50 protein-coding genes (2 of these 50 running past the window's edge) are annotated in these 55,921 nt (G+C 73.2%); 31 read left to right on the plus strand and 19 right to left on the minus strand.

Translation table 11 applies throughout. The features are described 5' to 3' along the window. Positions 1 to 33 carry the end of a helix-turn-helix domain-containing protein gene (locus ACIQU4_RS15020; protein WP_403729784.1) on the plus strand. Its footprint begins 771 nt before the window's first position, so only the last 33 of its 804 coding nucleotides appear in the window; its start codon lies off the left edge, out of view; the stop codon is at positions 31 to 33. Between the two features lie 12 nt (positions 34 to 45). Here the strand turns inward: ACIQU4_RS15020 and ACIQU4_RS15025 are convergent, their stop codons facing one another. Beyond that, entirely contained in the window at positions 46 to 3,042 is a 2,997-nt protein-coding gene (locus ACIQU4_RS15025; RefSeq protein ID WP_403729787.1) for a bifunctional [glutamine synthetase] adenylyltransferase/[glutamine synthetase]-adenylyl-L-tyrosine phosphorylase, read from the minus strand. A 194-nt stretch (positions 3,043 to 3,236) separates the two neighbouring features. Between ACIQU4_RS15025 and ACIQU4_RS15030 the strand changes: the two genes are divergently transcribed. Both ACIQU4_RS15030 and ACIQU4_RS15035 read left to right on the plus strand, forming a co-directional pair. Continuing rightward, positions 3,237 to 5,540 (plus strand): PIG-L family deacetylase, encoded by a 2,304-nt coding sequence (locus ACIQU4_RS15030; protein ID WP_403729790.1) that lies wholly within the window; start codon positions 3,237 to 3,239, stop codon positions 5,538 to 5,540. A 150-nt stretch (positions 5,541 to 5,690) separates the two neighbouring features. Then, on the plus strand, positions 5,691 to 7,784 hold the full coding sequence (locus tag ACIQU4_RS15035) for a PIG-L family deacetylase (RefSeq protein ID WP_403729793.1): 2,094 nt from the start codon (positions 5,691 to 5,693) through the stop codon (positions 7,782 to 7,784). An 82-nt stretch (positions 7,785 to 7,866) separates the two neighbouring features. Here ACIQU4_RS15035 and ACIQU4_RS15040 read toward each other — a convergent pair whose 3' ends face one another. Beyond that, entirely contained in the window at positions 7,867 to 9,228 is a 1,362-nt protein-coding gene (locus tag ACIQU4_RS15040) for a glutamine synthetase family protein (RefSeq protein WP_030156261.1), read from the minus strand. A gap of 174 nt (positions 9,229 to 9,402) precedes the next feature. On the opposite strand from ACIQU4_RS15040, the gene ACIQU4_RS15045 reads away from it, so the two are divergent. The 4 genes from ACIQU4_RS15045 to ACIQU4_RS15060 all read left to right on the plus strand — a co-directional run bounded on the left by ACIQU4_RS15045 (position 9,403) and on the right by ACIQU4_RS15060 (position 11,805). Continuing rightward, entirely contained in the window at positions 9,403 to 9,813 is a 411-nt protein-coding gene (locus tag ACIQU4_RS15045; protein ID WP_403729796.1) for a hypothetical protein, read from the plus strand. A gap of 72 nt (positions 9,814 to 9,885) precedes the next feature. Beyond that, a complete protein-coding gene (locus ACIQU4_RS15050; RefSeq protein ID WP_403729799.1) occupies positions 9,886 to 10,539 on the plus strand; it encodes a DUF3105 domain-containing protein in 654 nt (217 codons plus the stop codon). Further along, positions 10,536 to 11,255 carry a DUF305 domain-containing protein gene (locus ACIQU4_RS15055; RefSeq protein ID WP_403729802.1) on the plus strand — a complete coding sequence of 240 codons (720 nt, stop codon included), beginning with the start codon at positions 10,536 to 10,538 and terminating at the stop codon, positions 11,253 to 11,255. The genes ACIQU4_RS15050 and ACIQU4_RS15055 overlap by 4 nt, the downstream gene beginning before the upstream one ends. A gap of 130 nt (positions 11,256 to 11,385) precedes the next feature. Next, positions 11,386 to 11,805, plus strand: a complete 420-nt coding sequence (locus tag ACIQU4_RS15060) for a CBS domain-containing protein (protein ID WP_403729805.1) — start codon at positions 11,386 to 11,388, stop codon at positions 11,803 to 11,805. Here ACIQU4_RS15060 and ACIQU4_RS15065 read toward each other — a convergent pair. Together ACIQU4_RS15065 and ACIQU4_RS15070 are read right to left on the minus strand one after the other, a co-directional pair. Next, positions 11,790 to 12,707: an alpha/beta fold hydrolase gene (locus ACIQU4_RS15065; RefSeq protein WP_403729808.1), complete on the minus strand. Its 918-nt coding sequence runs from the start codon at positions 12,705 to 12,707 to the stop codon at positions 11,790 to 11,792. The genes ACIQU4_RS15060 and ACIQU4_RS15065 overlap by 16 nt on opposite strands. Then, a complete protein-coding gene (locus ACIQU4_RS15070; RefSeq protein ID WP_403729810.1) occupies positions 12,704 to 13,390 on the minus strand; it encodes a DUF998 domain-containing protein in 687 nt (228 codons plus the stop codon). The genes ACIQU4_RS15065 and ACIQU4_RS15070 overlap by 4 nt, the downstream gene beginning before the upstream one ends. Before the next feature lie 110 nt (positions 13,391 to 13,500). Between ACIQU4_RS15070 and ACIQU4_RS15075 the strand changes: the two genes are divergently transcribed. From ACIQU4_RS15075 to ACIQU4_RS15090, 4 genes are all read left to right on the plus strand, one after another. Then, entirely contained in the window at positions 13,501 to 14,007 is a 507-nt protein-coding gene (locus tag ACIQU4_RS15075) for a hypothetical protein (protein WP_403729812.1), read from the plus strand. A gap of 89 nt (positions 14,008 to 14,096) precedes the next feature. Next, a complete protein-coding gene (locus tag ACIQU4_RS15080) occupies positions 14,097 to 15,743 on the plus strand; it encodes a multicopper oxidase family protein (RefSeq protein ID WP_403729814.1) in 1,647 nt (548 codons plus the stop codon). 177 nt (positions 15,744 to 15,920) lie between these two features. Beyond that, positions 15,921 to 17,096, plus strand: a complete 1,176-nt coding sequence (locus tag ACIQU4_RS15085) for a hypothetical protein (RefSeq protein ID WP_403729817.1) — start codon at positions 15,921 to 15,923, stop codon at positions 17,094 to 17,096. Between the two features lie 100 nt (positions 17,097 to 17,196). Next, positions 17,197 to 18,951 (plus strand): NAD+ synthase, encoded by a 1,755-nt coding sequence (locus ACIQU4_RS15090; RefSeq protein WP_403729820.1) that lies wholly within the window; start codon positions 17,197 to 17,199, stop codon positions 18,949 to 18,951. A gap of 102 nt (positions 18,952 to 19,053) precedes the next feature. Here ACIQU4_RS15090 and ACIQU4_RS15095 read toward each other — a convergent pair whose 3' ends face one another. After that, positions 19,054 to 20,082: an endonuclease/exonuclease/phosphatase family protein gene (locus ACIQU4_RS15095; RefSeq protein ID WP_403729822.1), complete on the minus strand. Its 1,029-nt coding sequence runs from the start codon at positions 20,080 to 20,082 to the stop codon at positions 19,054 to 19,056. Positions 20,083 to 20,444: 362 nt separating this feature from the next. On the opposite strand from ACIQU4_RS15095, the gene panB reads away from it, so the two are divergent. From panB to ACIQU4_RS15110, 3 genes are all read left to right on the plus strand, one after another. After that, complete coding sequence (panB, locus tag ACIQU4_RS15100; protein ID WP_403729824.1) at positions 20,445 to 21,305, plus strand: 3-methyl-2-oxobutanoate hydroxymethyltransferase; 861 nt, start codon at positions 20,445 to 20,447, stop codon at positions 21,303 to 21,305. Positions 21,306 to 21,415: 110 nt separating this feature from the next. After that, positions 21,416 to 22,468 (plus strand): ATP-binding cassette domain-containing protein, encoded by a 1,053-nt coding sequence (locus tag ACIQU4_RS15105; RefSeq protein WP_403729827.1) that lies wholly within the window; start codon positions 21,416 to 21,418, stop codon positions 22,466 to 22,468. Next, positions 22,465 to 23,325 (plus strand): ABC transporter permease, encoded by an 861-nt coding sequence (locus tag ACIQU4_RS15110; protein WP_403729829.1) that lies wholly within the window; start codon positions 22,465 to 22,467, stop codon positions 23,323 to 23,325. The genes ACIQU4_RS15105 and ACIQU4_RS15110 overlap by 4 nt, the downstream gene beginning before the upstream one ends. Positions 23,326 to 23,385: 60 nt before the next feature. On the opposite strand, the gene ACIQU4_RS15115 is transcribed toward ACIQU4_RS15110, so the two are convergent. After that, positions 23,386 to 26,877, minus strand: coding sequence for an AfsR/SARP family transcriptional regulator (locus tag ACIQU4_RS15115; protein WP_403729832.1), 3,492 nt, complete (start codon positions 26,875 to 26,877; stop codon positions 23,386 to 23,388). On the opposite strand from ACIQU4_RS15115, the gene ACIQU4_RS15120 reads away from it, so the two are divergent. Then, complete coding sequence (locus ACIQU4_RS15120; protein ID WP_403729835.1) at positions 26,876 to 27,673, plus strand: site-2 protease family protein; 798 nt, start codon at positions 26,876 to 26,878, stop codon at positions 27,671 to 27,673. The two genes, ACIQU4_RS15115 and ACIQU4_RS15120, sit on opposite strands and share 2 nt — an antisense overlap. 3 nt (positions 27,674 to 27,676) lie before the next feature. Here the strand turns inward: ACIQU4_RS15120 and ACIQU4_RS15125 are convergent, their stop codons facing one another. Further along, positions 27,677 to 27,862, minus strand: coding sequence for a hypothetical protein (locus ACIQU4_RS15125; RefSeq protein ID WP_403729837.1), 186 nt, complete (start codon positions 27,860 to 27,862; stop codon positions 27,677 to 27,679). A gap of 240 nt (positions 27,863 to 28,102) precedes the next feature. Here ACIQU4_RS15125 and ACIQU4_RS15130 point away from each other — a divergent pair, with 240 nt between their 5' ends. Continuing rightward, entirely contained in the window at positions 28,103 to 30,148 is a 2,046-nt protein-coding gene (locus tag ACIQU4_RS15130; protein ID WP_403730927.1) for a TerD family protein, read from the plus strand. 48 nt (positions 30,149 to 30,196) lie between these two features. On the opposite strand, the gene npdG is transcribed toward ACIQU4_RS15130, so the two are convergent. Further along, entirely contained in the window at positions 30,197 to 30,925 is a 729-nt protein-coding gene (gene npdG / locus ACIQU4_RS15135; RefSeq protein ID WP_030156291.1) for an NADPH-dependent F420 reductase, read from the minus strand. A gap of 113 nt (positions 30,926 to 31,038) precedes the next feature. Between npdG and ACIQU4_RS15140 the strand changes: the two genes are divergently transcribed. Then, positions 31,039 to 31,644 carry a hypothetical protein gene (locus ACIQU4_RS15140; protein ID WP_403729840.1) on the plus strand — a complete coding sequence of 202 codons (606 nt, stop codon included), beginning with the start codon at positions 31,039 to 31,041 and terminating at the stop codon, positions 31,642 to 31,644. Positions 31,645 to 31,703: 59 nt separating this feature from the next. Here ACIQU4_RS15140 and ACIQU4_RS15145 read toward each other — a convergent pair whose 3' ends face one another. Continuing rightward, entirely contained in the window at positions 31,704 to 31,943 is a 240-nt protein-coding gene (locus ACIQU4_RS15145) for a hypothetical protein (protein ID WP_403729842.1), read from the minus strand. Between the two features lie 72 nt (positions 31,944 to 32,015). Between ACIQU4_RS15145 and map the strand changes: the two genes are divergently transcribed. Together map and ACIQU4_RS15155 are read left to right on the plus strand one after the other, a co-directional pair. Further along, positions 32,016 to 32,873 carry a type I methionyl aminopeptidase gene (map, locus tag ACIQU4_RS15150; RefSeq protein WP_403729845.1) on the plus strand — a complete coding sequence of 286 codons (858 nt, stop codon included), beginning with the start codon at positions 32,016 to 32,018 and terminating at the stop codon, positions 32,871 to 32,873. Positions 32,874 to 33,041: 168 nt separating this feature from the next. After that, complete coding sequence (locus tag ACIQU4_RS15155; RefSeq protein ID WP_403729847.1) at positions 33,042 to 33,689, plus strand: heme oxygenase (biliverdin-producing); 648 nt, start codon at positions 33,042 to 33,044, stop codon at positions 33,687 to 33,689. Between the two features lie 86 nt (positions 33,690 to 33,775). Here ACIQU4_RS15155 and ACIQU4_RS15160 read toward each other — a convergent pair whose 3' ends face one another. The 4 genes from ACIQU4_RS15160 to ACIQU4_RS15175 form a co-directional block, all read right to left on the minus strand. Then, on the minus strand, positions 33,776 to 34,120 hold the full coding sequence (locus ACIQU4_RS15160; protein WP_403729849.1) for a hypothetical protein: 345 nt from the start codon (positions 34,118 to 34,120) through the stop codon (positions 33,776 to 33,778). Between the two features lie 81 nt (positions 34,121 to 34,201). Beyond that, entirely contained in the window at positions 34,202 to 34,873 is a 672-nt protein-coding gene (locus ACIQU4_RS15165) for a PhzF family phenazine biosynthesis protein (RefSeq protein WP_403729851.1), read from the minus strand. 20 nt (positions 34,874 to 34,893) lie between these two features. After that, positions 34,894 to 36,351 carry an HtaA domain-containing protein gene (locus tag ACIQU4_RS15170; protein ID WP_403729854.1) on the minus strand — a complete coding sequence of 486 codons (1,458 nt, stop codon included), beginning with the start codon at positions 36,349 to 36,351 and terminating at the stop codon, positions 34,894 to 34,896. Between the two features lie 49 nt (positions 36,352 to 36,400). Then, positions 36,401 to 37,864: an HtaA domain-containing protein gene (locus ACIQU4_RS15175; protein WP_403729857.1), complete on the minus strand. Its 1,464-nt coding sequence runs from the start codon at positions 37,862 to 37,864 to the stop codon at positions 36,401 to 36,403. 122 nt (positions 37,865 to 37,986) lie between these two features. Here ACIQU4_RS15175 and ACIQU4_RS15180 point away from each other — a divergent pair, with 122 nt between their 5' ends. The 6 genes from ACIQU4_RS15180 (at position 37,987) to efeU (ending at position 44,658) form a co-directional block, all read left to right on the plus strand. Further along, a complete protein-coding gene (locus ACIQU4_RS15180) occupies positions 37,987 to 39,036 on the plus strand; it encodes a hemin ABC transporter substrate-binding protein (protein WP_403729859.1) in 1,050 nt (349 codons plus the stop codon). Between the two features lie 95 nt (positions 39,037 to 39,131). Beyond that, positions 39,132 to 40,178 carry a FecCD family ABC transporter permease gene (locus ACIQU4_RS15185; RefSeq protein WP_403729862.1) on the plus strand — a complete coding sequence of 349 codons (1,047 nt, stop codon included), beginning with the start codon at positions 39,132 to 39,134 and terminating at the stop codon, positions 40,176 to 40,178. Then, a complete protein-coding gene (locus tag ACIQU4_RS15190) occupies positions 40,175 to 41,089 on the plus strand; it encodes a heme ABC transporter ATP-binding protein (RefSeq protein WP_403729865.1) in 915 nt (304 codons plus the stop codon). The genes ACIQU4_RS15185 and ACIQU4_RS15190 overlap by 4 nt, the downstream gene beginning before the upstream one ends. 185 nt (positions 41,090 to 41,274) lie before the next feature. After that, on the plus strand, positions 41,275 to 42,423 hold the full coding sequence (efeO, locus tag ACIQU4_RS15195; protein ID WP_403729868.1) for an iron uptake system protein EfeO: 1,149 nt from the start codon (positions 41,275 to 41,277) through the stop codon (positions 42,421 to 42,423). A gap of 20 nt (positions 42,424 to 42,443) precedes the next feature. Beyond that, positions 42,444 to 43,784 (plus strand): iron uptake transporter deferrochelatase/peroxidase subunit, encoded by a 1,341-nt coding sequence (gene efeB, locus ACIQU4_RS15200; RefSeq protein WP_403729871.1) that lies wholly within the window; start codon positions 42,444 to 42,446, stop codon positions 43,782 to 43,784. A 25-nt stretch (positions 43,785 to 43,809) separates the two neighbouring features. Continuing rightward, positions 43,810 to 44,658: an iron uptake transporter permease EfeU gene (gene efeU, locus ACIQU4_RS15205; protein WP_403729874.1), complete on the plus strand. Its 849-nt coding sequence runs from the start codon at positions 43,810 to 43,812 to the stop codon at positions 44,656 to 44,658. 70 nt (positions 44,659 to 44,728) lie between these two features. Here efeU and ACIQU4_RS15210 read toward each other — a convergent pair whose 3' ends face one another. From ACIQU4_RS15210 to ACIQU4_RS15220, 3 genes are all read right to left on the minus strand, one after another. Continuing rightward, the gene (locus ACIQU4_RS15210; RefSeq protein ID WP_403729877.1) at positions 44,729 to 45,286 is read right to left on the minus strand and encodes a GNAT family N-acetyltransferase; all 558 of its coding nucleotides are present in this window, start codon (positions 45,284 to 45,286) and stop codon (positions 44,729 to 44,731) included. Further along, a complete protein-coding gene (locus tag ACIQU4_RS15215) occupies positions 45,283 to 46,146 on the minus strand; it encodes a PhzF family phenazine biosynthesis protein (protein WP_403729880.1) in 864 nt (287 codons plus the stop codon). The genes ACIQU4_RS15210 and ACIQU4_RS15215 overlap by 4 nt, the downstream gene beginning before the upstream one ends. A 74-nt stretch (positions 46,147 to 46,220) precedes the next feature. Then, positions 46,221 to 46,982, minus strand: coding sequence for an SDR family oxidoreductase (locus ACIQU4_RS15220; protein ID WP_403729883.1), 762 nt, complete (start codon positions 46,980 to 46,982; stop codon positions 46,221 to 46,223). Positions 46,983 to 47,090: 108 nt separating this feature from the next. Here ACIQU4_RS15220 and ACIQU4_RS15225 point away from each other — a divergent pair, with 108 nt between their 5' ends. After that, positions 47,091 to 48,431, plus strand: coding sequence for a Bcr/CflA family multidrug efflux MFS transporter (locus ACIQU4_RS15225; protein ID WP_403729886.1), 1,341 nt, complete (start codon positions 47,091 to 47,093; stop codon positions 48,429 to 48,431). A gap of 61 nt (positions 48,432 to 48,492) precedes the next feature. After that, a complete protein-coding gene (locus ACIQU4_RS15230) occupies positions 48,493 to 49,506 on the plus strand; it encodes a small ribosomal subunit Rsm22 family protein (RefSeq protein ID WP_403729888.1) in 1,014 nt (337 codons plus the stop codon). Positions 49,507 to 49,519: 13 nt separating this feature from the next. On the opposite strand, the gene ddaH is transcribed toward ACIQU4_RS15230, so the two are convergent. After that, positions 49,520 to 50,350 (minus strand): dimethylargininase, encoded by an 831-nt coding sequence (gene ddaH / locus ACIQU4_RS15235; RefSeq protein ID WP_403729890.1) that lies wholly within the window; start codon positions 50,348 to 50,350, stop codon positions 49,520 to 49,522. Positions 50,351 to 50,461: 111 nt separating this feature from the next. On the opposite strand from ddaH, the gene ACIQU4_RS15240 reads away from it, so the two are divergent. Together ACIQU4_RS15240 and ACIQU4_RS15245 are read left to right on the plus strand one after the other, a co-directional pair. Further along, the gene (locus tag ACIQU4_RS15240) at positions 50,462 to 51,109 is read left to right on the plus strand and encodes a TetR/AcrR family transcriptional regulator (RefSeq protein WP_403729893.1); all 648 of its coding nucleotides are present in this window, start codon (positions 50,462 to 50,464) and stop codon (positions 51,107 to 51,109) included. Between the two features lie 185 nt (positions 51,110 to 51,294). Continuing rightward, positions 51,295 to 52,041, plus strand: a complete 747-nt coding sequence (locus ACIQU4_RS15245; RefSeq protein ID WP_403729895.1) for a bifunctional DNA primase/polymerase — start codon at positions 51,295 to 51,297, stop codon at positions 52,039 to 52,041. A gap of 44 nt (positions 52,042 to 52,085) precedes the next feature. On the opposite strand, the gene yaaA is transcribed toward ACIQU4_RS15245, so the two are convergent. Continuing rightward, positions 52,086 to 52,886 carry a peroxide stress protein YaaA gene (yaaA, locus tag ACIQU4_RS15250; RefSeq protein WP_403729897.1) on the minus strand — a complete coding sequence of 267 codons (801 nt, stop codon included), beginning with the start codon at positions 52,884 to 52,886 and terminating at the stop codon, positions 52,086 to 52,088. A 102-nt stretch (positions 52,887 to 52,988) separates the two neighbouring features. Between yaaA and ACIQU4_RS15255 the strand changes: the two genes are divergently transcribed. Next, on the plus strand, positions 52,989 to 54,431 hold the full coding sequence (locus ACIQU4_RS15255) for an RNB domain-containing ribonuclease (RefSeq protein WP_403729900.1): 1,443 nt from the start codon (positions 52,989 to 52,991) through the stop codon (positions 54,429 to 54,431). Positions 54,432 to 54,510: 79 nt separating this feature from the next. Next, positions 54,511 to 55,446 (plus strand): helix-turn-helix domain-containing protein, encoded by a 936-nt coding sequence (locus ACIQU4_RS15260; RefSeq protein WP_403729901.1) that lies wholly within the window; start codon positions 54,511 to 54,513, stop codon positions 55,444 to 55,446. A 108-nt stretch (positions 55,447 to 55,554) separates the two neighbouring features. Here ACIQU4_RS15260 and ACIQU4_RS15265 read toward each other — a convergent pair whose 3' ends face one another. Further along, on the minus strand, positions 55,555 to 55,921 hold the 3' portion of the coding sequence (locus tag ACIQU4_RS15265; protein ID WP_403729903.1) for a hypothetical protein. It continues 299 nt past the right edge of the window; the window shows 367 of its 666 coding nt (coding positions 300–666); its start codon lies beyond the right edge, outside the window — the gene reads right to left on this strand; it ends in the stop codon at positions 55,555 to 55,557.

A 55,921-nucleotide genomic window follows, 5' to 3' on the forward strand; every position in this document is an offset into this window, starting at 1 on the left:
GACTGCCCACCCGCGGACGTGCGCGCGGCGTAGCCGAGCCGAGTACTACGCCCCGTAGAAGAGGTCGTCGACGACCGCTCGCGCCCTGCGCGTGATGCGGCGGTAGTCGTCGAGGAGTTCGCCGACCGTGCCCTCCGCGTAGCCGAGGTAGCGGCCTACGGCCGCCAGTTCTCGGGCCTCCGAGGGGAAGGTGTCCCCGGCGCGGCCGCGGACCAGCATCACCGCGTTGCGGACCCGGGTGGCGAGTACCCAGGCCTCGTCCAGGATCTGCGCCTCCTCGGTCGGGATCAGCCCGGCCGCGTGGGCGGCGGCCAGGGCCTCGCGGGTCCGGGTGGTGCGCAGGCCGGGCTCCGACCAGGCGTGCCGCATCTGGATCAGCTGGACGGTCCACTCGACGTCGCTGAGGCCGCCGCGGCCCAGCTTGGTGTGGAGCGTGGGGTCGGCGCCGCGCGGGAGGCGCTCGGACTCCATGCGGGCCTTCAGGCGGCGGATCTCGCGGACCGCGTCCTCGCCGAGGCCCTCCATCGGGTAGCGCAGCGGGTCGATCAGCTCGATGAAGCGGGCGCCGATCTCGGCGTCGCCCGCGACCGGTTCGGCGCGCAGCAGGGCCTGGCTCTCCCAGGTCAGGGACCAGCGCCGGTAGTACGCGGCGTACGAGGACAACGTGCGGACCAGGGGGCCGGAGCGGCCTTCCGGCCGCAGGTCGGCGTCGATGAGCAGTGGCGGGTCCGCGGTGGGGAGTTGGAGCAGCCTGCGCATCTCGGCGATGACGGTCTGGGCGGCCTTCGCGGCCTCCTGTTCGTCGACGCCCTCGCGGGGTTCGTGGACGAACAGGACGTCGGCGTCGGATCCGTAGCCGAGCTCGTGGCCGCCGAAGCGGCCGACGCCGATGATCGCGAAGCGGGTGGGCAGGGTCTCGCCCCAGTGGTGGCGGACGGCGGCGCGCAGGGCTCCGGCGATGGTGGCGGCGGTGAGGTCGGAGACGGCGCTGCCGACCCGGTCCACGAGGGCTCCGGGGTCCTCCTCGGCCGGGCTGTCCTCCGTACCGTAGGAGCGGATGATGTCGGCGGCGGCCGTACGGAAGAGCTCGCGGCGGCGGACCCCGCGGGCGGCGGCGACGCCGGCCTCGGCACTCTCGGCGCGCCCGACGGCGGCGAGCACCTCCTGGTCCAGGGCCTCGTGCGTACGGGGTCCGAGGCCTTCGGGGTCGCCGAGCAGGGCGACGGCCTCGGGGGCGCGCATCAGCAGGTCGGGGGCGAGCCGCCCGGCGGACAGGACGCGGGCCAGGTTCTCGGCGGCGGCGCCCTCGTCGCGCAGGAGGCGCAGGTACCAGGGGGTCTTGCCGAGGGCGTCGGAGACCTTGCGGAAGTTCAGCAGGCCGGCGTCCGGGTCGGCGGAGTCGGCGAACCAGCCGAGCATGACCGGGAGCAGGGTGCGCTGGATGGCGGCCTTGCGGGTGACGCCGGAGGCGAGGGCTTCGAGGTGGCGCAGGGCCGAGGCCGGGTCGGCGTAGCCGAGGGCTTCGAGGCGCTGGCCGGCGGCGCGGGGGGAGAGCCGGGCCTCGCCGGGGGCGAGCTGGGCGACGGCGTCGAGCAGGGGCCGGTAGAAGAGCTTCTCGTGCAGGCGCCGGACCACGGAGGCGTGGCGGCGCCAGGCCTTGTTGAGCTCGACGACGGGCTCGGTGCGCAACCCCAGCGAGCGGCCGAGGCGGCGCAGGTCGGCCTCGTCCTCGGGGACGAGGTGGGTGCGGCGCAGCCGGTAGAGCTGGATGCGGTGCTCCATGGCGCGCAGGAACCGGTACGCGTCGTTCAGCTGGGCGGCGTCGGTGCGGCCGACGTAGCCGCCGGCGGCGAGGGCGTGCAGGGCGTCGAGTGTGGTGCCGGAGTGCAGGCCGGCGTCGCTGCGGCCGTGGACGAGCTGGAGCAGCTGGACGGCGAACTCGACGTCGCGCAGGCCGCCGGGGCCGAGCTTGAGCTCGCGGTCCACCTGGGCGGCGGGGATGTTGTCGACGACGCGGCGGCGCATCTTCTGGACGTCGGCGACGAAGTTCTCGCGTTCGGCGGCCTGCCAGACGAGGGGCGTTATGGCGTCGATGTACTGGGCGCCGAGGTCCGGGTCGCCGGCGACGGCGCGGGCCTTGAGGAGGGCCTGGAACTCCCAGGTCTTGGCCCAGCGCTGGTAGTAGGCGAGGTGGGAGGCGAGGGTGCGGACGAGGGGGCCGTTGCGGCCCTCGGGGCGCAGGTTGGCGTCGACCGGCCAGATGGTGCCTTCGATGGTGGTCTCGGAGCAGATCCGCATGAGGTGGGAGGCGAGGCGGGTGGCGGCCTGGACGGCCTTGCCCTCGTCGGCGCCGCCAGGTCCTGCCGGTGCGTCCCCGACGAAGATGACGTCGACGTCGGAGACGTAATTGAGCTCGTTGCCGCCGCACTTGCCCATGGCGATGACGGCGAGCCGACAGGCGGCGGCGTCCTCGGGGGCGGCGGCGGACGCGATCCGCAGGGCGGCGCGGAGGGTGGCGGTGGCGAGGTCGGCGAGCTCGGCGGCGGTCTGGGCGACGTCGATGGTGCCGCAGACGTCGCGGGCGGCGATGGAGAGCAGGCAGCGGCGGTAGGCGACGCGCAGGGCGATGGGGTCGTGGGCCTGCGCGAGTCCCTGCTCGAACTCGGCGAGCCCGGGGTGCAGATCGGCGGCCTCGTACGTCACCAGCGCGTGCCAGTCGCGGGGGTGGCGGGCGAGGTGGTCGGCGAGCGCCTCGGAGGCGCCGAGCACGCCGAGGAGGCGGTCGCGCAGCGGCTTGGCGCTGACGAGGGTGTCGAGGAGTACGGGCCGCTCGTCCTCGCTCTGCGCCTCGGCGAGCCGGACCAGCCCGAGGAGGGCGAGATCGGGATCGGCGGTGGCCCCGAGGGCGTCGAGGAGCACCGGATCGGTGCGTACTGAGGCCAGCGCGTCGGAGTCGAGCAGCCGGGCGGCCGCCGCGGAGTCGGTGAAGCCGCTGCGCAGCAGCCGCATGAAGGTACTGCTCCTGCGTCCCGGGACTGTCATCCCGCCGCCTCCCGCGTACGTCGCCGTCGCCGCCACCGGCGGAGCGTGCCTGGGATGAGCCTAGCCGGAGCAGGCATTCGATTCACGGCGTGGCCGAGCACGCACCATGATCGCGGTTATCGGATTATCTGTATACATTCGGGCTCTGTGCCCTCCCTCCGGGCCGCTCCCGCCCAACGGCCCGAAGGACCCCCATGCCCGAAGGACACCCCACGCCGCCGGACCGGCCGTGGCCGGGTGGCTCGGGCGGGGACCCGGGCGGGGACCCGGACCGGCCGTGGCCGGGGACGCCCGGCGGGGGGCGCGCCTCCCGCCGTTCCGCCAGCGCCGGCAGCGCCCAGGCCCCGGCTCCCGGCGGCCGCCGCGCCGCGCGGCGTGCGCGTACCGCCGAGGCCCAGGGGCGTCGGGGCGCTCGGGGTGCCCGGGCTCGGGGCCGGGTCGTCAAGGGGGTCGCCGGCGTCGCCGCCGCAGCGGCGGCCTGCATGCTCGTACTCCGCGGGAACGAGGCCCTCAGCGGCATCGGCGACCGCCACGGCCCCGCACCGACGGCCGCCGTCGACGCGCCCGACCCCGGCCGGGTGCTCCAGATCGTCGCCCACCCCGATGACGACCTGTACTTCATGAACCCGGACCTGCGGTACTCCATAGCCGCCGGCCACCCCGTCACCACCGTCTACCTCACCGCCGGCGAGGCGGACGGCATCAACGCCACCGAAGGCAAGCAGGCCTCCACCCCGGCCAACAAGCCCGCCTACGCCGAAGCCCGTCAGAACGGCATCCGCGCCGCCTACGCCAAGATGGCCACCGGCGACCGCGGCAGCGCCTGGAAGCGCACCGTCGTCCCCACCAAGGGCGGCGGCCACGCCGAGGTCGACGTCCTCGTCGCCAAGCCCGAGGTCAACCTCGTCTGGCTGCAGCTGCGCGAGGCCGGCACCGTCTACGACAGCGCCCCCGACAGCCTGCACGGCCTGTGGGACGGCAAGATATCCGCGCTCGGCGCCCAGCTCGCCTCCGGCACCCCCGTCAAGCAGCGCTTCTCGTACTCCAAGGACCAGGTCGTCCGCACCCTCGTCGGCATCCTGGAGCAGTACGGGCCGACCACCGTCCGCGCCCAGGACCCCACCCCCGGCCGCTTCCCGGACACCAAGAAGTACACCGACCACCAGGACCACTTCTACGGCGCCCGCTTCGTACAGGCCGCCCTCGCCGCGTACGCGAAGGACGTCGACGCGAAGGACCGCCCGCACTTCGCGGTGCAGAACTACGTCGGCTACTTCAACGGCTCCCTGCCCAGCGCCCTGGACCCGGACGAGGCCAGGGAGAACCTGGACATCCTGGACACCTACGCCTGGCTCGACAAGCAGAACCACTGCGGCAGCGACGCCGGCTGCGGAGACCTCAAGGTCGCCGACCACCCCGCCGGCAACGGCTGGACCTCGACCGTCAACTACGCCCGCGGCACCGGCACGTCCTGGCTGACCTCCGACAAGGAGCACGGCCTGTGGGCCTTCAAGGTGCTCGACGGCCAGGTCGCGCTCTGGCACCGGTCCGGCCCCATCGGCGCCTGGAGCGGTCCGCGCCTGCTGCCCGGCACCGGCATGGACCCGGGCGTGGCCACCGTCACCCTGCCGGACGGGCGGATCGCCGCCTTCGGCACCCGTACCTCCTTCGGTGCGCGGCCCGCGGACTACCGGCGCGAGGTCGTGTACGCCGTCCAGAAGGGCCCGGGCACCGAGGAGTTCGGGGACTGGCAGTCGCTCGGCACGCCCGAGACCGCCGACGAGAACTGGACCTCCGACATCAGCGCCCCCGCCGTCGCGGTCGACGGCACCGGGCAGTTGGCGGCGTACGTACGCGACGGCGCGGGCTCCCTGCGCGGGCGGGTGCAGTCGGCGAACGGAGGCTGGGGCCCGTGGACCTCGTACGGCGGCGCCGGCCTGCACGGCACCCCGGTCGCCGCCACCGACGGCGCCGGGCGGCGCATGGTGTTCGCGGCGACCTCCAAATCGGTGCTGGGCTGGGCCCAGCCGAAACCGGGCGCCCCGCTGGGGCCGGCCACCCCCACCGGGCTGCCGGACACGACGCTCCCGCTCACCGCGGAGGGGCGCGAGGGCGGGGTGCGGCTGTGGTTCCGCAAGCCGGGCTCGGGCAATGTCCGTACCGCCCTGGTGACGGGCGACGGCGGGCTGAAGGTGAACCACCTCACCGACCTCGGCGGGCTCCAGGGCTTCGGCTCGGTGACGGCGAGCGGGCACGTGCTGGCCGGCCGCTCGGCGGGCGGGCTGCTGGGCTCGGGCCTCGGGTCGGGGCGGCCGTGGGAGCGGTCGCCGCTGATGTTCGTCGGGGCGCCGTCGTCCACGATGACCGGCAGGAACACGGTCAGCCTGGCGGTGGTGGGGCTCGACGCGCGGCTGTACGTGACCTCGTCGGCGGACGACGCGGACGCGCACCTGGCGCCCTGGCTGCCGGTGGGCCCGCGCAACACGGGCGGACGCTGACACCCCCGGCGCCCCCGGGCGGGACGTCGTTTCCGAAAAGCAGGAGCGATCGGGCGCAACGGTGAACCAAGTCCCCCGATTTGGCCTCTCAGTGGATGAGCTGACTGAACTGCCGTTCTTCCCGCCCGGAACGACCCCAAGGCGTGACCGATGCCGATTGCCCGTCGCCGCTTCCTCCTCGCTGCCCTCCTTCCCGTACTCACCGTCGGTGCCACCGGCGTGCTCGCCGTCGCGACCGGCCAGCAGACGTCGGCAGAGGCCACCGCCACCCAGGAGCAGAGCCCGGACGTCGCGCTGACCGCGAGCACCACCTCCGGATCGGTCGTCCAGATCGTCGCCCACCCCGACGACGACCTGTTCTTCATGAACCCGGACCTCAGCCGCTCACTGACCGCCGGCCTCCAACTCACCACCGTGTACCTGACCTCCGGCGAGGCCGACGGCCGCAACGAGGCCAACGGGGCCGGCGCCAAGGACCCGGAGCAGCCCGCCGACCGCGCCCACTACGCCGAGGCCCGGCAGAACGGCATCCGCTGCGCGTACGCCCAGATGGTCACCGGCGACCGCACCAGCGCCTGGAAGCGCACGGTCATACCCACGGCGGGCGGCGGCCAGGCCGAGCTCGACGTGCTCATCGCCCGGCCGCAGGTCAACCTGGTCTGGCTGCAGATGCGCGAGGCCCGCAACCCCACCGCCGAGAACCCGGACAGCCTGCGCGGGCTGTGGAACGGCAAGATACCGGCGCTCGGCGCCCAGTTGACCTCCGCGACCCCGGTCAGGCAGCAGTCCACGTACACCAAGGACCAGGTGGTCCGGTCGATAGCCGGGCTGCTCGCGCTGTACAAGCCGACGACGATACGCATGCAGGACCCGACGCCGGGCCGGTACCACGACACCGGCAAGTACACCGATCACCAGGACCACATGTACGGCGCCCGCTTCGTGCAGGCCGCCACCGCCGCGTACGCCGCCCAGGTCACGGACCGCCCGCGGTTCTCGGTGCAGAACTACCTCGGCTACCACAACGGCACCCTCCCGCACGCGCTGGACCCGCAGACGGCCGAGACGAAGATCGGCTTCCTCAAGACGTACGCCTGGCTCGACCACCAGAACTACTGCGGCAGCCCCTCGGGGTGCGGCGACCGCAAGGTGGCGAGCAGCCCCACCGGCCGCAACTGGGCCCAGTCGCTGCGCTACGCCCGCGCCGACAACACCTCCTGGCTGGCGGCGGGGACCGGCGGCCGGCTGTACGCCTTCGCGGCCCTGGACGGACAGATGGCCGTCTGGACCCGGCCGGGCACGGGCGGCCCGGCCGCCGCCTGGACCGGTCCCGACCTGCTCCCCGGCGCCGGCATCGACCCGGGCGCGAGCACCGCCCGCCTTCCCGACGGCCGCATCGCGGTCCTCGCCACCCGTACGGTCCTGGGCCCGGGGCCCGCGGACTACCGTCGCGAGATCGTGTACGCCGTCCAGTCCGCGCCCGACGGCCCGTTCGGGCCGTGGCAGTCGCTCGGCACCCCCGAGGGCGCCGACGACGAGGGCACCTCCTCGATCAGCGCGCCCTCGGCGGCCGTGGCCCCGGACGGCCGGCTGACCGTCTACGTCCGCGACTCCCGCCGCACCCTGCGCGCCCGCGAGCAGCAGCCGGACGGCGTCTTCGGCGCCTGGCAGCACCTGGGCGGCGAGGACCTGCAGAGCGACCCGGTGACGTCGGTCGACTCCGCCGGGCGGCGCCAGGTGTACGCCACCACCACCAAGTCGGTGCTGGCCTGGACCCAGCCCGCCCCGGGCGCCCCGCTCCAGGGGCCGTTCCCGACGGGCCTGCCGGCCACCACGGTCCCGCTGTCGGCGGCTCCGGAGGGCGCGGGCGTCCGGCTCTACTTCCGGCGCCCCGACTCGGGGGTCGTCCGTACGGCCCTGGTCACGGCGGGCGCCGGCAAGCCGCAGGTCTCCAGCGTCGCGGAGGCCGGCGGCCGGGCGGGCTACGGCGCGGTCGGCGTCGCGGGCCGCCTCCTGTCGGGCCGCGCGGACACGGGCGCGGTCGGCACGACGGGCCTCGGCGGCCCGCCGGCGTGGACGGAGTCGCAGATGCTCTACGCGGGCGCCCCGGCCGGCGTCCTCGAACCGGCGGGCGCGACGACGACGGCGGTCCTGGGCCTGGACGCCGAACTCCACATCACCACGACCCCGCCCAACACCCCCACCCCCCGCACCCCCTGGCACCGAGCGGTCCCCCCGAAGTAACCCCCAGCCGGTACGCCAACGGCCCCGCTCCCCCTCCCAGGGGCGCGGGGCCGACGCACATCCGGCCTCCCGGCCGCCGCCGCTACAGCACGGGCAGGTTCTTGCGGAGCTCGAAGGCCGTGACCTCCGAGCGGTACTCCTCCCACTCCTGCTTCTTGTTGCGCAGGAAGAAGTCGAAGACGTGCTCGCCCAGGGTTTCGGCGACCAGTTCGCTGCGTTCCATCAGGGAGATGGCCTCGCCGAGGTTCTGGGGGAGGGGTTCGATGCCCATCGCGCGGCGTTCGGCGTCGGAGAGGGCCCAGACGTCGTCGTCGGCGCCCGCCGGGAGTTCGTAGCCCTCCTCGATGCCCTTGAGGCCGGCCGCGAGGAGGACGGCGTACGTCAGGTACGGGTTGGCGCCCGAGTCGATCGAGCGGACCTCGACGCGCGAGGAGCCCGTCTTGCCCGGCTTGTACATCGGGACGCGGATCAGGGCCGAGCGGTTGTTGTGGCCCCAGCAGATGTACGAGGGGGCCTCGCCGCCCGAGCCGGCCGTGCGGGAGGAGCCGCCCCAGATGCGCTTGTAGGAGTTCACCCACTGGTTGGTCACCGCCGCCGTTTCCGCCGCGTGGCGAAGAAGGCCCGCGATGAAGGAGCGGCCGACCTTGGAGAGCTGGTACTCGGCGCCCGACTCGTAGAAGGCGTTGCGGTCCCCCTCGAAGAGGGAGAGGTGGGTGTGCATGCCCGAGCCCGGGTACTCCGAGAACGGCTTCGGCATGAAGGTGGCCTGGACGCCCTGCTCCAGCGCGACCTGCTTCATCACCAGGCGGAACGTCATGATGTTGTCGGCCGTCGAGAGGGCGTCGGCGTAGCGGAGGTCGATCTCCTGCTGGCCCGGGGCGCCCTCGTGGTGGCTGAATTCGACCGAGATGCCCATGGATTCGAGCATGGTGATCGCCTGGCGGCGGAAGTCCATGCCGACGTTCTGCGGAGTGTGGTCGAAATAGCCGGAGTTGTCCGCCGGTACCGGGCGGGTCCCGTCCAGCGGCTTGTCCTTCAGCAGGAAGAACTCGATCTCCGGGTGGGTGTAGAAGGTGAAGCCCAGGTCGGAGGTCTTGTTCAGGATGCGCTTGAGGACGAAGCGCGGGTCCGCGAAGGAGGGGGAGCCGTCCGGCATCAGGATGTCGCAGAACATCCGGGCGGTCCCGGGGGCCTCCGCGCGCCACGGCAGTATCTGGAACGTGCTGGGGTCCGGCTTGGCGATCATGTCGGACTCGTAGACCCGGGCGAAGCCCTCGATGGCCGAGCCGTCGAAGCCGATGCCCTCGTCGAAGGCCTGCTCCAGCTCGGCGGGGGCGACCGCGACGGACTTCAGGAAGCCCAGTACGTCGGTGAACCACAGGCGCACGAACCGGATGTCGCGCTCCTCGAGCGTCCGGAGGACGAATTCCTGCTGCTTGTCCATGCCTTCATCCTCGCAGTTCAGACGGCCTGTGCACCACTCCCCCGAGGGTGTGTGGGCACGGTCGGGCGGGCCCAGTATCGCCAGCCGCGGTTTCCGCCACATTACGCACCCTTGAAAGCTCGCGGCACCCCCGCACTGACCTCGGGGCCGTCATGAGCATTACCATCTGCGCCCATGGGGGGCTGGGAGCACATACGACGCGGGCGCATCGGGCGCCGTGTACGTCGGCGTGCCGTCATCGTGGTCGCCCTCTCCGTGCTGTTCGGAGCGCTGTTCCTGTGCGTACGTCCGGGTGAGCCGCATGCCGGGAGCGCCGGGAGCGCCTGGGCCGCCGGGACCGCCGGGGCCGCCATCACTCCGGCGACCGCGGCGCGCGCCGTCTGCGTCGCCCCCGACGAACCGCCCGGCTGCTCCCCCTTCTCGCACGTGGCCCCCGGCGTGCTGCCCGCCCCGCCGCCCGCCGTGACCGTGCCGGGCTCCGCCCCGGATCCCGTCGCGCGCGCCGCCGACGGCGGGCCGGCCCGGACGCACGGGACGCTCGCGCGCGCCCCCGACCTCCATGCCCTCCAAGTGCTGCGGACCTGACCGGTCCGGGCGCCGTACCGCGCTCCACCGGATCCATCCCTCCACCCCCCTCAGCAGAAGGATTCAGGGCACATGGCCAGCAGTACCTCTCCCGACAACAGCTCCCGCCAGGCGCGCATAGCCGAGATGCGCCGCGCCGAACGCTCCCGCGACCGGCGCAACAAGGCCCTCGCGATCACCGCCTCCGTGGCCGTCGCCGCCGCGCTCGTCGGATTCGGCGCGTGGGTGATGATCGACAAGAAGGAGAAGAAGGACGCCGCTGTGGTGGCCGCCAAGGCTCCCGTGAACGGCGAGCAGACCTGGGACGCGAAGACGCTGGGCCGCAACCACGTCGAGACCCCGGTGAAGTACCCGATGAACCCGCCGGTCGGCGGTGACCACAGCCCGCGCTGGATGAACTGCAACGGCGACGTCTACAAGAACGCGATCCCCGAGGTCAACGCCGTCCACTCGCTGGAGCACGGCGCGGTCTGGGTGACGTACGGCGAGAAGGCCGCCAAGGGCGACGTCGACGCGCTCGCCGGGACGGTGGCCAAGACCCCGTACACGCTGATGAGCCCGGTCAAGGAGCAGGCCGGCACGATCATGCTGAGCGCCTGGGGCAAGCAGCTGACGGTGGACAAGGCGGACGACCCCCGGGTCGCGCAGTTCTTCACCAAGTACGTGCAGGGCCCGCAGACCCCCGAGCCCGGCGCGGCCTGCACCAACGGGCTGGCCGAGAAGTGACCCGCACGTACTGGGCGGCCGGGACGGCCGTCCTGCTCGCGCTCCTGTTCGCGGTGGCGGCCACGGTCGCCTCCGCGAGCGGGGGCGACGGAGACGGCGACGGCTCCCGTACGTCGTCCCGCGCGCCGGGCCTCTACTCGCCGGACGCGGGCTTCGCCCGGGACATGGCCGTGCACCACCAGCAGGCGGTGGAGATGTCGTTCATCGTGCGGGACCGCACCAAGGACGAGCCGGTGCGCTCCCTCGCGTACGACATCGCCAACACCCAGGCCAACCAGCGGGGCATGCTGCTGGGCTGGCTGGACCTGTGGGGGCTGCCGAAGGTGGTGGCCGACGAGCCGCCGATGTCCTGGATGGGGTCGGCGGATCAGCACGCCGGACACGACACGGCCGGGCTCGACATGGCGGGGCACGACATGGGCGGGCACGACATGGGCGGCGCCACCGCCAAGCCCGGCGCGCTCATGCCCGGCATGGCCACCAAGGAGGAGCTCGCGCAGCTCGGCGCCACCGAGGGCCGGGACGCGGAGGTGCTCTACCTCCAGCTGATGACCGACCACCACAAGGGCGGCGTCGCGATGGCCCGGGGCTGCGCGGCGCAGTGCGAGACCCCCGCCGAGCGGGCGCTGGCCCAGGGCATGGTCGAGGCGCAGCAGTCGGAGCTCACCCTCATGGCGGACATGCTCAAACAGCGCGGGGCTGCGCCGCGCGGGTGACGGGACACGCTCGTACGGTGGTGAGAGGCGTCCTCTCACCCGTACGGGCGTGTGCTCCGCCGCGTGGGGGAGCGCCGCGGCCGAGCGCGTCCGCGACCGGCTGTGAACGGCGTTCAGGGAGGTTTCAGCGATGACGACCGCCGCAGACATCATGCACCCCGGGGCCCAGTGGATCCCCGCCACCGAGACCCTCGACCGGGCCGCCCAGCTGATGGCCCGGCTCAATGTGGGTGCCCTGCCCATCAGCGACGCCGACGAGCGGCTGTGCGGCATCCTCACCGACCGCGACATCGTCGTGAACTGCGTGGCCAAGGGGCACGACCCGGCGAAGGTCACCTGCGGTGACATGGCCCAGGGCACCCCGCGCTGGATCGACGCGGGCGCGGACGTCACCGACGTCCTGGAGGAGATGGAGAGCCACCAGATCAAGCGCCTGCCGGTCATCAGGAACAAGAAGCTGGTCGGCATGATCAGCGAGGCCGACCTGGCCCAGCACCTCTCCGAGGAGCAGCTGGCGGGCTTCGTGGAGAAGGTCTACGCGAGGCACTGACCCGATTTCCGTACCCCCGCGTCCAGGACCGCCCGCGCCACCTCGCCCGGGCGGTCCAGCATGACCAGGTGCCCCGCCGGTTCGGCGACCAGGAAGCGGGCGCCGAGCCGGTCGGCCAGCTCCGCCTGGCGCTCGCACCACCGCAGGGCCCCCCGCCCCGCCGAGCCGTCGTACCCCGCGAGGACGGTGACGGGCACGGCCGGCGGGCGCCCGGTCCGCAGCGCGAGCACCTCGGCGGCGGTGTCCGGGTAGCGGGCGTTCTCCAGCAGGGCGCCCCGCCAGACCCGGCCGGTGCGGTAGACGCGGCGTACGAGTTCCCGCGCAGCCGGGTCGGAGCCGCCGGTGCGGGAGGCCCGTACGGCGGCGCGCCGCGCGAGGGGACCCAGCGCGGCGGGCAGCCCGGCGGCGGTCAGGGCCCGGCCGAGCACGCGCGCGGCGCCGGTGCGCAGCCCGGCGGGCAGCACCGTACGGGGGTCCTCCTCGATGCTGGTGTCGACCAGGACCAGGGCCTCGGTCCGCTCGGGGTACAGGCGGGCGAAGGCCTCGGCGTGGAACCCGGCGATCGAGTGCCCGGCGACGGTGACGGGGCCGGCCAGACCGAGCGCGTCCAGCAGCCCGGCGATCCGGCGGGCCTCCCCGGCGGCGGTCGGCGGGGCGGTGGCGGGGCCGCTCAGCCCGTGCCCGGGGCGGTCGAAGCGGACCACCGTACGGCCCTGCGCGACGAGCAGCGCGGCGACGGGGTCCCAGTCGAACCAGGCCATCGCGAGCCCGGCGCTCAGCACCACGGGCGGCCCGCTCCCCTCGACGACGACGTGCAGGGGAACCCCGTCCACCCCGTCCACCCCGTCCACCCCATCGACCCCATCGACCCCGTCCACCCGTACGAATCCGCCGGTCGTCATGTGCGCCGCTCCTTGTGGACGGAGTACGCGAGCAGGCCCAGCCAGAGCGCCACGAACAGCACCTGCAGCCGCTGCCCGGCCCCGAGCGCCCACGTCCCGCGCCCGGCGGTGAACAGCGCGATGGCGGACAGGGTCCAGACCGTGGCCAGCAGCTCCAGCGCCACCAGGGCGGGTCCGTAGCGGGCGAGCGGGGCGAGCCGGCGGTAGCGGCGGGCGGCGACGGTGAGGGCGACGATCCCGACGAGGGCGCCGGTCATGGCGAGACTGCTGCTGACGGCATGCGCCTGATGGGTGGCCGGGACCAGGCCGGCGGTCTCCCGCGCGGCGCACACGGGGTCCACGGTCGGCGTGCAGCTGAGCGGGAGCCAGGCGTCGGCGGCGGTGGCCGCGCCGAAGAGGGAGACGCCGGCCCAGCCGACGACCGACCACGGGCGCCGGGATCCGCCGCCCCGCAGCAGCCAGGCGAGCCCCAGCAGGCCGCCCGCGCAGGCGAGCAGGCCGGCGGTGAAGTCGGTGGCCCGGAAGAGCCCGCCGAGCGGCTGGTCCTGGGCGGCCAGCTCGCTGACGTACGTCTCGATCGGGTTCAGGCCGGTCGAGAGGACGACCTCCAGCACCCAGGCGGTGTACGCGGCGGCGCCCAGGCCGATGAGGAGGGCGACCGGCCACGGGTTCTTCGTGAACACTCCCTTTTCGCCTTTTGTCGGCATACGGCTTGTGGACATACTGCGCATCATCCTCAACACGGCGGACCCGGTCCTACGATCAGATACCCACCCGGGGTAGGGTTCCGCCCATGACGCGCCCTGCCCAGCGCACCGCACAGCGAGCCGCCCGGTGGCCCCGGCTGCTGCTGCTCGCTGCGCTGCTCCTGGGCATCGTCACCATGCACACCCTGGGCCATCCGAGTCGGTCCCACACCATGGAGGACGCGGCTCCGGTCGCCGCCGTTGCCTCGGCCGCGCGTGCGGCCGACCACATCTCGGGCCGCGTCTCAGGCCACACCTCGGGCCACACCTCCGGCCACATCGCGGGCCACTCGTCCGGCCGGACGGCGGACCACGCCCCGGGCGACCGGGGCCCCGCCGCCGAGGCTCCGCCGGCCGGCTCCGGCATGGACCCCATGTCGGTGTGCCTGGCCGTGCTCGGCGGGCTCACCCTGCTGATCCTGGGCGCCGGACCGGCCGGCCTCCGCGACGCCGCGCCGCTCGGGGGCGCGGCCCGCGCGCCGGGCCGGTCCGGCGGACCCGACCCGCCCTCACCCCGCGAACTCCTCACCCGGCTGGCGGTACTGCGCGTATAGCGACGGGCCCGCTGCCGCCCCCGCATGCCCGCGCGGCGGCAGCAGACAGCGCCCATCCGCTCGTACGACACACGCCACGAGGTGCTTCCATGCGCTCTCTTCCCATCCGTCCCACTCGTCCCACCCGCCGCGCCGTGCTCGGCGCCACCGCCGCCCTCGCCGGTTCGGGCCTGCTCGCCGCCTGCTCCGACGGCGCCGGCATGTCCGACGGCTCCGGCATGGACCACGGCTCCATGAACCACGGCGGCCCCTCCCCCGCCGCCTCGCCGGGCGGCTACGTCGACCCCGCCGGGCCCGAGGTGCGGGCCGCCGAGGCCGCCCGCAAGGCCACCGGACCGGTCTCCGAGGTCAGGCTGACCGCCACCGCCACCCCGCTCGAACTCGGCGGCGGGCTCACCGTCCGCTCCTGGGCGTACGGGGACCGGCTCCCCGGCCAGGAGGTCCGGGTCACCGCGGGCGGCACCCTCGCCCTGACCCTGGCCAACAACCTCCCGCAGGCCACCTCCCTGCACTGGCACGGCCTCGCCCTGCGCAACGACATGGACGGGGTCCCGGGCCTGACCCAGCGGGACATCGCGCCGGGCGGGTCCTTCACGTACCGCTTCGCCGTCCCGCACCCGGGGACGTACTGGTTCCACCCGCACTCGGGGGTCCAGCAGGACCGCGGCCTGTACGCGCCGCTCATCGTCGAGGATCCGAAGGAGCCCCTCGCGTACGACAAGGAGTGGGTGGTGGTCCTGGACGACTGGGTCGACGGAGTGGACGGCTCCACCCCGGACGCGGTCCTCGCCGAACTCCGCAAGGGCATGGACATGGGGGCGGGCGGCGGCCACGCGGGCCACGGCGCCCCCGCCCCGCAGACCCCCGCCCCGCGGACCCCGGCGGCGGGCGGCCCGCCCTCGCGGCTGCTCATGGGCGGGGAGAGCGACGTCCTCGGCAAGGACCCGGGCGACGTCGCCTACCCGTACTACCTGGTCAACGGCCGGACGGCGCAGGACCCCTCGGTCTTCACCGCCAAGCCGGGCGACCGGCTCCGGCTGCGGATCGTCAACGCGGGCGGGGACACCGCCTTCCGGATCGCCCTCGGCGGCCACGAACTGACGGTCACCCACACCGACGGCTACCCGGTGGAGCACGCGAGGACGGGCTCCCTGCTGCTCGGCATGGGCGAGCGGTACGACGTCCTGGTCACCGCGCAGGACGGGGTGTTCCCGCTGACCGCACTCGCCGAGGGCAAGGGCGGGTCGGCGTCGGCCCTCGCCCTCCTGCGCACCGGGCCGGGTACGGCGCCCACGGCCGCGACCCGGCCCGCCGAGCTGGCCGGCAAGCCGCTGACGGCCGACGGGCTGCGGGCAGCGGAGCCCGCCGTGCTGACGGCCCGTACGCCGGACCGGACGATCGGGATCGAACTGACCGGCGGGATGGCGAAGTACGACTGGGCCTTCGACGGCAAGCCGTACACCCCGGACCAGCGGCACCCGGTGAGGGCGGGCGAGCGGGTCCGGCTGGAGTTCAACAACTCCACAACGATGTGGCACCCGCTCCACCTGCACGGGCACACCTTCGCCCTCGGCGGCGGTGCGGGCGGCGCACGCAAGGACACCGCGCTGATCCTGCCCGACAAGAAGCTGACGGTGGACTTCGACGCCGACAACCCCGGGCTGTGGATGGCACATTGCCACAACGTGTACCACGCGGAGGCCGGGATGATGACGGTGCTCGGCTACCAGCGGTAGCGCTCCGCCGGGGAGTCCGGCACCCGGTCCCCGGCCCGTGCCCGGCCCGTTGGCCGGAGGCCGACCGGGGGCCGACCGGGGGCCGGCCGGGAGCCAAACCCCTTTGGAGCCGTACGGGGCGCATGGCAGGCTTGGTGATCACCGCGCACACCACCCCCGTGAGGACTCCCGCCAGGTATGAGCACGCCCCCGAACCAGCCCGAGCACCCGTCCGGTCCACCGACGGAACCCGCGGGCACGCCCATACCGGCGCCGGCCTCGGACACGCCCTCCGCGCCCGAGCCGGCGCAGCCGCTCTCGCTCCGGAAGACCCCGGAGCCCACGCCGGGGCCGACCCCGGCCCCCGCCCCCGCCCCGGCCCCCGAAGCGCAGCCCGAGCCGGCCCCCGCGCCTCAGCCCGAGCCCGAGCCCACGACCGCGCCCCCGCAGGCCGCCGCCCCCGCGCCCGCCCCGGCCTTCGCGCCGCCCGCACCCATGCCCCCGGCCGCCTCCTTCGGCGCGCCGGCGGCGCCCGTACCGCCCGGGGACGCCTGGGGTGCCCACCCCGGCGCCACCCCCGGCCACCCGTGGGGCACGCCCCCGCCGGCCACCACCAACGGCCTGGCCGTCGCCGCCCTCATCCTCGGCATCGCCGCCGTGCTCATCGGCCTGATCCCGTTCATATTCTGGGCGGGCGCCCTCCTCGCCCTGGTCGGCATCGGCATCGGCATCGGCGCCCTCGTCCGCGCCTCGAAGGGCGCCGGACGCAAGTCGATGGCCGTCACCGGCACGGTCCTCGCCGTGCTCGGCCTCGGCTCCTCGGTCGGCGGCCTCTTCCTCACCGGCCTCGTCGTCACGAACGTGGCCGACGCCAAGCTCAGGGAGGGCTGGGAGGTCCCGGACGACATCGGCGGCAGCCGGCCGCCGGTCCCGAAGTTCTCGCCGAGGCCCATGCCGTCGCCTTCGCCCACGCAGGTCCCCGGCATCACTTCCGCGCTGCCGTTCGGCGAGACGTACACGTACCCGAACGGCATCAAGGTGACCCTCTCGGCGCCGAAGAAGTACGTCACCAAGAACAAGTACTCCACGGTCGGCAACGCGGTGGAGTTCACGCTCACCATCACCAACAACTCCACCGAGACCCACAACGTCATCTACGCGGTGCCCAACGTCCGCGACGACAAGGGCATGACCGCCAAGCTCGCCTTCGACGGCGGCGACGTCCCGAAGATGATCAGGGGCGACATCCTGCCGGGCGAGTCCGCCAGCGGGATCCTGGCCTACGAGGTTCCCGAGGGCACCGACCACCTCTCGGCCGACATCTCCCCCGGCATCCGGCTGCCCAGCGCGAAGTTCAGCGGCTCGATCGGCTGACCGGAACACGGCGGAAATCACGGCGCAAAACAGGGCTGAGAACACGGCAAGAGGCACGGACCCCAGGACATCGCGTCAGAAAGACGATTACACTGGGCCCGTGCCTCAACTTCGCCTCGCTCTGAATCAGATCGACTCGCAGGTCGGCAACATCGCCGCCAACGCCGACTCGGTCGTCCACTGGACCCGGCACTCCGCCGAGCAGGGCGCCCACCTGGTGGCGTTCCCGGAGATGATGCTGACCGGGTACCCCGTCGAGGACCTCGCCCTGCGCGCCTCCTTCGTAGAGGCCTCCCGTACCGCACTGCGCGAACTCGCGGAGCGGCTGGCGGCCGAGGGCTTCGGCGGACTGCCGGTCGTCGTCGGCTACCTCGACCGTACGGAGCAGGCCGCCCCGCGGCTCGGCCGCCCCGCCGGGTCCCCGGAGAACGCGGCCGCCGTGCTGTACGGCGGGAAGGTCGTCCTCCGGTTCGCCAAGCACCACCTCCCCAACTACGGCGTGTTCGACGAGTTCCGGTACTTCGTGCCGGGCGACACCCAGCCGGTCGTCCGGGTGCACGGCGTCGACGTGGCCCTGGCCATCTGCGAGGACCTCTGGCAGGAGGGCGGCCGCGTCCCGGCCACCCGCTCGGCCGGGGCCGGCCTGCTGATCTCCGTCAACGCCTCCCCGTACGAGCGCAACAAGGACGACCTGCGCCTCGAACTGGTGCGCAGGCGTGCCAAGGAGGCCGGCTGCACCCTCGCCTACCTGGCGATGATCGGCGGCCAGGACGAGCTGGTCTTCGACGGGGACTCGATCGTCGTCGACGCCGACGGCGAGGTCATCGCCCGCGCCCCGCAGTTCTCCGAGGGCTGCGTCCTGGTCGACCTCGACCTGCCGGCCGCCCGCGCCGACGCCCCCGAGGGCCTCGTCGACGACGGGCTGCGGATCGACCGCGTGATCCTCTCCGGGGAGCCGGTGGAACCGTACGAGCCCGTGGTCACCGGCGGGTACGCCGACCGCCTGGACGACGACGAGGAGATCTACGACGCGCTGGTCGTGGGGCTGCGCGCGTACGTCAAGAAGAACGGGTTCCGCTCCGTCCTGATCGGGCTCTCCGGCGGCATCGACTCCGCGCTCGTCGCCGCCATCGCCTGCGACGCGATCGGCGCGCAGAACGTGTACGGCATCTCGATGCCCTCGAAGTACTCCTCGGACCACTCCAGGGGCGACGCCGCCGATCTGGCCGACCGGACCGGCCTGAACTTCCGGACCGTGCCGATCGAGCCGATGTTCGACGCGTACATGGGCTCGCTGGGCCTGACCGGCCTGGCGGAGGAGAACCTCCAGTCCCGGCTGCGCGGCACCATGCTGATGGCGGTCTCCAACCAGGAGGGCCACATCGTGCTGGCCCCGGGCAACAAGTCTGAGCTGGCCGTCGGCTACTCCACCCTGTACGGCGACTCGGTGGGCGCGTACGGCCCGATCAAGGACGTCTACAAGTCGGACGTCTTCCGGCTCGCGCGGTACCGCAACCGGGCCGCGGCCGAGCGCGGCGAGACCCCGCCGATCCCGGAGAACTCCATCGTGAAGCCGCCGAGCGCCGAGCTGCGCCCGGGGCAGGTGGACACGGACTCGCTGCCCGACTACCCGGTGCTCGACGCGATCCTGGAGCTGTACGTGGACCGCGACCAGGGCATCGACGCGATCGTCGAAGCCGGCTTCGACCGCGCACTGGTCGCCAAGACCCTGCGGATGGTGGACACGGCGGAGTACAAGCGGCGCCAGTACCCGCCGGGCACGAAGATCTCCGCGAAGGGCTTCGGCAAGGACCGCCGGCTGCCCATCACGAACGGCTGGCGCGAGCACGCGTAGCCGCTGCCGCCGGGGTCGAGCGGGAGAAACGGAAGAGACGGGAGAAGGGGGCCTCGCCGCCGACGCGGCGGGGCCCCCTTCTCACCCGTACGGGGGTACGGGCTACTGCTTCACGGTCAGCCGCGCGGCGATCGGCAGGTGGTCGCTGCCGGTGCGCGGCAGGCTCCAGGAGGCTTCCGGCGTGATCCCGCGGACCATGATCTGGTCGATCCGGGCCATCGGGAACTGGGCCGGCCAGCTGAATCCGAAACCGTCGCCCGCCGCGCCCTGCGTGGAGCGCATCTGCGAGGTGACGTCGGACAGGGACCGGTCGTTCATGGTGCCGTTGAGGTCGCCGAGCAGGATGACCTTCTTCAGCGGTTCGGCGGCGAGCGCCGAGCCCAGGGCGGCGGCGCTGTTGTCGCGCTGGTTGGCGGTGAAGCCGGCGTTGAGCTTGACCCGCACGGAGGGCAGGTGGGCGGCGAAGACGGCGATCTTGCCGTACGGGCTGTCCACGGTGGCGCGCATGGCGCGGGTCCAGCCCATCTTGATGTCGACGGGAGCGCTGGCGCTCAGCGGGTACTTGCTCCACACGCCGACCGTGCCCTCGACGGAGTGGTACTTGTACCCGCCGGCCAGGGCCTGCTCGTAGACGGGGACGGCGCTGCCCTTGAGCTCGGTCAGGGCCAGCACGTCGGCGCCGGACCTCGCGATCCGGGCGGCGGTGTCCTGCGGGTCGGGGTTGTCGGCGTCGACGTTGTGGGTGGCGACCATCAGGTTGCCGCCGGAGCCGGACTTGTCGAGGACCAGGCTGCCGAAGAGGTTCACCCAGACGACGGCCGTCAGCAGTATCGCGATCAGCGCGGTGGCCGACTTGCGCACGACGGCGGCGGCGAGCAGGAGCGGCACGGCCAGGCCCAGCCAGGGCAGGAAGGTCTCGGTGAGGCTGCCGAGGTTGCCCACGTCGTTCGGCAGCTCGGCGTGGAAGATCATGATCAGCGAGATCAGGGCGGCCAGGGCCGCGGTCACGATCCCGCGCCGCCAGATGCCCCGGTCCCGGCGCAGCCCGGCCAGTCGGCGCCGGAGGCGGGATCCGGAGGGCTCGGGCTCCGAGCCGCCGTTCCCCGTCTCCGTCATGTACGCCTGTGCCATGCCACTGCCCTCGCTGCCGTGCTTGCGCTCCGTCCCCGCACCTTGACCCTAGGCGATCGACGGAGCCTTCCGTGCCGTTGTTCCGGCCGTACGTCCGGGAGGACGAACGGCCGTGTGGCCGAGGTTCCGCTTGTCACGAAACGCGTACATTGCCTCCCGCGCGCGCCGAACCGCCGGTGAGGGGACCATGAGAGGTCCAAGAGGGGGCCATGAGGGTGCAGGGAGTGGTCCTCGCGTGCGGCAGGAGTGTGACGTACGGGCCCTCTCACCACTTTCGCCACGGCCCTGGCAGGTGCCACCATGGTGGGTGAGTCCGGGGACGCCGTAAGGGCGCCTCGAGATGACATCAAGGAGCAGTTGCAATGACGCATGCCGTTTCGCCTGCCCGCGAAGCCTCCTCCCCCACCCTGTACGGAGGAACGGGCACCCGGCGGATCACCGTCCGCGACCTCACCCTCGCCAAGGAGCGCGGCGAGAAGTGGCCCATGCTCACCGCCTACGACGCGATGACCGCGTCCGTCTTCGACGAGGCCGGCATCCCGGTCATCCTGGTCGGCGACTCCATGGGCAACTGCCACCTCGGCTACGAGAACACCGTCCCCGTGACGATGGACGAGATGACCATGCTGTCGGCGGCCGTCGTGCGCGGCACCGGCCGGGCCCTGGTCGTCGGCGACCTGCCGTTCGGCTCGTACCAGGAAGGCGCCGTGCAGGCGCTGCGCAGCGCCACCCGCCTCGTGAAGGAGGCCGGTGTCGGAGCCGTGAAGCTGGAGGGCGGCGAGCGCTCGCTGCACCAGACCGACATGATCGTGCAGTCCGGCATCCCCGTCATGTCCCACCTGGGCCTGACCCCGCAGTCCGTGAACGCCATGGGCTACCGGGTGCAGGGCCGCGGCGACGAGGCCGCGCACCAGCTGCTGCGCGACGCCAAGGCGGCGCAGGACGCGGGCGCCTTCGCGGTGGTGCTGGAGCTGGTCCCGGCCGAGCTGGCCGCCGAGGTCACCCGCTCCCTGCACATCCCGACGGTCGGCATCGGGGCCGGCGCGGAGTGCGACGCGCAGGTGCTGGTGTGGACGGACATGATGGGCCTGACCGGCGGGAAGATGCCGAAGTTCGTGAAGCAGTACGCGAACCTGCGCGCCACCATGGGCGACGCGGCGAAGGCCTTCGCCGAGGACGTGGTCGGCGGAACGTTCCCGCAGGCCGAGCACAGCTTCCACTGACCGGGTAGCCCCGTACCGACAGCCCGCCGACGCGTCGTCGGCGGGCTGTCGGCTTCCGGCCTTCTTCCTGTCGGTCGCCTGTCGGAGCGTTGTCGGTGGCGGATGGTCCCATGGCGGACATGACGCGAAACGACAAGAATCCCGTGAACGGCTCGCACGCCGTCGAGGTACGGGGGCTGGTCAAGCACTACGGCGAGACGAAGGCCCTGGACGGGGTCGACCTGGACGTCCGCGAGGGCACGGTCCTCGGTGTCCTCGGCCCCAACGGCGCCGGCAAGACCACCCTCGTACGCTGCCTCTCCACCCTGATCGTCCCGGACGCCGGGACCGCGACCGTCGCAGGCTACGACGTGGTCCGCCAGCCGCGGCAACTGCGCCGCACCATAGGCCTCACCGGCCAGTACGCCTCGGTCGACGAGAAGCTCTCCGGCTGGGAGAACCTCTACATGATCGGCCGGCTGCTCGACCTGTCCCGCAAGGACGCCCGGTCCCGTGCCGACGAGCTGCTGGAGCGGTTCTCGCTCACCGACGCCGCCAAGAAGGCCACGATGAACTACTCCGGCGGCATGCGCCGCCGGCTCGACCTGGCCGCCTCGATGATCGGCCGCCCGGCCGTGCTCTACCTGGACGAGCCGACCACCGGCCTCGACCCCCGTACCCGCAACGAAGTGTGGGACGAGGTGCAGCGGATGGTCGCCGAGGGGGCCACCGTCCTGCTCACCACCCAGTACATGGAGGAGGCCGAGCAGCTCGCGAGCGAGCTGACGGTCATCGACCGGGGCAAGGTCATCGCCAACGGCAAGGTCGACGAGCTGAAGGCCCGGGTCGGCGGCCGGACCCTGAAGATCCGCCCCGTCGCCGCGTCCGACCTGCCGGGCATGGCCCGCTCGCTGGCCGAGGCCGGGCTCGACGGGGTCGCCGGTACGCAGGCGGTCCCGGACGAGGGCGTACTGCTGGTCCCGATCCTGAGCGACGAGCAGCTGACCGCCGTGGTCGGCCTGCTGGCCGCCCGCGGGTACGCGATCGCCGACCTCGGCACGTACCTGCCGAGCCTGGACGAGGTCTTCCTCGCCATCACGGGCCAGCGGCCCACCTCGGTCGAGGACGCGCGGTCCACCGAGCAGAACGAGCACGACGAGCAGACCAAGGGGGTCGCGGCATGAGCACCGGAACCACGACGAAGCCCGCCGCCGCGGCGGCCACCGCGGCAGCGCCGGCGCCGTCCGCGGCCGCGGATGGCGAGGGCCGGATCGGCCTGCGGGCCAATCTGCGGCACATCGGCGCCCTGGTGCGCCGCAACGCCCTGCAGATCAAGCAGGACCCCGAGTCGATGTTCGACGTCCTGTTCATGCCGATCATCTTCACGCTGCTGTTCGTCTTCGTCTTCGGCGGAGCGATCTCCGGCAAGGGCCAGCAGGAGGCGTACGTCAACTACGTAGTGCCGGGCCTGATGGCCATGATGGGCATGAACATCGCCATGGGTGTCGGCACCGGCGTCAACGACGACTTCAAGAAGGGCGTGATGGACCGGTTCCGGTCCATGCCGATCGCCCGGTCGTCCGTCCTCATCGCCAAGATCGTCGTCGAGCTCGGCCGGATGATGGTCGCCATCGCGATCCTGCTCACCGTGGGCTTCATGCTCGGCCTGTCGATCAAGACCTCGGTGTTCGACCTGCTGCTGTCCATCGGCCTGTCGGCGGTCTTCGGCGCCTCGCTGATGTGGATCTTCATCCTGCTCGGTCTCACCCTGAAGACCGCGCAGGCCGTGCAGGGCATGGCGATGCTGGTCCTGATGCCGCTGCAGTTCGGCAGCTCGATCTTCGCCCCGCCGTCGACCATGCCCGACTGGCTGCAGTCCTTCACGGACTACAACCCGCTGTCCAACCTGGCCGACGCGGCCCGCGGCCTGATCAACGGCGGTGCGGTCGCCCACCCGGTGACGATGACCCTGATCTGGTCGGTGGCCATCACGGCGGTCACCATGCCGCTCGCGGTCCGCAAGTTCCGCCAGAAGACCTGATCCGGGCCGGCCGGTCCGTTCCGGATCGCGTCCCGGGCGGGCCCCGTACGGGGGGCCGGGTCAGATGAGGGCGGTGGCTTCCTCCAGGGTGAGGCCGCCGCCTTCGGCGTATGCCGAGGCGTACGCGGCTTCGCCCAGCGCGGCGCGCGTCAGCTCCTCGGCGCGGGCCGCGTCCTTGCGTTCCGTGCTGATGGGGAAGTGCTGGGCCGGCAGGTGGGCGCGGTACGCGCCGAGCAGCCGCGCGGCGTCGTACGCGTGCCGCCCGCCACCGAGGCTGACGTGCGAGAGGGCCGCCGACAGCAGGTACACGGCGGGCATGTGCGGGGCGACCATGAGGGCGAGGGGGTCCCGGGCGCCCCCCATGGCCTTCCGGAGACGGGCGAGGGCGTCCGCGTACGCGCCGCCCTGGTTGTCCAGCCAGGCCATCGTGCCGACCAGGAACCCCTCGAAGATGGCGAAGGCGCCGAGCGCGAACTCCTCGTGCAGCATCTGGAGCTGGCGGCGGGCCTCGGGGATGCGGCCGGTGCAGCCGTAGACGGCCGCGAGGAACATCCGGGCGGCCGGCAGGGCCTCGTTGCCGTGGGTGAGCGGGGTGTCCAGGATCTCGGTGAGGATCTCCTCGGCCCGGGCGACCTCGCCGCTCTCGACGAGGGTCCCGGCCATCCGCACGCGCAGGACCGTGACCTGGGACAGGGCGCCGAGCCGCTCGGCGTGCTCGATCGCGGACCGGAAGTCCTCCGTGGCCGCCGCGTACTCGCCCCGCTTCTCGCGGGATTCGGCGCGGGCGGACAGGGCCTCGGCGCAGCCCCAGTCGTCGCCCAGCGACTCGAAGACGGCGTGGCTCTCGTCGGCGTCGCGGGTGGCGTCCCCGGACCAGTCGGCCCGGTTGGCCAGCACGTTGGCCCGTACCTGGAGGGCGGCGGCCAGCTCCCAGCGGTAGTCCAGCTCCCGGGCGGTGTCGACGGTGGCGTCGAGGACCTGCCGGAGCAGGGCGGGGTCCCCGGCGATCATCACGGCGTAGATCCACAGGCCGCCGGGGGTCCGGCAGGTCTGCGGCAGGCCGGGGCGGTAGGCGGCGACGACCTGCTCGATCTGGTCCCGGATCTCGGGCGCGGTCCAGCTCTCGTTGGTCTGGTCGCGCGAGGCGAGCTGGATCAGCCGGATGCCGCGCCAGGCCTCGGTGAGCAGTTCCCCGCTGTACGGCGGGGGCGTGTCGACGAGCTCTGCGTACACCGGCTCGGCGGGGGCGACGGGCGCGCGGAAGGGGTCGGGGATGAGCGCGCCGGCGGCGTTGGACCAGTGCCGGGACTCGGCGCGCAGGTCGTGCATCTGCCAGTACCAGGCGAGGGCGTGGACCAGGCAGAGCACCTCGTCGGTGTCGCGGGCGGCGACGGCGCGGCGCAGCGCGGTACGGAGGTTCTCGTACTCGGTGGCCAACCGCTCGGTGGCCTCGCGCTGGCGTCGGCCGCGCAACAGCGGCGCGGTGGTGCGGGCCAGTTCGCGGTAGTACGTGAGGTGGCGGCGCTCGGCGGCGGCGCGGTCCCCGGCGGCCTCGGCGAGCCGCTCGGCGGCGTACTCGGCGACGGTCTCCAGGAGGCGGTAGCGCATTTCGGTGCCGTCGGGGCCGGGGGCGGCGACGACGAGGGACTTGTCGACGAGGGAGCCGAGGAGGTCCAGGACGTCGGGGGTGCCGGGGGCGGCGGGGGTGGCGGAGGTGCCGGGGGCGGCGGGGGCGGCGGGGGCGGCGCAGACGGCTTCGGCGGCGGCCACGTCGCAGCCGCCGGCGAAGACGGAGAGCCGGCGCAGGACGGTGCGTTCGGATGCGTCGAGCAGGTCCCAGGACCAGTCGACGACGGCGCGCAGGGTCTGCTGGCGGGGCAGTACCGTACGGGCGCCGCCGGTCAGGAGCCGGAAGCGGTCGTCGAGCCGGTCCGCGATCTGACGCGGGGTGAGCAGCCGCAGCCGGGCCGCCGCCAGCTCGATGGCGAGCGGCAGCCCGTCGAGGCGGCGGCAGATCTCGGCGGCGGCCTCGGGGTCGTCGTCGGTGCGGAACCCCGGCCGGGCAGCGGCCCCCCGGTCTCCCAGGAGCCGGAGCGCGACGGGGTCGGGCAGCGGCTCCACCGGGCGCAGGAACTCCCCCGGCACGCCGAGCGGTTCGCGGCTGGTGGCCAGGATCCGGACGCCGGGGCAGCGGGCGAGGAGCTCCTCGGCGAGCTCGGCGGCGGCGCCGATGACGTGCTCGCAGTTGTCCAGGATCAGCAGCATCCGCCGCCGGGCGCAGTGCTCCGCGAGCCGGTCGAGGGGCTGGTCCCCGGCGCGGTCGGTCAGCGCCCGCAGCTCCTCGGCGGCGGCGCCGCGCAACTTGGTCTCGCGTGCGCCGAGCGCGGTGAGGGCGGCCTCGGCGACGTCCTCGGGGTCGTCCACGGGGGCCAGCTCCACGAACCAGACCCCGTCGGGCCAGGCCTGGGCGGCGTGCTCGGCGGCCTGCTCGGCGGCCTGCTCGGCGGCGTGCTCGGCGGCCTCCTGGGACAGCCGCGTCTTGCCCGCTCCGCCGGGCCCGAGCAGGGTGACGAGCCGCGCGCGCCCGAGATCCGCGCCGATGACCCGGATGTCCCCCTCGCGCCCCACGAAACTGGTCACCCGCGCCCGCAGGTTCCCCGGCCGGGGAATCCCGAGTGCCCCCGGAGCGCGGCTCTGCCCGGGAGCCGCCGGGTTGCCGGGGCCGGGGGCCGGGACGGGGGCCGGGGCGGGGGTCGGGGGGAGGGGGTGCGGGGTCAGGAGTTCGGTGTGGAGGGCGCACAGGGCCGGGCCCGGGTCCGTGCCCAGGCGGGCGGCCAGGTCCTGCCGGACGGCTTCGTAGGCGGCCAGCGCCTCCGCCGGGCGGCCCGTGTCCCGCAGGGCCCGGATCCGCAGGGCCTGGAGCGGCTCGTCCAGCGGGCGCTCCCCGCACAGGACGGTCAGCTCCGGGAGGGCCCGCTCGGCCTGGCCCAGCGCCAGGGCCGCCGCGAGCCGGCCCCGGCGCGCGTCCAGACGTACGGCCTCCCAGCGGGCGGACTCGGCCGCCGCGTCCGGCAGGTCGGCCAGCGCCGGGCCGCGCCACAGGCCCAGGGCCTCGTCGTACAGGGCGGCCGCCTCGGCCGGGTCCTGCGCCGCGGCGCCGGCCCGGGCGAGCCGCTCGAAGCGGTACAGGTCGACGTCCTCGCCCGCCGCGACCAGCAGGTACCCGCCCTCCACCGAGCGCACCGCCCCGTGTCCCAGCGCCCTGCGCAGCCGGCCCACCAGCGCCTGGAGCGCGGCCGGAGCATCCGCCGGGCGGTCGCCGTCCCACACCTGCTCCACCAGCAGGTGCACCGTCACGGCCCGCCCCGGGCGCAGCGCGAGCGCGGTCAGCAGCGCCCGCAGGCGCGCTCCGCCGACGGCGACGGGGCTCCCGTCGTCGCGGCTGGCCTGGGCAGTGCCGAGAATCGTGTAACGCACCGGCCCATTGTCGCTGTCCCGGGGCCCGGCCCCGTACTCCTTTTGGCCCCCTGCCCGGGGTAGGTTTCGCCGCATGGGTCATCAGGGCAGCCGCAGCGAGCGGCAGATCAGTTCCGTATTCCTCGGCATCTTCGCCGTCATGGCGGTCACCGGTTGGGCCGTGTGGACGGGGTACTCGACGAGCACCGGGCTCGCCGTGTTCCTCTTCGTCACCTCGGCCTGGATCGTCTCGCTCTGCCTGCACGAGTACGCGCACGCCCGCACGGCCCTGCACAGCGGCGACCTCTCGGTCGGGGCCAAGGGCTACCTGACGCTGAATCCGCTGAAGTACACGCACGCGCTGCTGAGCATCGTCCTGCCGGTGATCTTCGTGATCATGGGCGGGCTGGGCCTGCCCGGCGGCGCGGTGTACATCGAGCGAGACCGGATCCAGGGCCGCTGGAAGCACAGCCTCATCTCGGCGGCGGGCCCGCTGACCAACGTGGCCTTCGCCGTCGTGTGCACGGCGCCGTTCTGGCTGAACGCCCTCGACGGGGTCCCGATGGCGTTCCGCTTCGCGCTCGCCTTCCTCGCGCTGCTCCAGGTCTCGGCAGCGATCTTGAACTTCCTGCCGGTGCCGGGCCTGGACGGCTACGGGATCATCGAGCCCTGGCTCTCCTACCGGATCCGCCGCGAGGTGGCGCCGCTGGCGCCGTTCGGGCTGATAGCCGTGTTCGCGCTGCTGTGGATCCCGGAGGTCAACGGGTACTTCTTCGACGTGGTGCGCAACCTGCTGTCCACGCTGGGCGTGTCCGACCTGGAGACCTTCTGCGGCCGCGACCTCTACCGCTTCTGGCAGGACACGAACGGCTTCTGCGCGGCCCCGCAGTAAGTCCTACCCGGCGGAGCGCGCGGCCTTCTCCGCCTTCGCCTTGCGCAGGTAGAACCAGGCCATGTTCGACGTGAGCCCGGCCAGCAGCACCCACACGATCCCCAGGAAGCTGCCCTCCACGAAGGCGACCACGGCCGCGGCCACGGCTAGGACGCAGACGACGATGGCGAACACGGCAAGGCGGGGCATGGGGAACAGCTCCTCGGCGACACGGAACGGGGTCGAGCCCCACCAGTGTCCCCCATCCCCCGCAGTACTCCCGTAAAGCCGCCGACCGAGCCCCGCACTCCGCTTCCGCCCCGTTTTCATCGTTTCCCGATCTTCCGCGCGGCGCGCCGCTACGGTTCGCCGGGTACGGAAGGACGACAGTCCGGCCTGCACGGTCCGCGCGGCCGAAGCCGGGCGACTGGGGGGATGGACGTGCAGGAGATCTCAAAGGGCGCCAACGTCAGCCTGACGGCCCTCAGCGAAGACGCCGGGGCCGTGGTGGTGAGCCTGAGCTGGAGCAGCGTGTCGGGGGCCGGCGACGCCGACGTCTCGGTGCTCCTCGTCGACGGGAACGGCAAGGTCCGCAGCGAGAACGACTTCTACTTCTACAACAACCCGGCGGCCGCCGACGGAAGCGTGCAGTTGCTGGGGAAGACGCCGACCGGGAGCGGGGACGAGGACCGCATCAGCGTGGACCTCACCGCCGTGCCCGAGGGGGTCGAGCGGATCGTGGTGGCGGCCAGCCAGTACGGGGGCGCCCGGTTCGGCGACCTGGACGATCTGCGGATGACGGTCGCGGACCGCTCCGGCGAGCCGCTGGTCGGGTTCTCCATCCACGACGCGGGCGTGGAGACCGCGTTCATCTTCGGTGAGCTGTACCGGCGCGCCGAGGAGTGGAAGTTCCGCGCGGTCGGGCAGGGCTACGAGACCGGGCTGGCCGGTCTGGCCACCGATTTCGGCATCGCCGTCAACGAGGAGGCGGACGAGACCGAGGAGACGGGCGAGACGGGCGAAGCGGGCGAAGCGGGCGACGGCGCCGAGGCCATCGAGATGGCGAAAGCCGCCGACGCCGTGCCCGCCGCGAAGACCGGGCCGGTCGCCGCGCCCGCGACCGGGGCCCCGGCCCCCACCCCCACGGAGCCGGTCGCGGTGCCCGCCCAGACCCGCGGCCGGGGCCCTCGTACGACCAAGAAGAAGGTCACCCTGCCCAAGGTGGCCAAGAGCTCGCTCGCCGAGAACGACTCCTGGCGCCCGGCCCGGCTGTTCCCCGTACCGACGCTGAAGAGCGACAAGGAGCGGGAGGTGCGCGCCACCTCGGTGCTGCTGTCCGTCATGGCACAGGTACCGGAGTTCGGCCGCCGCCTCACCGCCGCGTTCGGCGCCCCCGCGGGCCGGATGCAGACCTTCACCGAGGTGTCCCTCCCCCACGGCGACACCCCGCGCCGCCCGGACGGGGTGATCCGCGTCGAGCGCGCCGGGAAGCTCTGGACGGCACTGGTCGAGACCAAGACGAACGGCAACCCGCTCAAGCCCGAGCAGGTCCAGCAGTACACGGACATCGCCGCCCGCCGCGGCTACGAGGCCGTGATCACGCTCTCCAACGACGTCGCCCTCGAAGGCGCGGCGATGGTGGACGTCAAGACCGACGGTCGGCGCAAGCACAAGGTCAGCCTCTGGCACCTGTCCTGGGCCGAGGTGGCCCACCAGGCCCAGATGCTGATCCGTCACGAGGGCGTGGGCAACGCCGCGCACGCCTGGCTGCTCCAGGAGCTGCTGGAGTACCTCCAGCACGAGCAGTCGGGCTGCCACGGCTTCCAGAACATGGGCGCCGCCTGGGTGCCCGTACGCAAGGGGATCGAGGACGAAACCCTCGCCTCCGACGACACGCGCGCCGTCGAGGTCGTCGAGAGCTGGGAGCGGCTGATCCGCCAGGTCTGCCTGCGCCTGGGCGGAGAGCTCGGGCAGAAGGCGCTCCCGGTGCAGCGGGTGCGGCGCGGCAGCGATCCGCAGGCGCGCCGGACGGCCGCGGCGCAGAAGCTGTGCCTGGACGGGCGGCTCACCGCGGAGCTGCGCATCGACGGGACGAGCAGCGTCATCGCGGTGACCGCCGATCTGCGGACGGGCAAGGTCCGCACCTGCGTGGACGTGCCGGCACCGGAGGGCTCGTACCCGCTGACCACGGTGAAGCGGCTGGTGCGGCTGCTGGCCGAGGCTCCGGCGGACCTGCACGTGGAGAGCCTCGTCGAGGGCGGCAACGGGCCGCGCGGCACCCTGGAGCGGCTGCGCCCCGAGCCCGGCGACCTGCTGCCCAAGGGCGGCGCCGCGCTCACCGGGTTCCGGCTCTCGCTGATCAAGGGCATGGGCAACACCCGTGGCAATACGGAGTCCGGTTTCATCCGTAGCGTCGACGAGGCCGTGGACCGCTTCTACCAGGGGGTCGTGGCGCATCTGGGGCCCGTGGAGGCGCGCGCCGGGCGCCGGGGCTGATACCGGCCGAGGTACCGCTGCGCCCGTCGGGGGCGCAGCGGCGGCGGCTCAGACGTCCGTGACGCGCAGGCCCGTGTGGGCCTTGTAGCGGCGGTTGGTGGAGATGAGGTTGGCCACCAGGGACTCGACCTGGTGGGCGTTGCGCAGACGGCCCGCGAAGACCCCGCGCATGCCCGGGATACGGGCGGCCAGGGCCTGGACGATGTCCGTGTCGGCGCGGGATTCGCCGAGGACCATCACGTCGGTGTCGATCTCCTCGACCGACTCGTCCTGGAGCAGGACCGCCGAGAGGTGGTGGAAGGCCGCCGTCACGCGGGAGTCGGGGAGCAGCGCCGCGGCCTGCTGGGCCGCGCTGCCCTCTTCGACCCGGAGGGCGTACGCGCCCTGCTTGTCGAAGCCCAGCGGGTTGACGCAGTCCACCACGAGCTTGCCCGCGAGGTCCTCGCGCAGGGCTTCGAGGGTCTTGGCGTGGCCCTCCCACGGCACCGCGATGATCACGATGTCGCTGCGGCGCGCGCACTCGGCGTTGTCCGCGCCCTCCACGCCGAGGCCCAGCTCGTCGGCGGCGCTCTGCGCGCGCTCGGCGGCGCGGGAGCCGATGATCACCTTCTGGCCGGCCCGGGCCAGCCGGTAGGCCAGGCCCCGGCCCTGGTCACCGGTGCCGCCGAGGACGCCGACGACGAGGCCGGAGACGTCCGGCAGATCCCACGGGTCCTTGGCGGGCGCCTTCGCCGCGGCCTGGGCGGGCGGATTCTGAGTGCTGTCTGTGGAGGTCATGGGGGCGAGGGTAATGCCGTGATCCCGAGAGGCGAACGGACGTGAACCGACGCCGTCGGGCGAACCGGGGCGAAGTGCCCCCGTAGGTCCCTTTCCTACGGCAGGATGCCGATATGGACGCCGTGAGGGTCGCGCTGCTGCGCGAGGTGCTCGCCGGTACGCAGTGGCCCGGCGCCGCGCGCCGCTTCGCCGGATCGCTGCGGCACTCGGTCGTACCGGCCGGCGGGAACCTGCTGCTGGTGGGGACCGAGCAGTACGAGCCGTGGCATCTGGCGGCGCACCTGGTGGACGAGGCCGCCTGGTCCGGGCTGCCGGAGCTGGCGCCCATGCTCGTACGGCACCGGGTGCCGCCCGGGCAGCCGGCGCACCTGTCGGTGGGGCTGGGCCGGCTGGAGGGGGCCCGGCGCGGGCACACGCTGCTGGTGGTGGCCCCGGAGCAGCCCGGGGCGGGGCTGCTGGAGCGGGTGCACGACGCCCGGCGCGCGGGGGCGACCGTACTGTCGCTGCACGGCGGGGACCCGGATCTCGCCGCGCTCGCGCACGACGCCCTGTCGGTACGGGAGGGCGCCGGCGAGCTGGACCTGGACACGGTGCAGCACCTGGTCAGCGCGGCGGCCGGGGAGAACGGCCTGCCGGTGCAGAGCGGGCCGCGGCGGTTGCGGGACCGGCTGGCACGGCTGGCCGACCAGCTGACCGCGCCGCCGCCCAGCCCCTGGTAGGCCGCGAGGCGCTATGGCGCCATGGCCCTACGGCCCTACAGCCCTACAGCCCTACGGCCCTACGGCGCGCTCGTACCCTCGTCCTCTTCGCGGGACTTGTCGTTCCAGTTGGGGTCGTTCTGCCATTCGAGGTTGCGCTCCTGCGCGGTCTCCATGGCGTGGGCCGCTTCCTCCGGCGTGGAGTACGGGCCGAAACGGTCCTTCGCCGGACACTCCGGGCCTTCCTCCACCTTGTTGTGGACCAGGCAGTAGTACCATTCGCCGGGTTTGCCCACCTGGCGCTTCTTGAACAGGGCCATCGTCCTCGGGCTCCTCTCGATACCGCTCTCTGCCGCCATGCTGCCCCATCCCCGCTGGATACACTCGCTTGCATGTCTGGCCAGTCGCTGCTCGTACCAGGCGAGCTCTCTCCCGCCCGTTCCGTTCCCGGAAACATCCGCCGGCCCGAGTACGTGGGCAAGCCCGCGCCCACTCCGTACACCGGACCGGAGGTGCAGTCCGCCGCGACCATCGAGGCCATGCGCATCGCCGGCCGGATCGCCGCCCAGGCGATGGAAGAGGCCGCCAAGCTGATCGCCCCGGGGGTGACCACCGACGAGCTGGACCGGGTCGCGCACGAGTACATGTGCGACCACGGCGCCTACCCGTCGACGCTGGGCTACCGGGGCTTCCCGAAGTCCCTGTGCTCCTCGGTGAACGAGGTCATCTGCCACGGCATCCCCGACTCCACCGTCCTGCGCGACGGCGACATCGTGAACCTCGACGTCACCGCGTTCATCGGCGGCGTGCACGGCGACAACAACGCCACGTACCTGTGCGGGGAGGTGGACGAGGAGTCGCGGCTGCTGGTGGAGCGCACCCGCGAGGCCCTGAACCGGGCCATCAAGGCCGTCAGGCCGGGCCGCCAGATCAACGTGATCGGCCGGGTCATCGAGTCGTACGCGAAGCGCTTCGGCTACGGCGTGGTCCGGGACTTCACCGGGCACGGCATCAACTCGTCCTTCCACTCCGGCCTGATCATCCCGCACTACGACAGCCCGCACGCCACGACCGTCATCGAGCCCGGGATGACCTTCACGATCGAGCCGATGCTGACCCTGGGCACGCACGAGTACGACATGTGGGCGGACGGCTGGACCGTCGTCACGAAGGACCGGAAGCGCACCGCGCAGTTCGAGCACACACTGGTCGTGACGGACACGGGCGCCGAGATCCTCACCCTTCCGTAACAGCTCTCCGTAAAAGCTCTCCCCAAAATCACTCCGGAAGGGTTTTACCGACAAGGCGTCGGGAAGAGATTGACTTAGGTAACCCTAAGCGCGAGGATCGGGCGTGGCGGCCGTGCCGTCACGCCCGCCGGGCTCCGTTGTTCCTCGTCCCGTCTTCGGAGGATTGTCTTGGACGCCTTCTCTACGGTCATCCGTGTCGCGTCGCACGAGCAGCACACCGAGGCAGAGACCTCGACGTTCATGAGCGACCTGCTCGGCGGCCGTCTCGGGGTGGACGCGTACGCGCGCTACACCGAGCAGCTGTGGTTCGTGTACCGGGCTCTGGAGGATGCGGCCGAGTCCCTGAAGGACGACCCGGTGGCGGGCCCGTTCATACGGCCCGAGCTGATGCGCGTGGCCGAGATCGAGCGGGATCTGGCACACCTGCGCGGCCCCTCGTGGCGCGAGACGCTGGTCGCGCTGCCCGCGACCGAGGCCTACGCGGCCCGCGTGGCGCAGTGCGCGGCCACCTGGCCCGGCGGGTACGTCGCCCACCACTACACCCGCTACCTGGGCGACCTCTCGGGCGGCCAGATCATCCGCGACAAGGCGGAGCGGGCCTGGGGCTTCACGCGCAAGGGTGACGGTGTGCGGTTCTACGTCTTCGCGGACATCTCCAACCCCGCGGCCTTCAAGCGGACCTACCGCGAGCTGCTGGACTCGATCGCCGCGGACGACCTGGAGAAGCAGCGCATCATCGACGAGTGCAAGCGCGCCTTCGACTTCAACGGCGCGGTCTTCCGCGAGCTGGGCGCGGAGTTCCCGCTGAGCGCCTGACGCTCCCCCGTACGGACGACACCCCCGGCGCCCGCCGCCCGGCGCCGGGGGTGTCGCGGCTGCCCCGCCTGCCCCGCCCCGCGCCGTCAGTCGCCGTGGGTCAGCCAGAGGGCCAGGCCGACGCCGATGAGTACGACCTCGACGGCCTTGGCGCAGACGAGGGCGAGTGCGGCGCCGATGCTGCCCGCCACGATGCGGTTCGTACGCTGCGCCGGGGTCCGGGGCCGCCGCCAGGTGAGGGCCGCCAGGCCCAGCGGGAGCAGGTACGGGAGGGAGAGCCAGAGCGGGGAACGCGGCAGGTCGGAGGCCGCGTAGCTCAGGCCGCCGGCCACCAGCGTCAGCGCGGTGAACAGCGCGGGGACCAGCAGCCACGGCTGCGGCGGGGCGTGCGGCGGCCGGACGGCACTCGATGGCGTGTTCATGTGGTTCATACGGCCATGGAACCGCCGTCCGGCATCCCGCCCCCAGCGCACACGTACTCAATCGCGGGTGCGCACCTACTCGGTTCGGACCTACTCGGCGCGCGGCGTCGGGAGCTTCGCGAAGCGGACGCGGCCGCCGATCTCGACGGTGCCGTCCGGGCCGGGCGCGGTGAGGATCTGGGAGCCCGCGCCCTGGGTGATGTTCAGGGCCCGGTTCAGCTCGGCGGTCAGCAGGATCGCGGCCGATCCGGTGGCCTCGTCCTCGGCGATGACCCCGTCGGGGCGGCGCGGGAAGCCGCGGGCCCGGATGCGGCCGGCGGTCTCGTCCTCCCAGGCCCAGGCGTACAGCCAGCCCTCGCCGGGCGGCGGCGCGGGCAGCGCGTCCACCTCGGCGGGGCTGGCGTACTGCTCGGTGCGCTTGCCCTCGACCCACTCGGGCAGGGCCGTGATCCAGGTGAACTCCCCGTCGTCACGCGCCCATACGGAGCCGGCCGGCGGCTGGAGCTCCTCGATGTCCAGCAGCCAGGCGACCCCGACCAGCGGATGCCCCGCGAAGGACATCCGCGTACCGGGGGTGCGGATGTCGACGACCCCGCGCTCGGAGTCGTCGACGAACACCGTCTCGCTGTAGCCGAGTTCGGCGGCGAGAGCCTGTCGCGAGGCGTCGTCGGGGCAGGATCGGCCGTCACGGACGACACCGAGCAGGTTGCCGTGCCGTCCGTCGCCCGCACAGAAGACCTTGAGCACATCGAGATCGTTCACGCGGGAAATTGAAACACGGTTCAGCTCTGGACCGCGCGCCGCCTGCGGGCGAGGAGGACGGCGCCGGCACCCGCCGCGACGACCGCGCCGGAGGTGGCGAGCAGGGCTCCGGCCGGGACTTCGGCGCCGGTGCTGGCGAGGTTGCCGCCGACGCCGCCCCCGCCCACGGTGCCACCCGTCCCGCCGGACCCGCCGGACCCGCCGGTGGCGGACGTGGGGGTGGTGGGCGCCGTGGTGGGGATCACCCCGTCCTTGTCGACGGAGACCGAGAGGGTGACCGGGTCGGTCGGCTTGCCCTCGGCGTAGTCCGGGCTCGGGGCGCCGATGGCCGCCGCGCCCTCGGCGGTGAAGGCGGCCGGAACGGCGTTCAGGGTGAGCAGGCCGCCCGAGGTCCGGTACTCGGCCTTCGACAGGTCGAGCGTGGCGAAGGGGACGTTCACCTTGGTGGCGGTGGGCGACTTGACGTCCAGGACGAGCGTGCCCTTCTTTCCCTCGGCGTTGATGCGGACGTTCGCGAAGGTCATGTCGACGCCGTGGTCGGCCCGCTGGAAGCGCAGGTTGCCCGCGAACGTGGCGTTCAGCTTCTGCTTCTTGACGTCTAGCTCGCCCTTGCCGAGGGCGAAGGCGAAGGTGTCGCCGCTCGCGACGGCCCCGCCCGCCGGGGTGACCGAGCCGCCGCCCTTGACCACGTACGAGCGGAAACCTTCCTTCACGCCCCAGGCGAGCCGGCCGCCGAGGAGCTGCTGCGGGCCGTCGGCCGCGGGGGAGCTCGCGCCCGGGGAGGGGGTCACGGAGTTCGACGGGCTCGACGGGGTCGGGGACGGGGAGGTGGACGCCGACGGCGACGGGGTCGCGGACGGGGACGGGGAGGTGGACGGCTGCCCGAACTGCAGGGCGGCCGTGAGCGGGTCACCGGCCAGGCCGACGTACTTGTCCGAACCCAGCTGTTCCGCCGCCTCCTTGGTGAGGGTGGTGCCGAGCTTCTCCATGGACTGCCCGCCGAAGGCCACGTCGGCCATGGGGACATCGGGGGTGAGGGTGCCGTTCTTGGTGACGTCGGCGGTCAGCTTCTTCGTGCCCGTGTCGAAGCGGAGGTTGGCGAGGGTCAGCTTGAAGCCGTGCGCGGGCGCGTCGAAGGTGACGCTCCCCTTGAAGGCGGCGGTCACGATGTGCCCGCCGTCCTTGTCGTACTGGCCGGTCGCCGAGCTGAAGCGGAACGTGCCGTCCGCGTTCAGGGTGGCCCCGTCCGCCGGGGTGATCGTGCCCTTGGCGATGTTCAGGACGTACGAGCGGTAGCTCGCCAGGACTCCCCAGTCGAGGGTGCCGTTCACGATCGGCATCGGCGCGGAGGCGACGGCCGCGGAGGCCTGCCCGCCGCCCACCGCCGTAGCGGGCAGGACGAAGGCGGTGGCGCCGAGCGCGGCTGCGGTGGCGACGGCGGCCGCGAGGGCGAGCGAACGGCGGTGGGACGAGGACATGACGGGGGCCTCCTGAAGGGCGACGGGGTTGAGGGAGGGACGGAGCGGATCAGGGCCGGGGCGTCGGCGCGTCTGCGTCGTCTGCGGTGTCCGCGGCATCCGGCGCGTCCGCGGTGCGCTTGCGGCGCAGGACGAGGAAGACGGCGCCTGCGGCCAGGACCAGGACGGCCACGCCGAGGGCGGCGTACAGCCCGGTGTTCGAGGACCCTTCGGCCTTCGCCGCCGACGCGGGCGGGGAGGCGGAGGGCGACGGCGCGGCGGGCGGGGCCGTCGAGCCGAGGTCGGGCAGGGCCGGCAGCTTCGCGGTGGCGTCGAGCGCGACGGCGAGCGAGACGGGGTCCATCTCGGTGCCGGCCGCATACAGGGAAGGAATGGCCATGGAGTTGAAGGCCTGCGAGCCGCCCTCGGTGAGGGTCGCGGGGGCTTCGGTGAGGGTGACGAGCGCGCCCTCGGTCTTCAGTGCCCTGGCGTCGAACTCGACGAGCGCGACCGCGCTCTTCGTCTCGGAGCCCGTGGTGACGTCGGCGGACAGGACGCCCTTGCCGTTCTCCACCTTGACGCTCAGCTTGCCGAGCTTCAGGTCCAGATGGGCGCCGCTGAAGTGGACCGTGCCCGCGAACGTGGCGTCGAGCGTGCCCTTCCGGCCGTCGTACGCGCCCTTGCCCTGCGGGAAGCGGAACAGGGCGCCGCCGTCCTGGGCCCCCTCGGCGAGGGTCCACTTGCCCTGACCGACGGAACCGGTGACATATTCGCGGAACGTACGCCGCACACCCCAGTCGACGGCGGCTTCGGCGAACGTCCCCTGGGCGGCCTGCGGATCCTGCGAGGGCTGCGCCGGGGTGGTCGCGGACGGCACGGACGACGAGGGATCGGCGGCCGGCGCGGCCTTGACGTCGGCGGAGAGCGAGACGGGGTCGAGCTGCGCGCCCGCCGAGTAGTAGCCGGCGAAGGCCTTGGCGCCCTGGTCGGTGAGGGTGGCCGGGATGTTGGTCAGGGCGACGGGACTGCCGCCGCCCTTCATGTCGACCCCGCCGAGGCCGAGGGTGGCAAAGGGCACCTGGGTCTGGGTGGTGACCGCGCCGGTGTCCTTGGCCTTGCTGGAGACGTCCGCGTAGAGGGTGCCGCTGCCGCCGTCGATCTTGACGGTGGGGCGGCCGACCGTCAGGTCCAGCTCGTACGTGCCGTCCGGCTTCTGGTGGCCCTGGAAGCTGACGCCGCCGCTGAAGGCCGCCTCGAAGGCGCCGGATTCCGGATCGTAGGAGCCGGTGGCCGAGTGGAAGCGGAACAGGCTGCCGCCTACCGTGGCGGCCCCATTCTTCAGCTTGAAAGCGCCTTTCGCGACGGGACCGGTGACATAACTCTGGAAGGACGATTTGATGCCCCAGTCGAGTCGGCCCCCTTGTACGGTGCGGCCGGCCGCATGCGCGGCGGTGGCCGGGGCCAGGGCGCCCAACAAGGCCGCCAGGGTTGCCAACAGGGCGACTGCCGACGCGCGGGCGGGTCTCGCAGGCATGGTTGTCCCCTCCCAGGGCTGGTTAATAAGGTTAGGCTAACCTAAGCTACCTCCAGTCGGAGGGGAACCCCCGGTTCCCTGGAACCTCAACACCCCAGCCGGACGATCAGGACGGTGCCTTCGTGCCTACGCCCGCCGCGTCAACCCGCTTCCCCCGCCGCGCCCTTGCCCTCGCGGTCACCTTCACCGCACTGGCCCTGGCCTCCCTGACGGGCTGCGGAGGCACATCCGCCACCGGCGCCGGCGCCGGACCCGGCACCGCCGCCCGCCCGGCCGCCGCACCGGACCGGGTGGAACCGCTCACCCCGGCGCCGCTGCCCGCCCTCCCGGTCACCGCCGCCTCGGCGGACGGCCGCCAGGTGACCGTCACCTCCGCGGACCGGATCGTCCCGCTGACCGGCAGCCTGAACGAGATCGTCCAGACGCTGGGCCTCGGCCCGCAGGTCGTAGCCCGCGACATCACGGCCACCTTCGAACAGGCCGCGCAGCTCCCGGTGGTGACCCGGGGTCATGACGTCTCGGCGGAGAGCGTGCTGTCGCTGCGCCCGACGCTGGTGCTGGCCGAGACCACCTCCGGACCGGCCGAGGCGATCCGGCAGATCCGCGACGCGGGCATCCCGCTCCTGGTGGTGGCCCCGGCCAAATCGCTGGAGGACGTGCCGAAGCGGATCGAGACGGTCGCCGCCGCACTCGGCGTCAAGGACGCCGGGGCGCGGCTGAACGAGCGCACCGCCGAGCGGATCGCCGCCGCCCGCAAGGGCATCCCCGCCTCCGCGGCCTCCGGGAAGAAACCCCGGGTGGCGTTCCTGTACCTGCGCGGCACCGCGTCCGTGTACCTGCTGGGCGGCTCCGACTCGGGCGCGGCCTCGCTGCTCGAAGCGGCCGGCGCGCTGGACACGGGCAAGGAGTCGGGACTCGGCAAGGACTTCACCCCGATCACGAGCGAGGCGCTGGCGGCCGCCGCGCCGGACGCGATCCTGGTCATGTCCAAGGGGCTGGAGTCCGTGGGCGGTACGGACGGTCTGGTGAAGATCCCGGGCGTGGCCCAGACCCCGGCGGGGATGGACCGGCGGGTCGTCACCGTCGACGACGGGGTCCTGCTGAACTACGGCCCGCGCACCGACCAGGTGCTGAGCTCGCTGATCTCCCAGCTGTACGGAAAGACCGTGTGACGTGACGTGACGGAACAGAACACGGGCGCGGCCACCTTCCGGGGGCCGGCCCCCGAACGCCCGCGCCCGGAACACCGACGGGGCCGGATGAGCCGGTGACGGCCGAAGCGCCCAGGGCCCGGACGGGTTCCCTGCTGGTCGTGGGGCTCGTCCTCGTCCTCGCCGGGCTGGCCCTGGCCTCCGCCGGGGTGGGGGCCTACGGGATTCCCGTCGGCGACGTCCTCGGCTCCGTGCAGCACCGCCTCGGGCTCGGCGGAGCCGCCCTCGACCGGGTCGGCGAGAGCGTGCTGTGGAACGTACGACTCCCCCGGGTCGTGCTCGCGCTGCTCGTCGGCGCCAGCCTGGGCTGCGCGGGGGCCCTGATGCAGGGGGTGTTCGGGAACCCGCTCGCCGAACCCGGAGTCATCGGGATCTCCGCGGGCGCAGCCGTCGGCGCGGTGGCCGCCATCGGGCTCGGGCTCAGCTTCTTCGGCAACTGGACGATCACCGCCTGCGCGTTCGTCGCCGGGCTGATCACCGTCGGCGCCGTCTACCTCCTCTCCCGCAACGGCGGCAGGACCGAGGTCGTCACCCTGATCCTCACCGGCATCGCCGTCAACGCTTTCGCCGGCGCCCTGATCGGCCTGTTCGTCTTCTTCGCGGACAGCGGCCAGGTCAACCAGATCACCTTCTGGCAGCTGGGCTCCCTCGCCCAGGCCACCTGGCCCAAGGTGCTCGCCGTCCTGCCCTGCGCGCTGGCCGGTCTGCTGATCGCCCCCTTCCACTCCCGCAAGCTGGACCTGCTCTCCCTCGGCGAGCGCCCCGCCCGCCACCTCGGCGTGGACGTGGAGCGGCTGCGCCTCGCGCTCATCCTCGTCGTCGCGCTGCTCACCGCGGCCGCCGTCGCCGTGGCCGGCATCATCACGTTCGTCGGGCTGCTCGTCCCGCACCTGCTGCGCATGGCGAACGGCCCCGGGCACCGCTTCCTGGTCCCGGGCAGCGCGCTGGCCGGCGCCGTGGTCCTGCTCGCGGGCGATCTGGCCGCCCGGACCATCGCCCGGCCCGCCGAGCTGCCGCTCGGGGTGCTGACCGCGCTGATCGGCAGCCCCTTCTTCTTCTGGCTGCTGCGCCGTACCCGCCGCAAGCAGGGAGGCTGGGCATGAGCATCCCCTTCCTGCGGCGCGGCCGGCGCTCCGTCCCCGCCCGGCCGGCCCCCGGCGCCGCCTTCGCCGAGGCCGTCGGCCTCCGCGTCCGGCTCGGCGAGCACGAGGTGCTGGCCGGGATCGACCTGACCGCCCGGGCCGGCGAGGTGCTGGCGCTGGTCGGCCCGAACGGCGCCGGCAAGTCCACGCTGCTGGCCGCCCTCTCGGCCGATCTGCCCGCGGCCGGGGGGCTCGTACGGATCGACGGGCGCCCGGTGGGCGACTGGGCGGCTGCGGATCTGGCCCTGCGCCGGTCCGTGCTCCCCCAGTCGGCCGAGATGTCCTTCCCGTTCCCGGTCGGGGACGTCGTACGGATGGGCCGCGCCCCCTGGGCCGGCACCCCGCTCGCCGACTCCGACGAGGAGGCGGTGGCCGCCGCCATGGCCGCCACGGAGGTGGCCGGCTTCGCCGCCCGCCCCTTCTCGGCGCTCTCCGGCGGCGAACGGGCGCGGGTGGCGCTGGCCCGCGTACTGGCCCAGCGGGCCCCGCTGTTGCTGCTCGACGAGCCCACCGCGGCCCTGGACCTGCGCCACCAGGAGCTGGTGCTGCGGATCTGCCGGGAGCGGGCCGCGGCCGGGGACGCGGTGGTGGTCGTCCTGCACGACCTGGGCCTGGCCGCCGCGTACGCGGACCGGGCCGCCGTACTGCACGACGGGCGGATCGCGGTGGACGGACCGCCGGCCGAGGTGTTCGAGGGCGGGCTGCTCAGCCGGGTCTACCGGCAGCCGGTGGAGGTACTGCCCCATCCGCGGACCGGGGTTCCGCTCGTGGTCCCCGTACGGGACGAGGAGCGTTCCGCGGAACGCGGCGACGACTCGGCCGCGCGCCGTTCCGCCGTACGGAACGGTCACATCGGCTTGACCTCCGCTTGACCCTCCCATGGGTTGGCCCTGGAGACCCCGTGACGGCCCCGTGTCCGGCGGCCCGCCGTGTGGGCTGAATCACTGGACGTACGGGCATAGGTCAGGTAAGCCTCGGTTAAGTTAGGTCCGCCTCACCGGCCGTCCCTCCTGATCGGGGCGGCCGTCTGCCGAACGCCAGACAGCCAGGAGCCCGCATGCGTCCCGCCCGCCTCACCGTCCTCACCGCGGTCGCCGCCGTGACCGCGCTGACCGCAGTCACCGGCTGCGCCGAGAAGAGCGGCAGCGGCGACGGGGCCGTCAAGGTCGCCGCCTCCGACAGTGCGTGCGAGGTCTCCAAGACGGAGTTCCCGGCCGGCAAGGTCACCCTTGAGGTCGAGAACAAGGGCTCCAAGGTCACCGAGGTCTACGTCCTCTTCCCGGACGACCGCATCGTCGCCGAGCGCGAGAACATAGGCCCCGGCACCAAGGCCTCCATCACCGCGGAGATCAAGGCCGGCGAGTACGAGATCGCCTGCAAGCCCGGCATGAAGGGCGACGGCATCCGCCAGAAGATCAAGGTCACGGGCGGCGGCGCCGTCGAGAAGCGCAGCCCCGAGCTGGACGCCGCGGTCGCCGAGTACCGCAAGTACGTGCAGGCGCAGGCCGACGAGACCCTCCCCAAGGCGCAGGCCTTCGCGGACGCGGTCAAGGCCGGCGACCTGGAGGCCGCCAAGAAGGCGTACGCCGCGTCCCGCATCGGCTGGGAGCGCACCGAGCCGGTCGCCGAGTCCTTCGGCGACATCGACCCGAAGGTCGACGTCCGCGAGGACGGCCTGGAGGCCGGCCAGGACCCGGCGAAGGACTGGACCGGCTGGCACCGCCTGGAGAAGGCCCTGTTCGCCGACAAGAAGATCGGCGACGACGAGAAGAAGCTCGCCGACCAGCTGATGACCGACCTCACCGACTGGCAGAAGAAGGTCGGCCAGGCGGAGATCACCCCCACCTCGATGGCCAACGGCGCCAAGGAGCTGCTGGACGAGGTCGCCCGCGGCAAGGTCACCGGTGAGGAAGAGCGCTACAGCCACACCGACCTGGTCGACTTCAAGGCCAACGTCGAGGGCGCCCAGAAGGCGTACGAGCTGCTGAAGCCGGTCGCCGCGAAGAACGACCCGGTCCTGTCCGCGGAGCTGGACAAGCAGTTCGCCGCGATGAACACGCTGCTCGACAAGTACCGCGCCGACAAGACCGGCTACGACTTCACGGCGTACGACACGGTCGGCCAGGAGCAGCGCAAGGAGCTCTCGGACGCCGTCAGTGCGCTCGGGGAGCCGCTGTCGAAGCTTGCCGCCACAGTCGCCAAGTAACGCGTATCAGGGGTACGGACATGTCTGAGGACACCAGCACCACCGACTCGGCCGCCGAGTCCGCCACGTCCGGCGAAGCCGTCACGTCCGGCGAAGCCGTCACATCCGCCGCCGGCAGTGACGGCGCCGGCGGGCCGTCGCGCCGGTCCGTGCTCGGCTGGGGCGGTGCCGGGCTCGCGCTCGGCGCCGCCGCGGCGGGCGGCACCGTCGCCGCGCTGACCGGTGGCACCGACCCGGTGCCGGCCGCGCTCAGCGGCTCCTCCGTGACCTTCCACGGCGCGCACCAGGCCGGCATCGCCTCCGCCGTCCAGGACCGGCTGCACTTCGCCGCGTTCGACGTGAAGACGAAGGACCGCGCCGAACTCGTCCAGCTCCTCAAGGACTGGACGCGGGCCGCCGAGCGGATGACCGCCGGACTCCCCGTCGGCGAGGGCGCCGTCGGTGGACTCCCCGAGGCCCCGCCGGACGACACCGGCGAGGCCCTCGGCCTCAAGCCGTCCCGGCTGACGCTGACCATCGGCTTCGGCGCCTCGCTCTTCGCCAAGGACCGGTTCGGCCTGGAGGGCAGGCGCCCCGAGGCCCTGGTCGACCTGGAGCTGTTCCCCGGCGACAACCTCGACCCCGCCAAGAGCGGCGGCGACCTCTGCGTGCAGGCCTGCGCGGACGACCCGCAGGTCGCGGTGCACGCGATCCGCCAGCTCGCCCGGATCGGCTTCGGCAAGACGGCGGTGCGCTGGTCGCAGCTCGGCTTCGGCAAGACCTCGTCCACCACCCCGGACGAGCAGACCCCGCGCAACATGATGGGCTTCAAGGACGGCACCCGGAACGTCGCGGGCACCGACGCCGCCGCCCTCGACAAGCACGTCTGGGTCGGGGACGAGGCCAAGGACGGTTCGGCGTGGATGGCCGGAGGCTCGTACCTGGTCGCCCGCCGGATCCGCATGCACATCGAGACCTGGGACCGTACTCCGCTCCAGGAGCAGGAGGACATCTTCGGCCGGGACAAGGCCGAGGGCGCCCCGGTCGGGAAGTCGAAGGAGCGCGACGAGCCGTTCCTGAAGGCGATGAAGCCGCAGGCGCACGTCCGTCTCGCGCACCCGGACACCAACAGCGGTGCCACGATCCTGCGCCGCGGCTATTCCTTCACCGACGGTTCGGACGGGCTGGGCCGGCTCGACGCGGGCCTGTTCTTCCTGGCCTACCAGCGGGACGTCCGCAAGGGCTTCATCCCGATCCAGCGCAACCTGTCCAAGAACGACGGGCTCAACGAGTACATCCAGCACGTGAGCTCGGCCCTCTTCGCCGTTCCGCCGGGCGTCCGCGACAAGGACGACTGGTGGGGCCGGGCGCTCTTCGCGTAGTTCCGCGGACTCGAAAGGAACCTACGTGTTCAGCAACTATCTGATCGGCCTGCGCGAGGGGCTGGAGGCCAGTCTGGTCGTCTGCATCCTCATCGCGTACCTGGTGAAGACCGGGAACAAGGACAAGCTGGGACCGCTGTGGCTCGGCGTCGGCCTCGCGGCCGCGCTCAGCCTGGCCTTCGGGGCGGCGCTCGAATTCGGCACCTCGGAGCTGACCTTCCAGGCGCAGGAGGCCATCGGCGGCAGCCTGTCGATCGTCTCGGTGGGCCTCGTGACGTGGATGGTCTTCTGGATGAAGCGCACCGCGCGGCACATGAAGGCCGAACTGCAGGACAAGCTCGACGCAGCCCTCGCGATGGGCACGGGCGCCCTGGTGACGACGGCGTTCCTGGCCGTCGGCCGGGAGGGCCTGGAGACCTCGCTGTTCGTGTGGCGCTCGGTGCACGCGGCCGGAAACGGCGCGGGTCCGCTGGTGGGCGTGCTGCTCGGCATCGGCTCGTCGATCCTGCTCGGCTGGCTGTTCTACCGCGGCGCGCTGAAGATCAACCTGTCCAAGTTCTTCACGTGGACCGGCGGAATGCTGGTCGTGGTCGCCGCGGGCGTGCTCGCGTACGGGGTGCACGACCTCCAGGAGGCCGGGTTCCTGCCGGGCCTGATGAACAAGGCCTTCGACGTCAGCGCGGCCGTCCCGCCGGACAGCTGGTACGGGACCCTGCTGAAGGGCACGTTCAACTTCCAGCCGGACCCGACCTGGCTCCAGGTCGGAGTGTGGGTGGCCTACCTGGTCCCGACGCTGCTGCTGTTCTTCGGGGTCTTCGCCCGTACGAAGGCGCCGGCGCCGGCCGCGCCCGCGGAGACCAGGACCGGCTCGTAGGGCTGCGGCTCGCACGGCATGCGGAAGGGGCCCGGATCATCTCGATCCGGGCCCCTTCCGCACGTCCGGGTCACCACAACCGGTCGACGAGCCCCGGGTACAGGGCGATCCGCGCACCGGCGAACGCCGCGGCCTCGGTGTCCGCTCCGGGAAAGTCGGCCAGGACCTCCTTGGTGAACCCGGGAGCGTCCGTGGCCAGCGGCTGCCCGGGCGTCCCCCCGAGCAGTACGGTCCCCGGCAGCCGGGTGAAGCCGGCCGCCTCGTAGAAGGGGACGAGCGGCCGGTCGCAGCTGAACAGGACGAGGTCCACGGCCGGGTCGGCGGCCAGCGCCGTACGGGCCGCCGCCACCAGCCGCCCGCCGTACCCGCGCCCCCGCGCGGTGTCACGGGTCACCACGGCACTGAGCCCGGCGGCCCGGTACGTCCGCCCGGCGTGCCGGACCGGCTTGAACAGCAGCGCGAGGGAGGCGGCCACCGTGCCGTCCTCGTCCACGAGCACCATCGTCCGGGGGGCCAGCTCCGGGTCGTGCCCGGCAGTGGCGCCGGGCCAGGCCTGCGCCTCCAGGTCCGCGACCTGCGCCGCGAGCTCCGGCGGCAGCTCGGCCTCCGCGTACGTCAGCACCCTCATCCGATGCGGACCGCGCTGCCACCCACCCGGATCCGGGCGTCGCCCGGGCGCAGTTCCACCGTCAGGACTCCGGGGCGGCCCATGTCCTGGCCCTGGTGGAGGGTGAGGACGGCGTCCGCCGGGGCCAGGCCGAGCTCGCGCGCGTACGCGCCGAAGGCGGCCGCGGCGGCTCCGGTCGCGGGGTCCTCGACGACGCCGCCGACCGGGAAGGGGTCCCGTACGTCGAACAGCGCCGGGCCCGTCCGGTGCACCAGCTGGACCGTGGTCAGCTCCAGGCGCCGCATCAGCGCCTCCAGCCGGGGGAAGTCGTACGCGAGGTCCGCGAGCCGGGCCCGGGTGGCGGCGCCGAGCACCAGGTGGCGGGCTCCGGCGTAGGCGATCCGGGGCGGGATGCCCGGGTCCAGATCGGCCTGCGGCCAGTCCAGCGCGGCCAGCGCCTCGGCGAGGTCGGCCGGGGCGACGTCCTCGACGTACGGCTCGACGCTGGTCAGCACGGCCCGCAGGCCCCCGTCGGACGCGGCGACCGAGACGGGCACCGTACCGGCCGGGGTCGCGAACACCAGCTCGCCCGGACCGATCCGCTCCGCCAGCGCCACGGAGGTGGCCACGGTGGCGTGCCCGCAGAACGACACCTCCGCCTTCGGGCTGAAGAACCGCAGCGTGAAGGCCCGGCCCGGCTCCCCGTCGAGGCCCTGCGGCGGCGCGGTGAGGAAGGCGGTCTCGCTGTAGCCCAGGCCGGCCGCGATCTCCAGCATCCGGGCGTCGTCCAGACCGCTCGCGTCGAGCACGACACCGGCGGGGTTGCCCCCGGCCGGGTCGTCCGAGAAGGCGGTGTAACGCAGTATCTCAGTCTCAGTCATGATCGCCCCAACTCCCGGTCCGGCGCCCGCATTCCCGTCCGACGCACGTATTCCCGTCCGACCCCGGCCGGGGGTCAGCCGCGCCCGATGTACGGCATAGTCGTCGCCATCACGGTCGCGAACTGCACGTTCGCCTCCAGCGGCAGCTCCGCCATGTGCAGCACCGTGCGCGCCACGTCCGCGGCGTCCATCACCGGCTCCACCGCCAGCTGCCCGTTCGCCTGGAGGATCCCGGTCTGCATCCGCTCGGTCATCTCGGTGGCCGCGTTGCCGATGTCGATCTGCCCGCAGGCGATCCGGTGCGGCCGCCCGTCCAGCGAGAGCGACTTCGTCAGGCCCGTCATCGCGTGCTTGGTCGCGGTGTAGGCGATCGAGTTCGGCCGCGGCACGTGCGCGGAGATCGAGCCGTTGTTGATGATCCGGCCGCCCTGCGGGTCCTGCGCCTTCATCTGCCGGAAGGCGGCCTGCGCGCACAGGAAGGCCCCGGTCAGGTTGACGTCCACCACTTGGCGCCAGGCCTCGTACGCGAGGTCCTCCAGCGGGACCCCGCCCGGGCCGAAGGTCCCGGCGTTGTTGAAGAGGAGGTCGAGGCGCCCGTACCGCTCCCGTACCGCGGCGAACAGCGCGGTCACGTCGTCCGGATCGCTCACGTCCGCCGGTACGCACAGGACGTCCGCCCCGGCCCCGGCGGCCTTCGCCGTCTGCTCCAGCGGTTCGCTCCTGCGGCCGGCCACGGCCACCGACCAGCCGGCGGCGGCCAGGGTCAGGGCGACGGAGCGGCCGATGCCGGAGCCCGCACCGGTCACGACGGCGATCTTCTTCCCACTTGCGCTCATGGGGCCGCAGGGTACGTCACATGTCGCATCGGTCCACGGACGTTCCGATAGCTGAGAGCATGGGTCGGTCGGGGGTGTGAAAAGACGACGAAAAGACTGGAGTTCCGCATGTCGGAGAGAGGCCCCGCGACGGCCCCCTCGCACGAGCCGCCGCCCGAAACGCCCTCCGCACCGCAGACCGCTTCCACGCCGAAGACCGTCGCCATACCGGCGCAGGCTGCTTCCGCCCCGCTCACGGCCGCCCGCCGTACCGGACTGCTCGTCACCTTCATACTCGGAGGACTCAGCGCCCTCCCGCCGCTGTCCATGGACATGTACCTGCCGGCCCTGCCGCAGGTCACCGGCGCCCTGCACAGCCCGGCCGCCACGATCCAGCTCACCCTCACCGCCTGCCTCGCCGGCATGGCGCTGGGCCAGCTCGTCATCGGCCCGATGAGCGACAAGTGGGGCCGCCGCAGGCCCCTGCTGATCGGCATGGTCGTCTACGTCCTCGCCACCGCGATCTGCGCCCTCGCGCCGACCGCCGAACTGCTGATCGGCTTCCGGCTGCTCCAGGGCCTGGCCGGATCGGCCGCGATCGTCATCGCGCGGGCCGTCGTACGCGACCTGTACGACGGGGTCGAGATGGCCCGGTTCTTCTCCACGCTGATGCTGATCTCCGGCGTGGCCCCGATCATCGCCCCGCTCATCGGCGGCCAGATCCTGCGCTTCGCCGACTGGCGCGGGGTGTTCGTCGTCCTCACCGGCGTCGGCGCCGTGCTCACCCTCGTCGTCTGGCGCAGCCTCGGCGAGACCCTGCCGCCCGAGCAGCGGCAGACCGGCGGCGTGGGCTCCGCGCTGCGGACCATGCGGGGGCTGCTGGCCGACCGCGTCTTCGCCGGGTACACGCTGGCCGGCGGCTTCGCCTTCGCCACGCTGTTCTCGTACATCTCGGCCTCGCCCTTCGTGGTGCAGGAGATCTACGGGGCTTCGCCGCAGGCCTTCAGCCTGCTGTTCGGCCTCAACTCCGTCGGCCTGATCGCCGCCGGGCAGGTCAACGGCAAACTGCTGGTCGGCCGGGTCCGCCTGGACAAGGTGCTGGGCGGCGGGCTCACCGTCATCACGGCGGCCTCGCTCTCGCTGCTGCTGATGTCCACCGGGGTGTTCGGGGAGGTCGGGCTGGTCCCGATCGCGTCGGCGCTGTTCGTGCTGATGTCGGCGATGGGCATGGTCCTGCCGAACACCAACGCGCTGGCGCTGATGCGCACCCCGCACGCGGCCGGGTCGGCCTCCGCCCTGCTGGGCACCTCCTCCTTCCTGGTCGGGGCGATCGCCTCGCCGCTGGTCGGGATCGCGGGCGAGGACACGGCGGTGCCGATGGCCCTGGTCCAGCTGGTGTGCTCGCTGCTGGCGGTGGCCTGCTTCGCCGGCATGTGCCGGCCCTGGCAGAACCGGGACTCCGCCGTCTGATCCGGGCTTCCGGGGCGCCGGCGCGGCGTCCCGGACCCCGCGGGCGCCGTAAACTTCGCTGGTGAACGCCTCCGCTTCCGCCTCCGTGCCCACCACCGCCGATACGCTGCGGTCCGCGCTGGGCGGGCTGCTCGACGGGATCCCGTCGAAGCAGGCCACGGCCGCCGTCGACCGGCTGATCGCCAGCTACCGCGGCCGGACCCCGACCGACGCGCCCATCCTGCGCGACCGCTCCGACGTGGCGGCGTACGCGGCGTACCGGATGCCGGCCACCTTCGAGGCCGTACGGTCCGCCCTCGACGCCCTCGCCGAGGCCGCCCCGCAGTGGTCCCCGGGCTCCCACGTGGACGTGGGCGGCGGCACGGGCGCGGCGACCTGGGCGGTGGACGCCACCTGGGACGGCCCGCGCGACACCGCGGTCCTGGACTGGGCGGAGCCGGCGCTGGCCCTCGGCAAGGAGCTCGCGGCCGCCTCCGGTTCGCAGGTGCTGCGCACCGCCGAGTGGCGCCGGGCCGTCATCGGATCCGGGCTGGCGCTCCCCGAGGCGGACCTCGTGACCGTGTCGTACGTACTCGGCGAGCTGACGCCGGAGGCCCGCCGGGCCGTGGTCGCCGAGGCGGCCCGCGCCGGGCAGGCCGTGGTGCTGATCGAACCGGGCACGCCCGAGGGGTACCTGCGCATCCGCGAGGCCCGCGACCAGCTGATCGAGGCGGGGCTGAAGGTCGCGGCCCCCTGCCCGCACGACGGCACCTGCCCGATCGAGGTCGGCCAGGACTGGTGCCACTTCTCGGCGCGGGTCAGCCGGTCCTCCCTGCACCGGAAGGTCAAGGGCGGGTCCCTCCCGTACGAGGACGAGAAGTTCAGCTACGTGGCCGCGACCCGCTTCCCGGTGGAGCCCGCCCCCTCCCGGATCACGCGGAAGCCGCAGATCCGCAAGGGGCTCGTCCAGCTGGAACTGTGCGGTCCCGAGGGACAGGGCCTGACCCGGGCCACCGTGACCAAGCGCCACGGTGACCTCTACAAGGCGGCGCGGGACGCCGACTGGGGGCAGGAGTGGCCGCCGGCCACGCGGTAGGACCGCGCGGCCGCTACATCCGCAGCTCCTGGGTGCAGCACTTCACGCTGCCGCCGCCCTTGAGCAGCTCGCCCAGGTCCATCGGGACGGGCTCGAAGCCCCGCTCCCGCAGGGGCTGGAACAGTCCGGCCGCCGCCTGCGGGAGCAGCACGTTGCGGCCGTCCGAGACCGCGTTCAGGCCGAGGGCCGCCGCGTCCTCGTCACCGGCGATCAGCGCGTCCGGGAACAGCCGCCGGAGCACGGCCCGGCTGCCGGGCGAGAACGCGGGCGGGTAGTACATGACCTCGTCGCCGTCGAGCACGCAGAGGGCCGTGTCCAGGTGGTAGTAGCGCGGGTCCACCAGGTCGAGGCCGATGACCGGGCGGCCGAAGAACTCCTGGGCCTCGTCGTGCGAGAGCGGGCTGGAGCGGAAGCCCCGGCCGGCCAGGATGTAGGTGGCGGTGACGGCGAAATCGCCCTCGCCCTCGTTGACGTGGGACGGCTCGTGGACGTGCTCGAAGCCGTGGGACCGGAACCAGTCGAGGTGGATCTCGGCTTCGGCGGTGCGCTCCGGGTAGGCGAACCGGGCACCGAGCACCCGGCCGTCGACGACGAGGGCGCCGTTGGCGGCGAAGACCATGTCGGGCAGTTCCGGGTCCGGTACGAGCGTCTCGACGGTGTGGCCGAGCGAGCGGTAGCGGTCCCGGAGGTCTTCCCACTGGGCGTGTGCGAGGGGCAGGTCCACCGGTTTCGTGGGGTCCATCCACGGGTTGATGGAGTACGTGACCTTGAAGTGTGCGGGTGGGCACATCAAGTAGCGCCGGGGTGTGGCGACTCTGCGCAAAGAAGGCTCCTCACGACTCACGAGAGATGTCGAGAGAATCGTCTCTCCTCAAGGGAAACCGCGCAGTGAACTGATTGGGTGGTTTACGGAATGACACAAAGACGAGACATCCCGCGTTGATAATTTGTCCGAATGAGCAGCAGATCGCCTGACGCCAAGGCCCCCGACCCCGCCCGCCGCAACGACCGCTCCCGGCGGGCCATCCTCGACGCGGCGCTCGCGCTGGTCGCGGAGGTCGGCTACAACAAGCTGACCATCGAGGCCATCGCCGCCCGCGCGGGCGTCGGCAAGCAGACGATCTACCGCTGGTGGCCCTCGAAGGCGGCGGTCCTGCTGGACGCCTCGCTCGCGCTCTTCGGGGACGCGGAGACGGAGGCCGACCGGACGGGCTTCCCGGACACCGGCGACCTCGCCGCGGACCTCAAGCTGGTGCTGCGGGTGACGGTGGACCAGTTCAACGACGAGAGGTACGCGGCCCCCACCCGCGCCCTGACCGCCGCCGGGGCGACCGACCCCGAGCTGAGCGCCCGTTTCACCGAGCAGCTGCTGGAGCCGCAGCTCGCCCTGTACGAGACGCGGTTGCGGGCGGCCCGGGAAGCCGGACAGCTCGCGCCGGACGCGGACCTGCGCCTGACGGTGGAGATGCTGGTGGGGCCGCTGACGTACCGGTGGCTGATGCGGACGGGGCCGCTGACGCACGCGTTCGCGGACGGGCTGGTGGACCGGGTACTGGGTGGGGTGGGCGCGGTGACCGGGGTGTCGAAGGTCACCGAGGGCTGACGGGCCGGTGGCCGGCCGGGGACAATTGGCCGAATTTCACTGGTATGTGACGGTATTCCGCCTGCCGTTGTGCGCTCTCCGTGCACCTGTCCCCCACCCCCCGGTGGGGGATAGCGGTCACCCGGACCGCAGGATGGTGGGACCATGTGAGGGTCTGCCGGGGAAACGGTGAGGTGAGGGGATAGATGGGGTCTGAGTCCGGCCGCGTCAAACGCGGCCAGCAGAGCAGGATTTCCCAGTGGCTGCGCCGGCGGCCCAAACCCTCCCCCGAAGATCCCGAGCGCGCACGCGAGGCCCTTCTGCTGTCCGTGGCCGCCGCGGGCCTGCCGCTCGCCCCCGCCGCCCATCCCGCCGGCTACCGATGTTCGTGCGACCGGATCGGCTGTCCCACCCCCGCACGCCACCCCCTCTCCTTCGCCTGGCAGACGCAGTCGACGACCGACCCCGCACAGATCGAACGCTGGGCACGCAACCAGCCGCAGGCGAACTTCATCACCGCGACGGGCATGGTCCACGACGTACTGGACGTCCCGCTCGAAGCCGGGGCGAGCGCGCTGGACCGCCTGCTCGCGGCGGGCGTGGAGGTCGGCCCCGTCGCCGAATCGGGCGGTACGGGCGACCAGGCCCGGATGCTCTTCTTCACGGCGACGCGCGGGACCCCCGAGGACGAGGACGAGTGGTGGCCCTGCGAGCTGGACTGCCACCCCGAGACGATGGACGAGCACCCGGGCCTGCGGTGGCACTGCCGCGGCAGCTACGTCCTGGTCCCCCCGGCCGCCCTCCCCGGTGACCTGGCGGTGACCTGGATCCGCGGCATGGAGAACCCCCTCCCGGACCCCCTCACCCTCCTCGAAACCCTGACGGACGCCTGCGCCACGTACGCGGTCGCGACCACCGAAACCCCCTCGGCGGCCTGGCCCCTGAGCCGCTAGGGGGCAGACACCCCTGGCGGGTGTCCGCCCCGGCCCTGGGGCGGTCAGTGGATCTGGGTGACCACCACGTCCAGGGCCCAGGCCTTGGCCGGCTTCGCGGGGGCCTCGGCCTCCACCGTGTAGCCCAGGTCGCGCAGCGTCGTGACCAGCTCGGCCGGGGTCGCGGGGACGGCCCCGGCGACGAGCAGGTCCCGTACCAGCCGCCCCTTCGTGGCCTTGTTGAAGTGGCTCACCACCGACCGCTTCTCCACCCCGTCCACGACCTGCGAGTGCAGCACCCGCACCGTCGCCGTGCGCCCCGCCACCTCACCCTTGGGCTTCCACGCCGACGCATAGGCCGAGGAGCGCAGGTCCAGTACCAGCCCGTCCCCCGCCACGGCCGGCAGCACCGCCGCCATGGGCTCCCGCCAGTACGCCCCCAGCGCGCCCAGCCCCGGCAGCTTCACCCCCATCGAGCAGCGGTACGAGGGGATCCGGTCCGTCACCCGGACCGCGCCCCACAGACCCGAGAACACCATCAGCGACTGCTCCGCCGACGCCCGCGCCGACGCCGGCAGGTCGGCCAGGCCCAGCGCGTCGTACAGGACGCCGGTGTAGATCTCCCCGGCCGGCCGGGCCACCGCGGAGCGCAGCCCGGCGTTCTTCGCCACCTCGCCGCGCAGCCCCTCGCTCAGACCGAGCACCTCGCGGGCCTTCGCCTCGTCCCCCGCACACAGCTCGACCAGCTCCTCCAGCACGGCCGCCCGCGCCCCGGCCAGTCCCGGCAGCGACAGCGTCTCCGGCTCCAGGGGCGCGCCGGAGCCGCCGGCGGCCTTTCCCTCGGACGGCGGAAGCAGCACGAGCACGGTGGTTCTCCTTCAGTACGACACGGCGCAGGGGGTGCGGCCCCCGAGTCAGGGTAAGGCTCTCGCCGCGCCCCCGGCGCCCACCGGACCTACGCTCGATCCATGCCACGCCGTCATATGCACATGACCGGCGCAGACGGGGCTGCCCTGCGGGCCGCGCTGCGTGAACTGCGCACGGAGCTGGGCGTGCCCGGGGAGTTCCCGGCTCCGGTGCTCGCCGAGGCCGGGCAGGCGGTCCGCGCCCCGCACCTCCCCGACCGCGACGCCACCGACCTCCCCCTGTTCACCATCGACCCGCCCACCTCCCGCGACCTGGACCAGGCCATGCACCTGGCGAAGCGCGCGGGCGGCGGCTACCGCGTGCACTACGCCATCGCCGACGTCGCCGCCTTCGTCACCCCCGGCGGCGCCCTCGACGCCGAGGCCCACCGCCGCGTCACCACCCTCTACTTCCCCGACGGCCGGATCCCCCTCCATCCGCCCGTCCTGTCCGAGGGCGCGGCCAGCCTGCTGCCCGGCCAGACCTGCCCGGCGCTGCTGTGGCGCTTCGACCTGGACTCCGCCGGACGCGTGGAGACCACCGAGGTCCGCCGCGCCCTGGTCCGCAGCCGGGCCAAGCTGGACTACGACGGCGTCCAGCAGGCCATCGACTCCCGGACCGCCGAGGAGCCCCTCGCCCTCCTGAAGGACATCGGCCGGCTCCGCGAAACCCTGGAGCAGGAGCGCGGCGGGGTCTCGCTGAACGTGCCCGAGCAGGAGATCGTCGCGCAGAACGGCTCGTACGCCCTCGCCTACCGGGCCCCGCTCCCCGCGGACGGCTGGAACGCCCAGATCTCCCTGATGGCCGGCATGGCCGCCGCCGAGCTGATGCTCGCCGCCGGCGCCGGCATCCTGCGCACCCTCCCCAGCGCCCCCGACGGGGCCGTCGGCCGGCTCCGGCGCACCGCCGCCGCCCTGCGGATCGACTGGCCGCACCACATGCCGTACGCCGAACTCGTCCGCAACCTCGACCCGCACCTCCCCGCCCACGCCGCGTTCCTCCAGGAGTGCACGGCCCTGCTGCGCGGCGCGGGCTACACGGTGTTCACCGGCGGCGCGACCCCGGAGCCCCTCCTGCACGCCGCGGTGGCGGCCCCGTACGCGCACTGCACCGCCCCGCTGCGCCGGCTCGTCGACCGGTACGCGGGCGAGCTGTGCGTGGCGGCGGTGGCCGGGGTCGAGCCCCCGGCGTGGGCGACGGCCGCGCTGGACGCGCTCCCGGAGCGGATGGCGGACGGGAGCAGGCTGGCCAACACGGCCGAGCGGGAGTGCGTGGACCTCGTCGAGGCGGCCCTGCTGAAGGACCACGTCGGGGAGACCTTCGAGGCGACCGTGATCGACGTCAAGGAGCACGAGCCGCTCGTGGGCACGGTCCACCTGGAGGAGCCGGCGGTGGTCGGCCGGGTCGAATCGCCGTCCGCGCGGCTGCCGCTGGGCGACCGCATCCGGGTCCGGCTGACGGAGGCCGACCCGGGCCGGGCGAAGGTGCTGTTCGCCCCCGCCTGAGCGGATGGGCCCCCGCCGGGTATGGCCCCGGGCGCCCGCCGCCTGTCATCATCTGCGCAGCAGGCGGGGGAGGCCGGCGATGGGTTCCGTCTACATGTCCGTACGGCCGGCCGCACCGGCAGCAGCACCGCCGGGCGTCCCTGCGGGCGCGAGCCGCCGCAGGCCCGCCGCCGCGCTGCGCCCGCACATCGTCAACTACACCGGGTTCCGTACGGAGTTCACCGCGCCCCGGCGCAGGCTGGAGCTCCCCACCGGGTACGTGACGCTCGTCTTCCCCTTCGGCGAGGGCCTGTGGGTCTCCCGTGGCGGGGAGGAGCCGTCCGCCCCCCTGCGGCCCGCCGCCGGGGCCCTGATCAGCGGCCCGCGCACCGGCTGGGCGATCGGGGTGCACGCGGGCGCCGTGCACGGGCTGGAGGTCAACATGAGCCCGCTCGGCGCCTACCGGCTCTTCGGCATCCCCGTGACGCACTTCGGGGAGGCCCGCGTGGACCCCGCCGACGTGCTCGGGGCCGCCGGCCGGCACCTGGCCGAGCGGCTCCAGGCTCTCGGCACCTGGCCCGAGTGCTTCGACCTGCTCGACGCGGTGTTCACCGCCCGCCTGGAGCGGGGGCCGGTCGCCGCGCCCGAGGTCCGCGGCGCCCTGTCCCGGCTGTGGGCCGACAGCGGCTCCCTGGCCCTGGCCGCCGCCGAGACCGGCTGGAGCGCCCGCACGCTGCGCGCCCGCTTCCGCGAACAGGTCGGCCTGTCCCCCAAGGGCGTCGCCCGGGTGTTCCGGCTCCAGCACGCCCTGCGGCTGCTCGCGGCCGGTGTGGCCCCGGCCCAGGTCGCGGCGGCCTGCGGCTACCACGACCAGGCCCACTTCGGCCGGGACGTGAAGGCCCTGACCGGGCTGCCGCCCTCCCGCTTCGCGGTCCTGCGCGGCGGGCTGCCGCCGGGCTCGGCCCTGGACCGGGTGCCGGGCCGGATCACCAGCCTGCTGCTCCCCGACGAAGTCCCTGGTGAACAGCGGCTGTGAACTGCCCGTGCGTGCCGTTTTTGACAAGACACGGACGCCTGTTCCTTGCCACGCTCGGCGCACGACTCCTCATCCCCCCGGAGAGTCCCGACGCAGTGCGGCAGCCCGTCACGGGGGTGCGGGTTGCCGCAGTGCGGCCACCAGCGTGCGCGGGTCGTCGGCGTGGAAGCGGATGGTGCGGGCCTCGGCCCGGGATCCGAGGGGCCGGGTGAACGGGAGCGGCCGGGTCAGCTCCAGGGTCACCGTGGTCTGGCTGCCCACGATCAGGTCGAGCACCCCGTCGCCGGAGAGCGTGACGAGCCGGCCCTGCGGATAGCGCCGGTCCACCCGGACCGAGGCCACCGCCTCCGGCGGGACGACGAGGTCGAACAGGGCCCCGTACCGGATCCGAAGGGAGCCGTCCCGGCGGACCACGTGCGGCCGGTTCACGCAGGCGGCGTGCATCGCCAGCATCAGCAGCACCCCGTACACGTCG

The sequence above is a fragment of the Streptomyces sp. NPDC090741 genome (assembly GCF_044769045.1).
Taxonomy (GTDB): Bacteria; Actinomycetota; Actinomycetes; order Streptomycetales; family Streptomycetaceae; genus Streptomyces.

Coding starts and splice junctions, on each gene's coding strand:
- ACIQU4_RS15025 (WP_403729787.1), bottom strand. CDS start 3,042: ATGACAGTCCCGGGACGCAGGAGCAGTACCTTCATGCGGCTGCTGCGC.
- ACIQU4_RS15225 (WP_403729886.1), top strand. CDS start 47,091: ATGTCGGAGAGAGGCCCCGCGACGGCCCCCTCGCACGAGCCGCCGCCC.
- ACIQU4_RS15210 (WP_403729877.1), bottom strand. CDS start 45,286: ATGAGGGTGCTGACGTACGCGGAGGCCGAGCTGCCGCCGGAGCTCGCG.
- ACIQU4_RS15175 (WP_403729857.1), bottom strand. CDS start 37,864: ATGCCTGCGAGACCCGCCCGCGCGTCGGCAGTCGCCCTGTTGGCAACC.
- ACIQU4_RS15040 (WP_030156261.1), bottom strand. CDS start 9,228: ATGGACAAGCAGCAGGAATTCGTCCTCCGGACGCTCGAGGAGCGCGAC.
- ACIQU4_RS15095 (WP_403729822.1), bottom strand. CDS start 20,082: ATGGCACAGGCGTACATGACGGAGACGGGGAACGGCGGCTCGGAGCCC.
- ACIQU4_RS15045 (WP_403729796.1), top strand. CDS start 9,403: ATGGGGGGCTGGGAGCACATACGACGCGGGCGCATCGGGCGCCGTGTA.
- ACIQU4_RS15190 (WP_403729865.1), top strand. CDS start 40,175: ATGAGCATCCCCTTCCTGCGGCGCGGCCGGCGCTCCGTCCCCGCCCGG.
- panB (WP_403729824.1), top strand. CDS start 20,445: ATGACGCATGCCGTTTCGCCTGCCCGCGAAGCCTCCTCCCCCACCCTG.
- ACIQU4_RS15170 (WP_403729854.1), bottom strand. CDS start 36,351: ATGTCCTCGTCCCACCGCCGTTCGCTCGCCCTCGCGGCCGCCGTCGCC.
- ACIQU4_RS15105 (WP_403729827.1), top strand. CDS start 21,416: ATGGCGGACATGACGCGAAACGACAAGAATCCCGTGAACGGCTCGCAC.
- ACIQU4_RS15075 (WP_403729812.1), top strand. CDS start 13,501: ATGACGCGCCCTGCCCAGCGCACCGCACAGCGAGCCGCCCGGTGGCCC.
- ACIQU4_RS15220 (WP_403729883.1), bottom strand. CDS start 46,982: ATGAGCGCAAGTGGGAAGAAGATCGCCGTCGTGACCGGTGCGGGCTCC.
- ACIQU4_RS15140 (WP_403729840.1), top strand. CDS start 31,039: ATGGACGCCGTGAGGGTCGCGCTGCTGCGCGAGGTGCTCGCCGGTACG.
- efeO (WP_403729868.1), top strand. CDS start 41,275: ATGCGTCCCGCCCGCCTCACCGTCCTCACCGCGGTCGCCGCCGTGACC.
- ACIQU4_RS15240 (WP_403729893.1), top strand. CDS start 50,462: ATGAGCAGCAGATCGCCTGACGCCAAGGCCCCCGACCCCGCCCGCCGC.
- npdG (WP_030156291.1), bottom strand. CDS start 30,925: ATGACCTCCACAGACAGCACTCAGAATCCGCCCGCCCAGGCCGCGGCG.
- ACIQU4_RS15260 (WP_403729901.1), top strand. CDS start 54,511: ATGGGTTCCGTCTACATGTCCGTACGGCCGGCCGCACCGGCAGCAGCA.
- ACIQU4_RS15080 (WP_403729814.1), top strand. CDS start 14,097: ATGCGCTCTCTTCCCATCCGTCCCACTCGTCCCACCCGCCGCGCCGTG.
- map (WP_403729845.1), top strand. CDS start 32,016: ATGTCTGGCCAGTCGCTGCTCGTACCAGGCGAGCTCTCTCCCGCCCGT.
- ACIQU4_RS15085 (WP_403729817.1), top strand. CDS start 15,921: ATGAGCACGCCCCCGAACCAGCCCGAGCACCCGTCCGGTCCACCGACG.
- ACIQU4_RS15030 (WP_403729790.1), top strand. CDS start 3,237: ATGCCCGAAGGACACCCCACGCCGCCGGACCGGCCGTGGCCGGGTGGC.
- ACIQU4_RS15215 (WP_403729880.1), bottom strand. CDS start 46,146: ATGACTGAGACTGAGATACTGCGTTACACCGCCTTCTCGGACGACCCG.
- ACIQU4_RS15065 (WP_403729808.1), bottom strand. CDS start 12,707: ATGACGACCGGCGGATTCGTACGGGTGGACGGGGTCGATGGGGTCGAT.
- ACIQU4_RS15125 (WP_403729837.1), bottom strand. CDS start 27,862: ATGCCCCGCCTTGCCGTGTTCGCCATCGTCGTCTGCGTCCTAGCCGTG.
- ACIQU4_RS15120 (WP_403729835.1), top strand. CDS start 26,876: ATGGGTCATCAGGGCAGCCGCAGCGAGCGGCAGATCAGTTCCGTATTC.
- ACIQU4_RS15060 (WP_403729805.1), top strand. CDS start 11,386: ATGACGACCGCCGCAGACATCATGCACCCCGGGGCCCAGTGGATCCCC.
- ACIQU4_RS15035 (WP_403729793.1), top strand. CDS start 5,691: ATGCCGATTGCCCGTCGCCGCTTCCTCCTCGCTGCCCTCCTTCCCGTA.
- ACIQU4_RS15145 (WP_403729842.1), bottom strand. CDS start 31,943: ATGGCCCTGTTCAAGAAGCGCCAGGTGGGCAAACCCGGCGAATGGTAC.
- efeB (WP_403729871.1), top strand. CDS start 42,444: ATGTCTGAGGACACCAGCACCACCGACTCGGCCGCCGAGTCCGCCACG.
- ACIQU4_RS15050 (WP_403729799.1), top strand. CDS start 9,886: ATGGCCAGCAGTACCTCTCCCGACAACAGCTCCCGCCAGGCGCGCATA.
- ACIQU4_RS15245 (WP_403729895.1), top strand. CDS start 51,295: ATGGGGTCTGAGTCCGGCCGCGTCAAACGCGGCCAGCAGAGCAGGATT.
- ACIQU4_RS15160 (WP_403729849.1), bottom strand. CDS start 34,120: ATGAACCACATGAACACGCCATCGAGTGCCGTCCGGCCGCCGCACGCC.
- ACIQU4_RS15110 (WP_403729829.1), top strand. CDS start 22,465: ATGAGCACCGGAACCACGACGAAGCCCGCCGCCGCGGCGGCCACCGCG.
- ACIQU4_RS15255 (WP_403729900.1), top strand. CDS start 52,989: ATGCCACGCCGTCATATGCACATGACCGGCGCAGACGGGGCTGCCCTG.
- ACIQU4_RS15115 (WP_403729832.1), bottom strand. CDS start 26,877: ATGCGGCGAAACCTACCCCGGGCAGGGGGCCAAAAGGAGTACGGGGCC.